This is a genomic window from Streptomyces sp. NPDC027185 (assembly GCF_055567035.1).
Window position 1 is genome coordinate 200,711 of the sequence record NZ_JBVHRF010000005.1, and the last position, 55,996, is coordinate 256,706.

Sequence of the window (55,996 nt, forward strand, 5' to 3'; positions counted from 1 at the left end):
GTCCGCTTCGAGGCGGACCGGAACGTCAGCATCTCGTTCATCCCGGTGGATCACCTCGTGGAGGACTTCCGCACGATCGTGGGAGCCGAGCTGGCGACGCCGCGCCGGAACATCTACCACGTGAGCGGACGGTCCGAGGCCACTGTCGGCGACCTCACGGACTACATGCTGAAACTCCTCGGCATGGACGGCCGGATCGTCCTCGTCGACGAGACCCTGGAGGACCCTTCCCCCGTCGAACGCTCCCTCGCCGAGCGGCTTGAGTTCTTCTCCGGCTACCTGCGCGCGGAGAAGCGGTTCGTCCGGAGCCTGGAGCCGGATCGCGACATGCCGTTCCACGAACTGGCGAGGTTCATCGACGCCGAGGTGACGCTGTGAACGCCCTCGTCCCAAGGTGAGCTCGGCGGTACGTCGCCGGGCACGCGGCAGCGCCCGTATGAGGTCCGTCAAGGCGCGCCCCCGTCCCGTCAGCGCCGTGTCAACGGGCCGTCCGGCGGGCGGGGGCGCGCCTAGCGTCGGCGGTATGGAACGACGTGGCACACGCGCCGCCGTGCGCACGGCGACCGGCACCGTACGGCGCCCGGAGCGCACCGCGACCGATGAGGACTGGCCCGCCGCGTGCCGCGAGGCCGTGCTGGGCGGGGCGGGGCTGCTGGCGGCGCTGACCGCGCTGGACGGCGCCGCCGGGAGCCTCGATCCGCCGCGCGGCGGGCTGTGGGCGGCGCTGGCGGCGGTGCTGTTCGCGCTGCTGCTGCCGCCGCGGGTGAGGGCCGGCCAGGGCTGGCTGAGCGCCCGCGGACCGCTGCGGCGGCGGACCGTCCGCACCGACCGGCTGGTGTCGGTGCGCTGGTCCGAGGGGATCGCGCAGCGGCTGGTGCTGCGCGACGACACCGGGCGGCGGCTGGTCCTCGACCCGAGGGTGCTGCTCGCCAACCCGGCGCTGTGGCACCTCTTCGCCACCGGTGCCCGCACCGCGCAGGCGTCCGGCACCCTGCTGTGCGGCGCGACGGCGCTGCGGCAGCTGACCGAACGCGCCGAGGAGCGGACCGCGCGGACGCTGCTCACGGGGACCGGCCGGGCCCAAGCAGTGGCCTCCCGGTCTTCGTGGCCCCGCGAAGACCGGGAAGACACCCCTTGAGGCGGCGGCCCCGGAGCGGCTAGGGCGACGTCCCCGGACCGGCGTCGCGGGGCGGGTGGGCGGCGCCCTGCCCGAGGGCGGGCGCCCCGCGGCGGACCGCGCCCGCGCCCCGGACCGCGGGGTGGGCGCGGGCCGAGGACGTCAGCTGCCAGGGCACGGACGTCACCATCACCCCGGGCGTGAACAGCAGCCGGCTCTTGAGCCACAGCGCCGTCTGATTGTGCAGCAGGTTCTCCCACCAGCGGCCCACCACGTACTCGGGGATGAAGACGCCGACGACGTCGCGGGGGCTGGTGCGGCGGATGTGGCGGACGTACTCGACGACCGGCCCGGTGATCTCCCGGTACGGCGAGTCGACGACGGTCAGCGGGACGTCCACATCGAGGCGGCGCCACTGCTCCTCCAGGCGGGCGGTGGAGGCGCGGTCCACGTCGACGGTGAGGGCCTGGAGCCGGTCGGGGTGGAAGGCGCGGGCGTAGGCCAGGGCGCGCAGCGTCGGCTTGTGGACGGCGGAGACGAGGACGAGCGCCAGTACCCGCGACGGCGGGGTGAGGTCGGCGCGCGGGTCGGTGACGGTCAGTTCGGCGGCGACGGCGTCGTAGTGGCGGCGGATGGCGCGCATCGTCAGCCACAGCACCACCGCGGCGAGGACGGCGAGCCAGGCGCCTTCGAGGAACTTCGTCGCCAGCACGATGACCAGCACCAGACCGGTGACGAGCGCGCCGGTGGCGTTGACCGCGCGCGCCAGCTGCCGGCGGCGGCGCAGCGCCGGGTCCGGGTCGGTGCGCAGGGCGCGGTTCCAGTGCCGGACCATGCCGGTCTGGGAGAGCGTGAAGGAGGTGAACACCCCGAGGATGTAGAGGTGGATGAGGCTGGTGACGTTCGCCTCGAAGCCGAAGAGCAGCGCCGCGGCGACGACCGCGAGCACGAGGATGCCGTTGGAGTACACCAGCCGGTCGCCGCGGCTGTGCAGCTGGCTCGGCAGGTAGCGGTCCTGCGCCAGGATCGAGGCGAGCAGCGGGAAGCCGTTGAACGCGGTGTTGGCGGCGAGGATCAGCACCAGCGCGGTGGCCGCCTGCACGACGAAGAACCCGGCGGAGCCCGGCCCGCCGAAGACCGACGAGGCCAGCTGGGCGATGACGGTGCGCTGGTGGTACCCGGCGCAGTCGGCGAGTCCGGTCAGCCGGCAGGGGTCCTGCGTGAGGTGGACCTTCGCGACGAGCGCGAGGGTGGTGACCCCGGCGAACATCACCACCGCGATGGCGCCCATCGCCGCCAGCGTGGCCGCCGCGTTCCTCGGCTTGGGCCGCCGGAACGCCGGGACGCCGTTGGAGATCGCCTCGACGCCGGTCAGCGCGGTGCAGCCGGACGAGAACGCGCGCAGCACCAGCATGACGAGGGCGAGCCCGGTCAGCTGCGCCGAGCCCGGGGTGGGCGTGACGCCGTAGCGGGCGCTCTCGGCGACCGGCGCGTCCCCCAGCAGGTACCGGACCAGCCCCGTCCCCACCATGATCAGTACGGCGCCGACGAAGAGATAGGTGGGAGCGGCGAAGGCGCGGCCCGACTCGCGGACGCCGCGCAGGTTCACCGCGGTCAGCAGCGCCACGAAGCACAGGGCCAGCAGCACCCGGTGCCCGGCGAGCGCGGGCAGCGCCGAGATGACGTTGTCGACCCCCGAGGCGACCGACACCGCCACCGTCATCACGTAGTCGACCAGCAGCGACGCCGCCACCACCAGCCCCGCCGACGGCCCCAGGTTGGTGGAGACCACCTCGTACGAGCCGCCACCGCTCGGGTAGGCGTACACCACCTGCCGGTAGGAGAGGACGACCACCGTCAGCAGCGCGACGACGGCGGCGGCCAGCCACGGCGTGACGTGCAGGTAGGCGAGCCCGCCGAGGGTGAGGACGAGCAGGATCTCCTGTGTGGCGTACGCGACCGACGACAGCGGGTCGGAGGCGAAGACCGGCAGCGCGAGCCGTTTGGGCAGCAGTGTCTCGCCCAGCTCCTCACTGCGCCGGGCCCGCCCGAGGAGCAGCCGCTTGAACAGTCCCGTCACGGTGGCCACGGGCCGAGCGTAGGCAGCGGTACGCCGCTGACCGTGACGGCGCGGGCGGAGCGGCTGCCGGGGGCGGCGGATGGAGCAGTGGAGGCGGGGCGGCCGGAGCGCGGCGGGCGGCGGGGGCCGGGGCCGGTCGGGACGCGGCCGGCCGTCTCCCGCAGGCCGTCCGGGGCGGCCCCGGCCCCGCCCTCATCCCCGTTGCCGGATTCCCGCCGCGCGGACCGGGTCGAGGCGGAGACCGTAGCGGGACCAGAGGGCGCGCTGGACGGCGAGGGTGAGGGTGCCGGCGAGCAGCATTCCGGCGAGGTTGATGCCGAGCTGGACGAAGGAGGCGCCGACCTCGCCCCAGTGGCCGAGGGCGAGGGCCACGGCGATGTTCCCGGCCGCCGGGACGGTGGTGACCGAGATGAAGACGCCGACCAGCGCGGACGACTTCCCGGCCGTCATCGACAGGATCCCGGCGGCCCCGGCGAGCACCGCCACGATGAACGACCAGTGGTCGGGATGGATGATGAAGCCGGTCAGCGGCCGGGCCCCGAGCATCTCCGGGCTGATCCAGCCCAGCAGCCGGCTGACCCCGGCGCAGGCGAACGTGACCGCGATGGCCGCGCCGAATCCGACGGCGAGCGTCCGCACCGCCACCCCGGCCTGCCGGACATCGCCGCGCAGCGCCGCGAAGCAGAGCGCCGCGACCGGCCCGAACTCCGGGCCCAGGACCATCGCGCCGACGATGAGCACCGGCTGATCGAGCAGCGCGCCGATCGCCGCGATCTGCGTGGCCAGAATGAGGAACGCGAGGAAAGCCCAGCTCAGGCGGGATTCGGCGGCGGTACGTGCGGTCAGCTCGGACCAGACGACGGCATCGTCCGGATCGCCCGGCGCGGCGGCCTCGGCGCGGTCCGCGGCGGCCGAGACGGTCAGATCGAGCGGTTCGACGGTGAGCGCGCCCCGCTCCGCCAGACCGAGCTGCCGCAACTCCGCGAGAACGGCGTCGGCCCCCTCCCGGGCCACATCGAATTCGAGGTAGTCGCCGGGCGGCACACAGGCCGCGCCCGGCAACCGGACGAGGTGGGTGGCGGCCGGACAGGCGGTGACGATCCGCACCACCTCGTCCGTCCGGTCGGTCGGAGTGATCACTCGTACGTGCAGCACGGCGGCCATTGTGCCGGGCGCCGGCGAGCGGCACGGCGGGAACGGGGGAACGGCGGCGGGGCACGCGCCCGGCCCGTACGCGCCGGGGGCGGGCGGCGGCCCTCACAGGTGTCGGGCACGTCCACGTCCACGGCCACGTCCACGGCCACGGCCACGGCCACGGCCACGGCCACGGGCGTCGGGCCCGGCCGACGGGCGACCGCTCACCGGGCGCCGGCTGCCGGGGCGTCCGCCCACCGGCCGACCCCGTACGGCGGCCTCCGGGCCACCGCGCCCACCGCACCGCACGGCCCGGCCCCGCCGCCCCGTCGTCCCCTCCCCGTTCCCGACCGGCCGCCAGCACTCGTTCGATCGGTGGGAGGGGGGCACACTGAGGTGATCGGTCCGTTCGACGTACGGAGTGTTCCCATGGCCGTGCCACGACCGGAGCCGCCGGCGCCGATGAACGGTGTCGTCGCGGTCGTGATCGATGAGAACGGCCTGGTCACGCACTGGACGCGGGGTGCCGCGCAGTTGCTGGGCCATGAGCCGGACACGGTGGTCGGCACGCCCGCCCGCGCGCTGGTCATGCCGCGCGCCGCCGCGCCCGTCCCCCGTACGGGGGAACCGTCCGGCGCCCCCGGCGGCCGGGTCCTCCCGCTGCGCCACCGCGACGGGCACCCCGTCCCCGTATGGGTGCGGCTGCTGCCGCTGGCCGGTGCCGGGGTGCTCGCCCTGGGGCTGCCCGCGGCGGCGCTCGCGGCGTGGAACGACGAGACGGCGGTGGGCCGGGCGCTGCTCGGCCAGGACCTGTGGCAGCTGACCGTGCACGACGCCGACCTGCGGATCCGGCGGGCCAGCCCGGCGGTCGGCCGGGCCGGACGGCTGACCCCCGACGGCCACGACCCGCTGTGCGCGATGCCGGGCCTGGAGGACGGCCGCACCGGCGGGGAACTGCTGCGGGCCGTGATGGAGAGCGGTGAGCCGGTGGTCGACGCGTCGGGCGTGCTGCGCGCCGAGACGCCCGGACGGCAGGACCTGGTGTACTCGCTGACCGCCGCGCCGCTGCACGATCTGCTCGGCCGTCCCGACGGCGCGCTGGCCTCCCTCGTCGACGTCACCGAGCGGTACCGCTCGGTGCGCCGTCTCGACCTCGTCTACCGGGCGACGCGATCCATCAGCGGCAGCCTGGAGGTGGAGCGCACCGCACAGGACCTCGTCGATCTGCTGGTGCCGTCGATGGGCGATCTGGCGTCGGTGGAGATCGCCGAGGCGACGCTGCGCGGGGGTGAGCCGCCGCGCAGCGTCGAGGGGGTGCACGGCGACTTCCGGCGGCTGGCCGTCAAACACGCGCACGGCCCGTGGCCGCCGGAGCTGATCCAGGCGGGCGAGTTGCTGCCGGACATCCCCGACGGGCCGGGCTTCCGCGATCTGGAACAGGGCCGGGTGCTGGTCGTCAACGACCCGGAGACCTATGCGGCGTTCCTCGGCGACGATCCGGCGGTGGCGCGGATGGTGCCGGAGGGGCTGACCGCGTCGATCGGTGCGGCACTGGTCGCGCGCGGTCTGGTCCTCGGCTACGTCCAGGTCTACCGCGCCCGGCAGCGCGCGCCGTTCGACGGGCAGGACGCCAAACTGCTCCAGGAGATCGTCACCCGCGTCGCGCTCGGCATGGACAACGCCCGCCGCTACACCCGCGAGCACCGGATGGCGGTGATGCTCCAGAACAGTCTGCTGCCGCCGGTCTCCCGCTCCACCGCGGCGGCGGAGACCGCGGGCATCTACCTGTCGGCGGAGGGCGACGCCGGGGTGGGCGGCGACTGGTTCGACGCGGTGCCGCTCTCGTCGTTGCGGACCGCGCTGGTCGTCGGCGACGTCATCGGCCACGGCCTGTCCGCGACCGCCACCATGGCCCGGCTGCGCACCGCCGTACAGACCCTCTCCGACCTCGACCTGGGCCCGGATGAACTGCTGACCCGGCTGGACGACCTGGTGCACCGGATGGCGGAGGAGGCCGAGCATCCGGACACGATGGGCGCGTCGTGCCTGTACGCGGTGTACGACCCGGTGGACCGCCGGTGCCGGGTGGCGAGCGCCGGTCATCTGCGGCCCGCGGTGGTGCATCCGGACGGCACGGCCCGGTTCATCGAGGTGGTGCCGGGTCCCGGGCTGGGCGTCGGCGGGATGCCGTTCGAGGTGACGGAGGTGGAGATCCCGCCCGGCAGCGTCCTGGCGCTGTACACCAACGGACTGATCGAGGCCGAGCGCGGCGGCGCCGGCGCGCCCGCCGAGGACGCGGAGGCGGCGGTACTGCGGCGGCTGGCCGAGGCGGCGGGCCCCGGACGGTCCCTGGACGCCATCGGCCAGGAACTCGTCGCACCGGTCCGCGCGGCGCCGCACCGCCCCGACGACATCACCCTGCTGCTCGCCCGTACCCGCGCGATCCCCGCGACGTCGCTGGCCGCCTGGCAGTTCCCCGCCCGCCCCACCGCCGTGGCGCTCGCCCGGGAGCTGGTCACCGAACAGCTGACGGAGTGGGGCCTGGACGCCCTCGTCTTCAGCACCGAACTGGTCATCAGCGAACTGGTCACCAACGCCCTGCGCTACGCCCGCGGCCCGATCGGCGTCCGCCTCGTCCGCGATCAGGTCCTGGTCTGCGAGGTCACCGACTCCTCCAACAGCCAGCCCCGCCTCCGCCAGGCCCGCGACACCGACGAGGGCGGCCGCGGCCTCTTCCTCGTCGCCCAGCTCACCACCCGCTGGGGCAGCCGCTACGGCCCCACCGGCAAAACGGTGTGGACGGAGCAGGCGATCGAGGGGGTGGAGGGGTGATGCTCCCGCCGAGGGACGCGGAGATCCTGATCACGCCGGACGAGCGCGAGGAACACAGCGGGCTCGCAGGCCCGTTCACCTTGAGCGGGACTCGCGAGGGACGCGGGATCGCGCAAGGCGGTTCGGCACCTGCCCCGCACTTCACGGGCATTCCATGCCGCTCAACATGCGCTTGATGACGGCGCAGACCATCTCCTCGACGGACCCGGGATCCAGGGAATCGCCCTTGTCCCCCTTTTCGCCTTTGTGACCACGCGGGCCTGGGTCACCCTTGGGGCCGGGGTCGCCCCGTTCGCCCCGGGAGCCGGGCTCTCCCGCGTCACCCCGCTCACCCGATTCACCGTCGCGGCCGGGAACTCCGGGGTCGCCCCGCTCGCCCTGGGTACCCGGCTCGCCCCGGGGGCCGGGCTCACCGTCTTCGCCTTTGTCGCCCCTGTCGCCTTTGGGGCCCGGCTCGCCCCGGTCGCCCTTGTCGCCTTTCCGGCCCCCTTTCCCCTTGGTCGCCCTTCTCTCCGCGAGGTCCGGGATCACCCCGGTCGCCTTTCTCGCCCCGCTCACCCTCGTCCCCCTTGTCTCCTTTTTCGCCGCGTGGCCCGGTGTCACCTTTCTCGCCGCGGCGTCCCGGCACCCCGCGCGGGGGATCTTTGACGGTGAGGGAGGTCGTGGCGGTGACACATTCGCATTCCGTCTTTTTCCTGAGTGTCAGTTCCGCCTCACGCGAGGAGGCATGCGGGGGTACCGCGAAATCCCCTACCCAGTAGCAATCTCCGGCAATAGGTGTGAGCCTGTGCCAGGTGCTCGCATCACCGATGACGACGTCACTGCGGTATTCGACTTCTCCGCCGCCCGCCGGCCTCGACCAGTACACGATGATCTTGGTGTGCACGCCCGGGTGGAGCGGCTCCTCGAAGAAGACGAGAAGAGAAGAGTTCCGATCGACAGGTGTGGCCATATTTCCTCCTTCGGGCGGGCGCCGGAGGCGCGCGGGGCACTCGGGCAGCAAATCCCGCATGTGGCGTGGGGGAGCAGAGGCCGGAGAGGAGCAGCACGCCAAAGGCGCCTGAAAGAATTACGTGCGACCGGACCGGCGCATCTCCGAAAAGAAATCTGTTACCGGATGGGATGTCGACGTCAAACGCTGCGCATCGTACTCATCCGGCTCTATACCCCTGCCGCTGCCGACCATTCGCCGGCACGCCGGAAGCGCAGGCTTTTAACCCGGTGGAGTGAATGACAAGTTGATGCGGTGACCTCGATATCCTCACGCGCCGCGAATATCAGACAGAATTCACCACGCTCGCAACGATAACGAGAGGCCCCCGTCGCCACGAGGGCCCCCACATGCGCTCCGGCCTCAGCTCGGATTTCTCACCCCGCACCCCGCGCCGGGAGACCTCACGATCGTAATGCTTGAGAGCATGAGCGCCGCCCAAGAAATTCCGCGGGAATTTCATTCGATATTGTTGACGACGATTTCGATCGGGCGGTCGGGGGCGCCGATACGGATGCGGTCGCCGTTCCCGACAGGGGCGACGGTGGCGACGGTGGCGCCGGACACCGTCTGGCCATCTTGAGGCCGGCACCGGCTGGCAGCTGCCGCCAGGCCGCTCGGGCACCTTCCCGGCCAGAGCATCGCACGCAACCTCCCCTCAGCCGTGATGACTTCGCGGGAGCGGGCGACGGCGAGCCCGCAGCCGACGCCGCGTCCGTCCCGCGCGGACCGCGGTTCCGGGCTCCCGCCCGGTCAGCGAGTCATCCGCGGGAAGCCCGACCACACCCTCAGCCCGCCGCCCCCGTCCCGAAGCACTCCTGTGCCCGCGCCTCCAGCAGGGCGATGAAGTCCCGGGCGGCGGGGGTCGGGGTGCGGGCCGTGACGCGGGTGAGGCCCACGGTGCGGTGGGCGGCGGGTTCGTCCATCGGGAGGTCGACGAGACCGGGGACGGCCACCGGGGACGGCGGGAGGACGGCGACGCCCAGGCCCGCGGCGACGAAGCCGCGGATGGTGGCGATCTCGGCGCCCTCGAACGCCACCCGGGGCGTGAAACCGGCGTCCGCGCAGAGGCCGTTGACGAGGCGGCGCAGACCGTAGCCCGAGGTGGCCATGACGAAGTCCTCGTCGGCGGCGTCGGTGAGCCGGACCCGGGCGCGCCCGGCGAGACGGTGCCCCGCGGGGACGACCAGCCGGAGCGGTTCGCGGGCGACGGGGACGGTGGTGATGCCCGCCTCGTCGGGCAGCGGCGACGTCAGGCAGAGGTCGACCTCCCCGGCGCGCAGCCGTGCCAGCAGCCCTTCCGCGTTGTCCTGCACCAGTTGGAAGCGGGCCTGCGGATGCCGCTCCCGGAACCAGCTGACCAGCAGCGGTACGGGCGCGGTGCCGAGCGCGGGCAGGAAGCCGAGGGCGACGGTGCCGGGCGCGTCCGTCGCCAGCCGCAACTCCTCGCAACCGGTGGCGATCTCCGCGAGCCCGCGCCGCACCCGCGCGAGGAACGCCCGGCCGTGCCGGGTCAGCCGCAGCCCGCGCCCCTCCCGGTCGAAGAGCGGCGTGCCGACGGCCGCCTCCAGCCGGGCGATCCCGCGGCTGACGGTCGACTGCGGGGCGTCCAACTCGTCGGCGGCGGCCGACAGATGCTCCAGCCGGGCGACGGCCACGAACCGCACGAGGTCCGGACAGACCGCCGCGAGCGGGCCGGTGGCCCGCAGCTCCGCCAGTTCCTTCCCTTCGGGCAAGCCTCGTTCGCTCATTCGTTCCATATTCGGAACATATCTCGCTGATCCATGCATTGGACGCATCATTCGGCGCGTGCCTACCGTCGCCGGGTGACCGACACAGCCGCGATACCCGCCGCCCATGTCCGAGGCACGCCCGGCTTCCGGCGGGCCACCGGGGCGCTCTTCGCGGCCGGGCTGACCACGTTCATGACGCTCTACTGCGTCCAGGCGCTGCTGCCCGCGCTCTCCTTCGACCTGCATCTGACGCCCGCCGCGTCGTCGCTGACCGTCTCGGTCTCGACCGCGGCGATGGCGCTGGCCGTGGTGCCGCTGACGGCGCTGTCCGACGCCTGGAGCCGGACGGGGATGATGACGCTCGCGCTGAGCTGCGCCGCGCTCCTGGGGATCGCCGCGGCCTTCGCGCCGACGTACCCGGCGCTGCTGGTGATCCGCGTCCTCCAGGGGCTCTCCCTCGCGGGGCTCCAGGCGACCGCGATGTCGTACCTCGCCGAGGAGGTGGACCGCGCGTCACTGGGCCAGGCGATGGGGCTGTACGTCGCGGGCAACGGCATCGGCGGGATGGCGGGGCGGCTCGTCGCCGACGGGGTGCTGGAGGTGACCGGCAGCTGGCGGTGGGCGATCGGCGCGGTCGGGGCGGCCGCCGCCGTGTGCGCGGTGCTGTTCCGGCTGACCATCCCGGCGTCGGTCCGCTTCGTACGCCGGGAGCCGAAGCCGCGGGCGCTGGCCGCCGGGATCGGCCGGGCGCTGCCGGACAGCGGGCTGCTGCGGCTGTACCTGATCGGCTTCGTCGCGATGGCCGCGTTCGTCACCGTCTACAACTACCTGGGCTTCCGCCTGATCGCGGCGCCGTTCCACCTCTCGCAGACCGCCGCCGGACTGCTCTTCACGGCGTACGCGGCGGGGTCGTTCTCCTCGGCGGCGGCGGGCCGGCTCGTCGACCGGTTCGGGCGCCCGAGGGTGCTGCTCCCGGCGCTGCTGATCACCGTCGCGGGGCTGGCGGTGATGCTCGTACCGCGGCTGGGCGCGGTCGTGCCGGGCCTGGTGGTCTTCACCGTCGGGTTCTTCGCCGCGCACTCGGTGGCCAGCGGCTGGGTCGGCGGCCGGGCCACCGCCCTGGGCGCGCAGGGCGCCGCCGTCTACCTCTTCTTCTACTACATGGGCAGCGCCGTCGGCGGCACGGTCGGCGGCGTCGCCTACTCCGCCGCCACCTGGCCCGGCGTCACCCTCTACTGCCTAGCCCTGATCGCGGCGGCCCTGGTCAGCGCGGTCACCCTGCGGCGACTGCGACCCGTCGCGGCACCGGAGCCCGCGCCCGCCGCCCGGGTGGAGGGCACCGCGGCGAAGGCGGCGAAGGCGACGCCCGAGGCGGAGCGGGGCGCCTGAACCGGCCTGTTCGACGCGGCGCCACGGCCGGTCCGTCCGGCTCACGGCGGCGCCGTGGCGTACGCCGTCCCGTTCGCTGCGTGCCGGTCGCGGGCGCCGTCCGGGGGCCCGGCCTGCCCCGCCGCCCGCTCACCACGGCCGGGCCGCCACCGCGAACTGCGGGAGGGCTACGAGCAGCAGCACCGTGCCCGTCTCGATCCAGCGGTACTTGGCCCGGACGATCTCACTGGTGCGCCGCAGGGCGGCCAGCGCCGGGGCGGCCGGGTCCCGGGCCGCCCGCGCGAAGGCCGCCGCCAGCCGCTCCCCGCTCACCCCCGCCACCTGCTCGAAGTAGCCCGGCCCGGCGTCCCCGTCCGCCCGCCCCTTACGCCGCCGGGGCGCGAGCGCGCCCACGAAACAGCCGGCGGCCAGCAGCGCGGTCCCCACCGCACTCCACCACCCGGCCGCACCGCCGCCGCCCGCGTACCCGCCCGGCACCCCCCGCGTCACCGTCACGAACGCCCCCAGCACCGCCCCGAGAAACCCCAGCAACACCGCCGCCTTGGTATCCGCCCTGGTCAGCTCGGTGAGGTTCGTGGCGAGGAGGCGTTCGGCGGCGGGGGTGATGTCAGGGGTGGGTGGGGTGGCAGGGCGAGGGCGGGGTGGCCGGCGGGAAGCCGTCGCTCGCCGGGCCGCAGGCCTGCCTGCGGCCACCGACGGGCGCGGCGGGCGCGCCCCGGGCGCGCCCGGGGGCCGTCGGCCCGGCCGGGCGCCGACCGCCGGGCGGCACGGCGCGCCCCGGCCCCCGCCCGCCCCGGGGACGCGCCCGCCCGGCCACACCCCCGGGGCCCGGTCCGGCCTCACAACGACTTCCCGCCGGTGCCGACGGGCCAGCCGTTGGCACCCGGGTGGACCGGACCGGAGCGCTTCGGGTCGGGCACCTTGCGGCCGAGCGCGGTGAGCCGGTCACGGACCAGCTCCGCAAGTGCCTTCTTCTCCTGCTCCGACAGATTGCCCAGCAACCCGGCCATACCGTCCTCCCAGTCGGCCTCGGCGCGCAGCAGTTGCTGGTGGTCCACCGCCCAGCTCAGCACCCTTTCGATCTGATCGGGGTGGCGCACCAGCCACAGCGCCGCGAGCGTGACCGGGCCGCTGCGCACCGCCCGCGCGCAGAAGTCGTAGTCCGCGGTGGCGTTGGCCGACCAGGAGAACGGCGGCGCCACCTCGCCGGACCGGCCCAGCCGCAGTTCGCCGGGCACGGTGCGGGCACAGACATCGGTGATCCGGTAGCTGAGCCCGGAGCCCACCAGCGTCTCGGTGCCACCCAGCCGGCTCAGCACCTCCGCCGCGTCCAGTCCGCGCCCCTCATGCTCGGACGCGAGCCGGCGCAGCCGCTGTTCGATGTCCTTGCGGACGCTGTCCCAGCCGTGCCGGGTGCGGCTGCGCACCACCTGCCGCGGATCGTGCACCCACCACCTCGCGTGAACCTCCACCGGCTCGGTGCCGTACGCCGTCGGCAGCCCCACGTCGCGGGTCCCGCTCTCCTCGGTGAGCCGGACGTGGAAGGCGTTGTCGTAGCCGCCGCGCATCCGCACCGGCGGGGCGCTCTCCAAGGCGGCCCCCACCCCGGCGGGCAGCGGATCGGTGTCCCGCCTGCGACCGCGCCGGGCGGCCAGGACGTGGTAGCCGCCGTCCCGGTCGCACAGCACCAGGGCCCGGTCGCGCCGCCCCGTCCAGCGGTGCCACAGGATCTCCCGCCACGGCGCATGCGGCGCCTGCGTGTAGACGGGGCTGTCGGGGCCTGTCGTGGCGGCGGTCTGTTCGGACGTCATACGGCGCTCCCCTGCGCGGTCGGAACGGGCTCGGTGGGCATCCGGCCGTTACGCCAGCCATCCAGCGCGTGGCGGACGAGCGGATGGACGGGCAACGGATCCGGGAACTGGTCGATGTCGACGAAGAGCCGGAACACGCCCCGGGTCATGCGCTGCGCGAGCGCCCCGAGCAGCACACCGGTGGGTTCGGGATCGTCGTCCCAGGAGGCGGTACGGCACCAATGGAGCAGGGCGCCCCGGGCGGCGCCGAAGAGAGCGTCGTCGTCGAGGGCGCGGTGGGTGAGGACGACGGCGTACTCGGCGAACTCACCGCCCGACACCAACTGACCGCCGAACCACTGGCGCCCCTGGAGGAGCAGATGCGGGAAGACCTGGCGCACGAAAACACCGTCGCCGTGGGCGTCGTCCCACTCGACCAGGCGCCGCAGTACCAACGCCTGGTTGCCCGAGGTGAAGAGGCGTACGACTGCCCGGAGGACATCGCCCTCAACTGCCTCGGAATCCGGTTCGGCTCTCCTTCTCCGCGACGTGTCACGCACGGCACGCAATGTCTGGAGGGCGAATTCCGGGCGCGCCACCCCGAATTCGGTACCGCAGGTCCGGGCCACCGTGGAACGGAGGCGGGGGCTGCCGCTCCGGCTCCACGCGCGGAGCTGATGTTTGATCTCCCCGTCCAGCATCGGGTCCTGCGCCGCCATGCCGAGTGCTGAGGCGGCGATGGAGCGGCTCGTCGCGCGGCCCGAAGCGGCGAGTTCGTGGATGTGGCGCAGTGCACGGCGGCCACCGCCCCATCCGACCGCCAGGCCCATGACGCGGCCGACCGACCGGGTCAGCTCGTACTCCTGCCCCACGCCGTCCATCCAGTCCGTCAGCAGCCGGGGAAGCTGGCTGTACTGGCGCCAGACGTACTTGAGAACCTCCTCGCCCTGCCGATGGCGGGTGAAGCGGACCGGCTCCACGGAGTAGCGGTACCCGGTGTCCGTCCGGATCTCCCGCTCCGCGGATTCCGCACGTGCCTTCCGCATGAGGTCATCGAGTGAGCTGCGGAAGACGAAATCCGGGTTGGGGCGGGGAGGCTGCCGGACGGCGCAGCTGGCGTCCCCGTCCCGCGGCTCGCTGCGCAGAACCGCGTCCAGCCGGCCTTCCGCCAGTTCCAGCAGCCGTTCGGCCTGTTCCCGCACGATGCGGTGGTCCAGTCCCTCGAAAACACAGAGGGCGAGAAGGAAAGCCAGCGCGTCGGGGTCCTCGCGGACGTTCTGGACCAGTTCAGGAGCCTCGTCGCGGGCCCGGTAGCTCAGGCGGTCGCGGAGATCAGTGGCACCCGCGGTGTCCCGCCCGGCTCCGGACTCGACCACCGCGTCCACCAGTTCCGCGACCTCCGACGGGACCAGTTGCTTCTCCAGCAGGTCGTCCAGGACCCCTGGCTCCAAGCGGGAGAGCAGCCGGGCGCGGTCAACCGGTTCCGGCACCGCCGTCTCGAAGCGAGCCGCGAAGACATCGCGGGGTGGCGGCGGAACACACAGTCTCGGTGTGAGGTCGAGATCGCGCATCAGGCTCCGGACCAGCTCAGGCTCGTCCGGCAACACCACGACCATCCGCGCACGTGCCTTTTCCAGCATCCGTTTCAGGGCACCGACCGTGCCCCGGCCGAGTGCCTGCCGGCCGACCAGGCCATCCACCAGGTAGCCCCGGGCCGCGTCCTCCTTCCCCGGTCGCCAGGCAGCGAGGTTCACATCACGGTCCACAGCCCGGATGTCCTGTGAACCGCTGTGTTTCAGCAGGAGGTTGAGAGCGGCCGTACGGCGCCCGGACCCCGCCTCACCTGTGAGGAACAGCAGTCGCGAATCCAGTTCCCGTAGCGCTGCCTCGAACCACTCGGGCTCCGCGAAGCCCCGTTCGGCCGCCGCGATCTCTGCCAGGGATACCGGACCCTCATGGGACTCCACCGGTCGCTCGCCGTGCGCCGTCCCGCCATTTCGGTTCTCGGCGTGCTGGCCTCCGTGCACCGTCCCGGTGTTGACGTTGGCCTGCGGTGCGATGACGACGGAGTGGAACGGCCCGCCGCCCGCCAGCAGTCCTGCCGCCCACGAGTCCGGGCCGTACAGGCCGTACAGATCGGCCGGGCCCTCGTCGGCGCCCCGGTCCGTGGGCGCGTCCGCGGCACCGGTGCCACCGTTACGGCCGGCTTCATCACCCTTATCCGGCGACTCCCCGCCACCCCCCACCCCCATCACTCCCCCCCACGCTTGTCACCGTGGACGACATCGCCCATCGCCCCGTGGACCGTCCCCGCCTTGCGGCCGCCGGGGGCGTAGTCGCCGGCCACCTCGCCCACGTTCACCCGGTCGCCCTGGACGTGGTTGTCCTCGGTGTAGTCGCCCGCCACGTCGACGTTGCGGACGGTCTGGCCGCCGTGCACCGTGCCGGTGTTGAGGTTGCCGCCCGGGGCGGCGTACGTCACCGGGCTGCCGGGCTCCGCGTCCGTACGGTCGGAACGGCGTCCGGCCCGCCGGGCGTCACGGCCGCCGCGAGCGTCGCGCCCCTCACGGGCGTCCCGGAACTCCTGGCCATCGCGGGTCTCCCGCGCCGCCCCCTCCCCGGGGCCCCCGGAGTCCTCCCCGCCGATGATCCGGCGGTCGTAGAGGTTCCCGGACGGGGCCGGGACGTACAGCCAGCCGCGTTGGGCGAACTGCTTGCCCTCGACGGTGGCCGGGACCTCCAGGAAGTGGTCGCGGTGGCGGCCGGTGTAGCCGCCGGCGACGGCGTCCTCGTAGCAGCGGTCGGAGAGGATCGCCGCGACGTGGGTGACGTGTTCGCTGGCGGCGGCGAGCATCGCCTTGACGGGGGCGGAGTCGAGCAGCCGGTGGGTGTCGTTGCGCGGGGTGCCGTTGCCGTCGAACGCGGTGCCGTCGTCGGGCAGCGGCCCGATGTGCAGGCTGACCCGCAGCCGCATCCGGACGACGCCCCGGGAGTGGACGTTGAACTCGGCCAGCACCTCCTGGAGCGTGTTCAGCCAGGGGTGGATGAGGAACGGCATCCGCGCCGGGTCGAACCCGAAGACGTAGCCGTCCCCCGGGTGCGCCGGAAACCGCTGGTCACGCCAGACCTCGGCGAGCCCGGCCCGTGCGAAGGCCACCTCCAGGATCTGCGGCACGGTCTGGCTGATCACCGAGTGTTGCACCGCCGGGTACCCGGTGAAGTCCTTCGCGTCGACGGCCACCACACCCCGGTACGGCGGCAACTGCCGGCTGTGCGCGTGCGGGGTGACGCCGTACGCGGCGAACCCGGCCAGGGAGCCGCTGCCCGGCCCCTGCGGTGCGGCGGCGTCCGGGTACGGCGAGCCGCCGCCCTCCGGACGCCGCGTGTCGGCCGGGGCGGGCCCCCCGGGGTACTGCGGAAGGGAGGTGTCCGGCTGCTGCGGTGCGGTGCTCTCCGGCTGCTGCGGGGACGGGTGCTGGGGCGCGGGCATGGTTCTCCTCGGCTCGGCTCGCCTACGGGTCGCGCGGTCCGCGCCGGTCCCGGCGGCGTCCGCGTACCCCGAGCCTCCCGGGGGACGGCGCACCGCTCCGCGCCCCGGGTGCACAGCGGGTATGGGGTGCGCCACAGGTGCCGATCCGGGGCGAGAGGCGACACCTCGGGGTCTCCCCGTACGGGACGGGCCCCGCACGCCCCGGGCCCCGTACGGGACGGCCCGCGCACACCCCGGGCCCCGTACGGGACGCCCCCCGCGTGCGGCCCGGCTCCCACCCGTACGGCCGCGATTCACCTGTACGGGGGGCCAACTCGCCCTCGCCGAAAGGCCAGTTCACGCGCCCCGCCCGGTGCCGCCCCCTTGTGCACGTACGCCCTACGCCCTCCCCGCCCGCAGCACCAGCCCCGCCAGCGCCTCCGGGGCTCCGGCCTGGCCCCGGACGCCGGGGAAGGCGTTGATGTCGACGATGACGGGGGTGCCGTCGCCCGCGTCCAGGAGGTCCACGCCGTAGACGCCGAGGGCGAAGACCTCGCCCACGCGGTGCGCCAACTCCAGCCAGCCACCCGGGAGTTCGTCCAGGGCGACGGTGGTGGTGACGGAGCCGCCGCCGGGGGAGAGTTCGGAGCGGCGGACGGCGGCGAAGAGGTGGCCGTCGATGACCCACAGTTTGTGGTCCCAGCCGGGGTTCGGGGTGAACTCCTGGACGACCACGGGTTCGTCGGGCCACTCCGCGGCGAGTACGCGCAGGTCGGCGGCGGTGTCGGCGCGGGCGACGAGGTCACCGCGGCGGCTGCGGCGGCTCTTGACGACCAGCGGGACGGGAGGCTCCCCGGCCGCCGCCAGCGGGCCGAGCCGGTCCAGCGTCCGGGTCGCCGCGAACGGCAGTCCCGCCGCCCGCGCCAGCGCCGCCATCTCCGTACGGTCCTGGCACAGCGCCGTCGCCGCCACGGAGTTGATCACCGTGGCACCCGCCGCCTCCAACCGCGCCCCGAGCGCCAACGCCCGCGGCGTGTGCGCCTTGAGCAGATAGACGTCCGCCTCCGGCACCCCGGCAGGCCACGCCTCCCGTACGGGACCCCGCTCGGGACCCCGTACGGGGCCGGCCCCGCCCCGCAACACGGCTCCCCCTACGGGACCACCCACGGGACCGAGCACGGATGCGGCTTCCCCCAGGGGGCCGTTCACAGGCCCACCCGCGGGCCCGGCCACAGGCCCCGGCTCAGGCACCCCCGCCCCCACAGCCCCGGCCCCACCTCCAGACACAGGCACAGACACAGACCCAGGCACCGCCCCCGGCTCCAGTCCGGCCACCGCCCTCTGCGCGGGTAGTAGCTCCGAAGCCGCCTCCGGGCCCGCCCCGGTCTCCCCGTCCGGGTCGTACGCCACCACCCCGCACCGCTCGGCCAGCAGTTCCGACGCCGCCGCCAGCAGGGGGTGGCCGGGCTTGTCCGTCAGCAGACAGACCCTCACCGGGCACCCCCTACGGGTACGGACGTCCGCGCCGCGAGGACGACCGGCACCGGGCCCACCGCCCCACCGTCGCCAACAAGCCCACCGTCGCCCACCGGTCCGCTGCCACCAGCCGGCCGGCCGTCACCCACCGGTCCACCGCCGCCCTTCCGGCTCCCCGTCACCTCCGCGCGGCAGCACCGCCCCGCCACCGGAAAGCAGCGCCCCGAGCGCTTCGCGCGCCTCATTCGTCCACCTCGTCCTGCCGGAGCCCGTCGCCGCGCCGGGCGCCGGCCCCTGTTCTCGTCCTCGCGATCCGCGCCGCACCTCAGCTGCCCGCGCCTCTTCCACGACGACCGGCACCGCACGACAGTTCCGCACCCGGACCACGAGCGCGCCCCGCGCCCACCCGGAACCCCACCGCAGCTCACCGCCCCGGACCGAACCCCGCACGGCCACCCGGCCGCCCCCGGACCGCCCCACCTCCTGGATACCGTGCCCCCACACCCCATCCCGGAGGCCCCATGCCCAGCAAGCCCGCACGGAACGACGCACGGAACAGCGCACGGACGACCGGCGCGCAGAGCGACCCGCGGACCGGTGCGACGGCCGCCACGGGAAGCGGCACACGTCACCCCGCCGGAAGCCCCGCCCCCCGCGACCGCCCGCGCCCCGCCTCCCCCACCACCGGGAACTCCCCGGCCACCGGCGCCCGCACGCCGTCCTTCGACGACCTCGACCGCAAGATCGTCGCGGCGCTCATCGACAACGCCCGGACCAGCTTCGCGGAGATCGGCACCGCCATCGGGCTCTCCGCCACCGCGGTCAAGCGCCGCGTCGACCGGCTGCGGGACGCCGAGGTGATCACCGGGTTCACCGCGACGGTGCGGCCCTCGGCGCTCGGCTGGCGCACCGAGGCGTACGTCGAGGTGTACTGCGACGGCGCCGCGCCGCCCCGGCGGCTGGCCGAGGTGGTCCGCAACCACCCCGAGATCGCCACGGCGATGACCGTCACCGGCGCCGCCGACGCGTTGCTGCACGTCCGGGCCACCGACGTCGCCCACTTCGAGGAGGTGCTGGAGCGGATCCGCGACGAACCCTTCATCCGGAAGACGATCAGCTACCTCGTGCTGTCCCATCTGCTGCCGGACTCCGCGGAGGCGGGCGCCCGCCGGGCGGCCCCCGACGACGCCCCGACCGACGCAACGATCCTGCCCTGAGCCCGCTGATCACGCAGTGATGCTGCGTGACCACGCACCATGTTCGCCTTGTCCCGCGCGCCGCGCGCTCCCTACCGTGGAGACGTATCCGGCAGTCCCGCGGCCGACCACCGCGGGCCGACCGGCCGTGCCCCGTAGGAAGCGGAGGATCCCCCGTGCCGACGAGTCATGCGCCCGCGCCGAACGGCCGTCACGAACCCGCACCGCCCGCGACCGCTCCCGGAACCGCGGCCACCGTGGCGCCGCACCCCACCGGCCCCGCCACCCCCACGAGCGTCCTCGCCCCGGCCGAGGACGCCGCCCTGCGCGCCACCGTGGACGCGCTCCCCGCGCCCCGCCGCACCGCGCGCCCGCGCCGCTTCCTGATGTGCCCGCCGGACCATTTCGACGTCCGCTACTCCATCAATCCGTGGATGCGCACCGACGAGCCCGTCGACACCGCGCGCGCCGCCCGGCAGTGGGAGGCGCTGGCAGCCGCCTACCGCGCCCACGGCCACACCGTCGAGACGATCGCGCCGCGGGCGGGCCTGCCGGACATGGTCTTCGCCGCCAACGCGGCGCTCTGCCTGCACGGCAAGGTCTTCGGCTCGTCGTTCCACGCGCCGGAGCGCCGCCCGGAGTCCGCCGCGTACGACGAGTGGTTCGCGGCGGACGGCCGCCCGGTGCGCCGGCCGGAATCACCGTGCGAGGGCGAGGGCGATCTGGTGCCGGTCGGCGGGCTGCTGCTCGCCGGTACGGGCTTCCGCTCCAGCCGGGCGGCGCACGCCGAGATCCAGGAGTTCTTCGGGGTGCCGACGGTCGTCCTCCAGCTGACGGACCCGTACTTCTACCACCTCGACACCGCGCTGTTCGCCCTCGACGACGAGAACGTCGCGTACTACCCGCAGGCGTTCTCGCCGGGCAGCCGGCAGGTGCTGGAGCGGCTGTTCCCCCGGGCGGTGCACGCCACCCGCGACGACGCGACGGTGTTCGGGCTGAACTCCGTCTCCGACGGCCGTCACGTCTTCGTCGCCCCGCAGGCCACCGCGCTCATCGGCCGGCTGGCCCAGGAAGGCTATGTCCCCGTCCCCGTCGACCTGTCGGAGTTCATCAAGGCCGGCGGCGGCATCAAGTGCTGCACCCAGGAGATCCGCTCATGACCGCACCCGCGCAGACCGGCCCCGCCGCCGACCGTTCCTCCGCCGCCCTCATCGCCGCCGAGACGCCCGTCCTCGCGCACAACTACCACCCGCTGCCGGTGGTCGTGGCGCGGGCCGAGGACGTCTGGGTCGAGGACGTCGAGGGCCGCCGCTACCTCGACATGCTCGCCGGGTACTCCGCGCTCAACTTCGGCCACCGCCACCCGGCGCTGACCGAGGCCGCCCACCGCCAGCTCGACGCGCTGACCCTGACCTCCCGCGCCTTCCACAACGACAAGCTCGCCGGGTTCGCCGCGAGCCTGGCCTCGCTGACCGGCCTGGACATGGTCCTGCCGATGAACACCGGCGCGGAGGCGGTGGAGAGCGGCATCAAACTGGCCCGCAAGTGGGCGTACGACGTCAAGGGCGTATCCGAAGGCCGGGCGACGATCGTGGTGGCCGCGGACAACTTCCACGGCCGCACCACCACCCTCGTCAGCTTCTCCACCGACCCGGTCGCCCGCGACGGCTTCGGCCCGTTCACCCCGGGATTCCGCATCGTCCCGTACAACGACCTCGCCGCCCTCGAAGCGGCGATCGACGAGACCACCGCCGCGGTGCTGATCGAGCCGATCCAGGGCGAGGCGGGCGTCTGGATCCCCGACGACGGCTACCTCACCGGCGTCCGCGAGCTGACCCGCCGCACCGGCTGCCTCTTCATCGCCGACGAGATCCAGTCCGGCCTCGGCCGCACCGGCCGTACCCTCGCCGTCGACCACGAGAACGTCGTCCCGGACGTCCTGCTGCTGGGCAAGGCGCTCGGCGGCGGCATCGTCCCGGTCTCCGCCGTCGTCGCCCGGCGGGAGGTGATGGAGGTGCTGCACCCGGGTGAGCACGGTTCGACGTTCGGCGGCAACCCGCTGGCCGCCGCCGTCGGTTCGGCCGTCGTGGAGCTGCTGGCCACCGGCGAGTACCAGCGCCGCGCCGCGGAACTGGGCGAGGTGCTGCGCGAGGGCCTGACCTCCCTGGTCGGCCGCGGTGTGGTGGCGTTCCGCTCCCGTGGCCTGTGGGCGGGCGTCGACGTCGACCCGGCCCTCGGCACCGGCCGCCACATCAGCGAACTCCTCATGGCCGAAGGCATCCTCGTCAAGGACACCCACGGCTCCACCATCCGCCTCGCCCCGCCCCTGACCATCACCCGCGACGACCTGGAATCCGCCCTCGGCTCCCTGGCGAAGGTCCTGGGGTAGCCCCTTCCCCTACGAACGGACGCGGCCCGGCCGGGGGAGCCCCAGCCGGGCCGCACGGCTGTGGCCCGGCCGGCCCCGCGTCAAGGTCGGGCAACGGCCTCTCCAGGTGTTCCGGTGTTCAGGCCGCGTGCGCGGTGAAGACGACGGTCGAAGTGGAACCGTCGAGCGCGATGTTGAGCGACGCGTCCAGAGCGTCGGCGAGCCGCGCCAGGAGCGGCAGGGTGGGCACCATGCCACCGAGTTCGAGCTTCGAGATCTGCGGTTGGGTCATCCTCGCCCGTTCGGCGAGTTCACTCTGCGAGAGTCCCAGTTCCGTGCGGCGGTCGTACACGGCCTGCCCCAGGTCGAAGGCCAGGCGGATCTCACGGCGCATCGCCTCGGCCTCGGGTGCCTCGGCAACGCCCCCCGCCACCTCGCGGTCACGGTCCAGTTTCCATCGGGCGTGATGCATCGTCCCTCTCCTTTCGACATCTCACGGGTGAACTCGTCATGAGCGGTGTGCCCCTCTGCCGCGCAACGCTCCCGCGCCTGCCGTGCCCGCTTCACCTCCGCGTCTTCACGCATACGGGTTTTGCGGAACACCGTCAGGAAAACGATGCGCCGCCCCGGCCCCCCCGCGTCAAACTCCGGCAATGCCCGCCGCCGGCCCCGCTTCCCGGGGGTGAAAGCCATGATCGCGGGCTAAGGTCGGCAGCAGGACCAGCAAGGCGAGGGGGAAGCCGTCGATGGCACGGGACGAGGCCGTGATCGGCTGCACCGGGGTGCTGCTCATCGGTACCCGGGGTGAGGCCGGGCCGGGTGAGGTCCAGGTGCGGGTCAGGGGCGGGTCCGAGACGTTTCTGGCCTGGTCGGCGGAGCCGCTGGCGACCGGCACCGAGGTGCTGGTGATCGCCTCGCGCGGCACCCGGCAGGTGGATGTCCTCGCCTGGTCCGATCCGTTGGACGCGCTGGACGGCTGAGGGCTCCGGCCCACGGGCCGGCCCTCCGCCGGCGGCGCCGGTTGAGGAGACGAGAGATGTTCGGTTACCGCGTACCGGCCCCGGATGAGGCCATGTTGATCTCGGGCGGCCGGCGGGGGCACGGTGACGCCCCGTTCCGCGTGGTGATCGGCCACGGCAAGTTCGTGCTGCCGGTCTTCCGCAAGACCCGGTTCCTGACGCTGGCGATGTGCGAGTCGGAGGTCGCCGAGACCTGTGTGACGAAGCAGGGCATCGCGCTGACCGTGCGCGCCGTGATCGCGTTCAAGGTCGGCAACGACACCGAGTCGATCGTCAACGCGGGGCAGCGCTTCCTGTCCGACCAGGACCAGATGTCCGTCCTGACCGGGCGGATCTTCGCCGGTCATCTGCGGTCCATCATCGGTTCGATGACGGTGGAGGAGATCGTCACCGAACGGCAGAAACTGGCCACCGAGGTCCTGGAGACCTCCAAGACGGAGATGGCCAAGATCGGTCTGATCGTCGACTCGTTGCAGATCCAGTCGATCGACGACGGCGAGACCGGCTACATCGAGGCGATGTCGGCGCCGCACAAGGCGGCCATCCAGCGGCAGGCGCAGATCGCGCAGGCCCAGGCCACCCAGGCGTCGGCGGAGGCGCAGCAGGAGGCGGCGCGGAACCAGGCCGAGTACTCCCGGCAGACGGCGGTGGTCCAGGCCCAGTACAGCGCCGAGGTCGACCGGGCGCAGGCGCAGGCCGCGCAGGCGGGCCCGCTGGCCGAGGCGCACGCCCAGCAGGAGGTGCTGGCCGCCCGTACGGAGCTGGCGGAGCGGGCCGCGCTGCTGCGTCAGCAGGAGCTGGTGGCGGAGGTGGTCAAGCCCGCGGAGGCGGAGGCGGAGCGGATCCGGCTGCTGGCGACGGCCGACGCGGAGCGGATGAAGATCCAGGCGGAGGCGGCGGCGTCGTACGACCGGGTGGCGCTGGACCGGATGCTGATCGACCAGTTGCCGCAGATCGTCAAGGAGGCGTCGGCGGGCCTGTCCGGCGCCAACGTCAACGTCCTGAACGGTGCGGACGGCCTCGGCGAGATCGCCGCCGGTCTGGTCGGCCAGGGCCTGACCATCCTCGACTCGGTCCGCCGCAACCTCGGCGCGTCCGACACGACCGGCGACTCCTCCGGCGAGGCCGCGCCCCGCACGGGCTCGTCGTCCGGCCCCCGCCCCTCCTCGGACGAGGGCCGCATCGGCATCGAGTGACCGGCGGCCGTCCCCCCGGCCCGGCCCCGTACGGACCCTCCCGTACGGGGCCGGGCCGTGTGCGGGCCGCGTCCCCCACAGGCCGTACGGGACGCCGCTCCTCACCTGGGGCCGGTCTCCTCCACGGGCGCGCCGGGCGGGTCCCGTACGGGTCCGGGCCGCGCCCCACGCCGTACGGGTCCGGACTCCCTGCGGATGCCCTACGGGTCCGCTCCCCCGCGGGCCGTACGGGACGCCGTCCCTCACTCCCCCCGTGCCTCCCGCTCCCGGACGTGTTCCGTGAGCCGGGTCAGGACCTCTGCGGTGACGGCCACGTCGTGGGCGGCGACGCCGTCGAGGGCCTGGTGGAGGGTGAGTTGGCGGGCGTCCTGGAAGCGGCGCAGGACGGTGCGGCCGTGTGCGGTGATGGCGACCTGGCGGGCCCGCCGGTCGAGCGGGTCCGGGGCGCGTTCGACGAGGCGTTCCGCGGCCAGGCGGCCTATCTGGCGGGTGACGTGGGACGGCTCGACCATCAGGTGCTCCGCCAGGTCGCCGACCCGGCTCACACCGCCGGCGCCCTCCAGCGCCATCAGCAGCCACAGGTCCGACCGCCGGGCGGAGACCCCGGCCCGGTCGGCGAGGCGTTCGTGCGCCTGCGAGCGGGTGAGCAGGTAGGACAGGGTGGCCAGCGCCCGCTGCAGCGCGACGATGGGGTCCGGTTCCGGCACCGAGGGCTCCGACATGCAGGAACCTTAGCGGCCCGGGTGAACGGCCCCCGACAGTACGGAAACCGGCCAACACCCGACCGGCCGGAACACCCCCTTTCGCCCCCGGCGGGGGAGAGTTAGCGTGAATCCCGATAGTTGCTTTAGTCAGGTAAAAGTCGGCAGTCGGGTACCGGTCACACCGGTACCGCCCGGCGGAACGGTCCGCTTCCGCGCCCCGCGACGGGCGCGGCGGGCCCCGCCGGCGGCCCGGTGCCGACGGCAGGAGTCGGCACGCGGACACCACCGCGACCGGCGCGGGACGCCCGCCCCGCGCCGGTCGCCCGCCGCCCGCACGCCGACGGCGTCACCCGCACCGTTCACCACGGCGCCCCGCGCCCGAACGTGGAAGGACCCGCCATGACGACCGCACCGCAGCACACCGACCCCGCGACCACCCCGGCGCCCGTCGCCGTCCCCGCCGCCCGCGCCCCCGGCTGCCCCTTCGACCCGGCGCCCGCCGTGCACCACACGGAGGGGCCCCTGGTCCGGGCCACCCTGTGGGACGGCTCGCCCGTCTGGCTGGTCACCCGCCACCAGGATGTCCGCGACGTCCTGGGCGACGCGCGCTTCAGCGCGGACTCCAAGAGCCCCGGCTTCCCGTTCCTCACCCCCGGGGTGCGGGTGATCGCCGAGGACAGTTCGTTCAGCTTCATCCGCAAGGACGATCCCGAGCACGCCCGGCTGCGCCGCATGCTGACCGCCGACTTCATGATCAAGAAGGTGGAGGCGATGCGGCCGCAGGTCCAGCGGATCACCGACGATCTGCTGGACCGGATGACCGCCGGCCGCACCCGCGCCGACCTCGTCGCCGAGTTCGCGCTGCCGCTGCCGTCACTGGTCATCTGCCTGCTGCTCGGCGTCCCGTACGAGGACCACACCTTCTTCCAGGAGCGCAGCCACGTCCTGCTCGCCCTGCACTCCACGCCCGACGAGGTCCGCACCGCGCAGAACGAACTCCTCGGATATCTGGAGGAGTTGGCGGCGAAGAAGCGCCGGGAGCCGGACGACGCGATCATCAGCCGGCTGGTCGCGCGCGGGGAACTCTCCGACGAGGCGGTCGCCGGAATGGGCCGGCTGCTGCTCATCGCCGGTCACGAGACCACCGCGAACATGACGGCGCTCGGCACCCTCACCCTGCTGCGCAACCCGGAGCAACTGGCCAAGCTGCGCGCCGAGCCCTCCCTGATCAAGGGGGCGGTGGAAGAGTTGCTGCGCTACCTGACGATCATTCACAACGGGGTGCCGCGCGCCGCCACGGCGGACGTCACGGTCGGCGGCACCCTCGTCCGGGCGGGCGAGGGCGTCCTGTGCACGCTGAACGCCGCCAACCGCGACGAGACGGTCTTCCCCGGCGGCGACACCCTCGACGTGACCCGCGACGCCCGCCGCCACGTCGCGTTCGGCTTCGGCATCCACCAGTGCCTGGGCCAGCCGCTGGCCCGCGTCGAGATGCAGATCGCCCTGGAGACGCTGCTGCGCCGCCTTCCGGAGCTGCACCTCGCGGTCCCCTTCGAGGAGATCCCGTTCCGCCACGACATGAACATCTACGGCGTCCACGCCCTCCCGGTCGGCTGGTGACCGGCAGGGCCCGCACGCCGACCCCCGTACCCCGTAAGGAACGCCGTCCGGCGCCCCGCCCGGAGCGCCGCGCCACCACCGGCCCGGGGCGGTCCGCCGCCCGGCCCCACCCGAGGAGCGATGCCATGCGTGTCACCGTCGACCAGGACAAGTGCTGCGGCGCCGGGAGCTGCGTCCTCGCCGCGCCGGACGTCTTCGACCAGCGGGACGAGGACGGCATCGTCGTCCTCCTCGACGCCCGGCCGGACGCCGCCCTGCACGAGGCGGTCCGTGAGGCCGCCGCGGTCTGTCCCGCGGCCGCCATCACGCTGGAGGAGGCCACCGAACGCGTCTGACCGGAGGGGCGGGCCGTCCCCGGACGGCCCGCCCCCCTGTCCGAGAGGAGTCGCGATGACCCTGCGGCACGCCGTCCTCGCCGCGCTGCTGGACGGGGAGCGCAGCGGCTACGAACTGGCCAAGGAGTTCGACGTCCGGATGGCCAATTTCTGGTACGCACGCCCGCAGCAGCTCTACACCGAACTGTCCGGACTGGAACGGGACGGGCTGGTCGCCGGCCGTCAGGTGGTCCAGGAGATGCGCCCGAACAAGCGGCTGTTCACGGTGACCGAGGCGGGCATCGGCGAACTGCACCGGTTCGCCGCGGCCACCGTCCGCCCGGCGTTCCCCCGCGACGACCTGCTGGTCAAGGTGCAGGCCGTGGACCGCTTACCGGCCGCGCCGGTGATCGCCCAGCTCACCGAGCGCGCCCGGATCGCCGCCGGCCGCGCCGAGATCTTCACCCGGCTGCTGGCACGCCTCCGCGACGGCCTCGACGAAACCGCCTTCCTCGCCCGCGCCACCCGCGTCGGCCCGTACCTGGCCTGTCAGCGCGGCCTCACCTTCGAACGCGAGACCCGCGCCTGGTGCGAACGGACCGCCGAGATCCTGCGCACCCGCGAGACACCGCCGCGACCGGCCGCCGAACGGCACCCTGACGGGGGTGCGCCCGATGAGGCGGCAGCGGTACCGGTGGGGCCGTGACGGGCGGAAGGTCCGGGGCCGTGACGGGCCGGAGGCCCGGGGCCCGGCACGCCGTGGGCGCCGCCGCGGCACTCCTTCGTGTGACACGGCGCGGGTGTGCGTCACGCCGTACGGGGCACGGCAGTTGCTTCCGTGCACGCGCCCCGCGCCGGGGCGCCGTCCCGGAAGGAAACCCATGCGCCTTCGCCACATTGTGGCCGCCGCTCTCGGTGCCCTCGCGCTCGCCGTCACCCTGCCCGCCGCGTCCGCCCAGGCGGCGACCGGCTCGTTCACGTACCTCATCGACGCCCCGGACGGCGCCGTCCGCGTCGGGACGCTGGCGGACCCGCCGAGCGGGGTCTGCATGACGCTGCCCGAGGTCGCGCAGGAGTGGGTGGCGCCCGCGCACACCCCCCGCAACGACACCTCCGACTTCGCGACCGTCTTCACCGGTCCGGGCTGCGACGGCGACTCCTTCACCCTCCGCCCGCACGGCGGCCACGCCACCGAGCGTCTGAAGTTCCGCTCGGTGCTCTTCCGCGGCTGAGCGAGCGCGCCCGGGGCCGGGGCGTCCCTCCCCTCCGCCGGTCGCTCCGGCACGCCGGGCGGCACGGCGGACGATACGGATCAGGCCCGTTCGTCCCCGGCCCGCGCCCCGTTCCGCCGGGCGTCCGGCTCCGGCTCCGGCTCCTGCCGGGGCCGGGCCGGCTCCAGCGTCCAGGAGGCCAGCAGCCGCAGGGACTGCGCGGACGGTGAGCCGGGCTCCGCGTGGTAGGTGATCAGCTGCTGGTCCGGGTCGGCGGGCAGGCTCAGCGTCTCGTAGGCGAGGGTCAGCCGGCCGACCAGCGGATGCCGCAGCACCTTCGTACCGAAGCCCTTGTCCTGGACGTCGTGCGCGGCCCACAGCCGCCGGAAGTCCTCGCTCTTGAGGGACAGCTCGCCGATCAGCGAGGCGAGCCCCGGATCGTCCGGGTTGCGCCCGGCGTCCCGCCGCAGATAGCCGACGACGTCGGAGGCTTTGGCCTCCCAGTTCTCGTACAGCGCGCGGTGCCGCTCGTCGAGGAAGACCTGCCAGGCGAGGTTGCGCTCCTTGCGCGGCAGGGCGGGGAAGTCGCCGAGCAGCGCGCAGGCCAGCCGGTTCCAGGCGATGAGGTCGAGCCGCCGCCCGATGACGTACGCGGGCACCGCCTCCATCGTGTCCAGGAGCTGCTGGAAAGCGGGCCGCACCCGCTGGGCGCGGACCGCCGGGCGGGAGCGGCGCGACACCGGGCGGGCGAGGTGGGCGAGGTGGTCGCGCTCCGCGCCGGTCAGCCGCAGCACGTCGCCGATCGCGTCCAGCACCGAGGCGGAGACGTTGCCGACCCGGCCCTGCTCCAGCCGGATGTAGTACGCGACGCTGACCCCGGCCAGCTGTGCCAGCTCCTCCCGCCGCAGGCCGGGCACCCGGCGCCGGCCGTGGTCGGGCAGCCCGACGTCCCCCGGCCGCAGCCGGGCCCGCCGCGAGCGCAGGAACTCGCTCAATTCGGTGCGCTGGTCCATACCCGAAGTATGCGCAGCCGGGGCGGCGCCGGGGAAAGCGCGGGCGGCCCGCTGGGTGGTCCTCCCAGTGGTAGGAACGCCAGTCGTACGAAGCGGGGGGCACTGGCTACGGTCCGGCGGCTCTCGCATCCTCGGGAGCATGAACCACACCTCTGTCGCCGCGTACGCCGCACCCGCGCCGAAGGCACCGCTGGAGCGGACCACCATCGCGCGCCGCGAGCTGGGTGCCCACGACATCCTGATCGACATCAAGTTCGCCGGTATCTGCCACTCCGACATCCACACCGCCCGCGCCGAATGGGGTGAGGGCGGTCACTTCCCGGTCGTCCCCGGCCACGAGATCGCCGGTGTCGTCACCGCGACCGGCTCCGCCGTCACCCGCTACACGGTGGGCGACCGCGTCGGCGTCGGCTGCTTCGTCGACTCCTGCCGCGAGTGCGACAACTGCCGCGCCGGCAATGAGCAGTACTGCACCGGTGACCTGGGCAACGTCGGTACGTACAACTCCGTCGGGCGGGACGGTGAGCCGACCCAGGGCGGCTACTCCACCCACCTCGTGGTGGACGAGAACTACGCCCTGCGCATCCCGGAGAGCATCCCGCTGGACGCCGCGGCGCCGCTGCTGTGCGCCGGGATCACGGTCTACTCGCCGCTGGCCCACTGGCACGCGGGCCCCGGCAAGAAGGTCGCCGTGGTCGGTCTCGGCGGTCTCGGCCACATGGGCGTCAAGATCGCGCACGCGATGGGCGCCGAGGTGACGGTGCTCAGCCAGTCGCTGCGCAAGAAGGACGACGGGCTGCGCTTCGGCGCCGACGACTACCGCGCGACCTCGGACCCGGACACCTTCAAGGAGCTGGCCGGCACCTTCGACCTGATCATCAACACGGTCTCCGCCGACCTCGACCTCAACGCCTACCTCTCGCTGCTGCGCACCGACGGCACCCTCGTCCAGCTGGGCGCCCCGGAGAAGCCGCTGACCGTCGCGCCGTTCGCGCTGATCGGCGGGCGCCGGTCGTTCGCCGGTTCGCTGATCGGCGGCATCCGCGAGACGCAGGAGATGCTCGACTTCTGCGGTGAGCACGGCATCGCCGCCGACATCGAGGTGATCAGCGCCGACCGCATCAACGAGGCGTACGAGCGCGTCCTCGCCAGCGATGTGCGCTACCGCTTCGTGATCGACACCGCGACGATCTGACGCGGGCCGGGCGCGCGACCATCGGGCGGCCCCGCGCCGCCGCTGCCGCGCGTCCCGGAGACCTCCGCCCGGGGCGGCCCCACCAGGCCGCCCCGGGCGCTCCCGTATCCGGGGAGTTCCTGCCCTCCCCACCGAAATCGAAACGACAGTCGTTTTCATATAGCCTCTGGGGGTCCACCCGATCCCCACCTGTGGAGGCTCCACCCATGGCCGTCCCCAAGCGCAAGCTCTCCCGCAGCAACACCCGCCACCGCCGCGCCCAGTGGAAGGCGACCACGCCCCAGCTCGTGCCGGTGACCGTCGACGGCTCGGTGTACCGGGTCCCCCAGCGTCTGGCGCAGGCGTACCGGCGCGGGCTGATCGACCCGCCGAAGAGCTGAGGGCGGGCGACCCCGCGGAGACGAAGGGCCGCGCGTGGCCCGTTGCCCGGACCGGCGGCAGCGACCGGGAAGGGCCCGCGCCCGCCCGCAGGAATGCCCGGACCTCTGCCCCTTCGGCCCTTCAGCCCGCTTCCCGCACCGTGCTACTCATGCGGGACTTCTGGCGGCGCTGCACAGGGAGCACGGTTATGTCCTCACGGGAGAAGAAGAGCGGAAAGCCGGATGTGAGACAGGCCCCGGCCCCGAAGAACTCCGCCGCGCCGCCGGACGCCATGCTCGCGCTGCAACGCGGCATGGGAAACGCCGCCGTATCCGCCTGGTTCCACATGAGTGCCGGAAGAGCCCCTCTCGACGCGCCCGGCATCGCCGCCCTCCAGCGCAGCATCGGCAATTCCGCGGTGAACCACCTCGTCAACCGCTCCGCCTCCGCGGCGCACACCGAGGAAGAGGCGGCGGCGCACGGGAATTCCGCGGGCCCTCAGGAACAGCCCCTGGCCGTCCACGACGTGCTCCGTTCGTCCGGCCGGCCCATGGAAACCGGCCTCCGCCAGGAGATGGAGCAGCGGTTCGGCGGCGATGTCGATTTCTCTTCCGTCCGCTTCCACACGGGAGATCAGGCCGCCCGGTCGGCCGCCGAACTGCAGGCCCAGGCATACACCGTGCGCCATCACGTGGTGTTCGACAAGGGCGTCGAGCGCGACAAGAAAACCGTCGCGCACGAACTGGCCCACGTCGTGGAGAACGAGAAGGGCACGTCGTTCCCATCCGTTCCCTACGGAGGCAACGTCAATGTCTCCGAGGCGGACGGGCCGTCGGAGGTCGCGGCGGAGGCGACCGCCGAGCGCGTCATGAGCGCGCCCGCCCCCGCTCCTTCCACTTCCGTGGCGCCCGCCGGCCAGGACGGAACGACCGTCGCCCGCAAGAAGTCCGACGGTGGTGGAAGCGTTCCGTCCGCGGACCTTCCCCGGGTGCAGCGGGCCCTGACCGTCGGCGACCGGAACTTCACGGAGGAATACAAGGCGAGAACCGCCCGCAGGGCCGAGGGCGACCACGCCGCCATTCTCAAGAAGATGACCGACGAGGTGTCGCAGCACTTCCTGAAGGACGCGGCGAAGGAGTTCTCCCCGGAGGAACGCAAGGATTTCGTCAACGAGGCCAAACGGATCAACTGGCAGCTGGCGAAGGCCATCGTCTCCCCCGTCGGCCTCAAGAACGAATACCACCCGGCGCTGCGCGGTGTGGTCGGCACGCACCCTGATTTCGGCGCGAAGAACCACGACATCCAGGTCAACAATTACACCGACCTCGCCCGCAACCTCATGGGCTGGGTCTACGCCAAGGACAACCGCAGGCAGGAGAAGAAGCAGGCGGAGAAGATGCACCGCGACCCTGACCTGGACATGTACCTCAACGTCCTGCTGCGGCGCATGTACGGGTTCACCCGGGGGGTCCAAAAGGACCGGAACATGAGCGAAAAAGATATCGCCGTCATGGAGAAGGAACTGCGCACCGGTCGCGCGCACATCAAATCGCAGATCACGAAGAACGGCGTACGGGACCCCGACCAGCAGGCGGGAAAGCCGGTCGGCTCGTACATCGCCCATTTCGACGGCACGATGAACGAGAAGTTCCGGGGCACCCGGCTGGACGCCCGCATCATGGAACGCGGAGGACTGTCCGCGGTGATGAAGGACCCGGAGAAATTCGACCTCCGCGAGAAAATGATCGTCCTGCACGATCTCTCCGAATACTTCGGCCACTCCACCCACACCCCGCCCACGGCGGGGAAGAAGGCGGTCCCGGAGATGACCGAGCGCGATCAGCAGAGCACGCTCGACTTCGACCACAGGGGCAAGCGGGTCAGCACCACCCGCGACCGCGGTCAGAACGCCCTTCTCCACGACGACGGCACCCCCAAGCTCAACGACCGCGGCAAACCGGCGACGCACCCCTCCACGCGGAACGAGCAATCCGAGACCACCCTCAACGCGCGGGAGAGGAACATCCCCGTCTGGGCCGGTCAGTCCTGGACCGCCGCCAGGATGTTCCGGATGGCGGTGACCAGCGGGGCGTCACTGGAGGAAATCGCCGCACTCGGCTGGGGAATCTTCGCTTTCTGGCGCACCGATTTCGACCACACAACAGATTTCGCCTACCACACGCTGCACGAAGTGATGGACATCGCCCAGAACTTCGGGCTCTCGTACAACATCAACAAACCGTACGACTCGTACCGCAAGGTCGACACCACGCGCGTGGACGCGAAGGTGAACAATCTCCTGGAGAACGTCTCGGACATCCGGTCCCAGGCCGGGGATCTCGTCCGGAGCATGAAAGAGGCGAAGCGCAACAGCCACCGCCGGTGGGGAAGGCGGGAGGAAGACCTTCTGGACGCGTTCACCGACATCAAGGAAGACGCCGAAGTACTCCAGAAGAGAATCCAACGGCGCGCCGACTCCCTGAACGGTTGGCACACACTCCCCGACGAGGAACGCACCGACCTCCTCAAGAAGGTCATCGACAGCCTCAACGACTGGCGCGACGAAATGGGCAGCCTCCAACGAAAGCTCGACAGGCTCAGCCGCTGACCCACCCATCACCGCGCCCACGCCCACGGCGATGACCTGACACCGCCCCGCTCCCACCGTCCGCCGGCCGGCCCCCGACGGCCCGACGAAGCTCCTGGCAGCGCGCCCCCGAGAACCACGGCCCCTGCCAGGAGCCGACGCACCGGCCCCCGCCCCAGCGACGAGCGCCCCGCTCCCCGCTCCCCGCTCCCCGCTCCCCGGAAAATCTTTCCCCCCACCGGCAACCCCCGCCCCCGCCGCACGTCGTGAGGGGTGAGGGCGCCACCGGGCGCCGCCCGACGACCGTGGAGCAGTACCCGTGAATCTCTCCCGCACCGCCCCCACGCAGTCCGCCGCCTCCGCCGCACGGCCCACCGCCGCGCGCCGCCGGATACGCGGTGCCGCCACCGCCGGTCTGCTGGCCGCCTGCGCGCTCACCACCCTCTCCGTGGCCGGCACCGCGCACGCCGACGGCGTCCGCCCGGAGCCCACCGTCAGCGTGCCGTCCCAGGAACGGCCCACCACCGTCCCCTCGTCGCCCGGCCACGACGCGACGCAGCCGCCGTCGTCCCGGCCCAGCGCCACCCGGGCGCCGTCGTCCGCCGAACCCACCCAGCCGCCCGGTGACGCCTCCGCGCCGCGCCCCGTGCCCAGCGTGAGCCGCCCCGGCGGCACCCGCGCCGGCACGGACGCCACCCCCGCGCCCGCCCCCGGCAGGGACGAACTCGCCCACACCGGCGCCTCCGAAACCACCACCCTGATCCTCGGCGCGGGCGCCGCCGCCCTGCTCGTCGCCGGTGGTGGCACCCTGTACGCGGTCCGCCGCAACCGCGCCTGACGCCCCCTCCCCGGCACCAGGAACCGATGGAAACCCTCCTCCTCCCGCTCGCCCCGGCCGGGTTCGCCCGGCCGGGGCCGCGGCGTCCCCGGTGGCAGTGGCTGCGCCGCGTCGCCGGCACGGCGACCCGCACCGCCCGGACCGCCCGCACCGCCGCGCCCGCCCCGGCCGCCACCCCGGCGCCGGCCCTGTCCGCGTACGGCACGCCGATGCCCGAGCGGCCCTCGATCGGCGAGCTGTACCACGCGCACCGGCTCGCGATGGTCCGTCTCGCGGTGCTGCTCGTCGACGACCGGGCCACCGCCGAGGACGTCGTCCAGGACGCGTTCACCGCGCTCTGCCGCCGCCACGGCGAACGCCTCGACGAGGTCGACAACGCCCTCGCCTACCTGCGCACCGCCGTCGTCAACGCCGCCCGCTCGGTCCTGCGCCGCCGCCGCACCGCCCGCGGCTACACCCCGCCGTACGAGGCCGACGCCCCGTCCGCCGAGGAACGCATCGTCCTCGACGAGGAACACCGCGAGGTCCTGGCGGCGCTCGGCAAGCTCACCGCCCGCCGCCGCGAGGTCCTCGTCCTGCGGTACTGGGGCGAGTTGTCCGAGGCCGAGATCGCCCGCACCCTCGGCATCAGCCGGGGCGCGGTGAAGTCCCTCGCCAGCCGCGCCCTGGACGCGCTGGAGAAAATCCTGAAGGAGCGGTCATGAGCACCGGCGACCACCACCGGACCGCCCCCTCCCCCGGCGGCCCCGAGCGCCCCGTCGAGGCCCGGCTGCGCGCCGCCCTCGCCGCCCGCGCCGCCACCGTCGAACCCCGCGACCTGCGCCCCGCCGACCCGCCCCGGGCCGCCCGCCGCACCTCCTGGCTGCGCGGCGCCCCCTGGAGACGCTTCGCCCTCCCTCTCGCCGCCGCCGCGGCCGTCGCCCTCGGCTACGCGGCCCTCTCCCCCGGGACCACCCCGCCCCGCCCGACACCCGCCACCACTCCCGACCCGCTCCCCCGCCCCACCCAGGACGGACGGCCGTCCCCGCACCCGTCCCCCACCGTCCCCGACCGCCACGGCACCCCCGACCCGAGCCGCACCCGGACCCCGGACGGCCGCCGCGTCACCCCCAGCGACCTCACCCCCGACGTCACGGCGAGCCGGACCCCGAGCACCGAAGGCCGCGCCCCGCACTCCCGAGGCACCACCCCCACCGCCCCGGCGGCCCCGCCCTCCCAGTCACCTCCCGGCCCGCAGCACCCGTAGCGCGCCCTCCGGGGCGGATTCCCCGTACGGAACGGACGGCGCACCGGGCCGTACGGAACGGGCCCGGCACCCCCGCGCCGCACCCGGCAGCGCCCCGGAACGCCCCCCGGCGCCGCCCCCGCGCACCGGCTCCCGCCCCCGCGCGCCGGGGCCACACCGGCCTCGTCCGGGGCCCGGAGTGGCCGATACCCGTGGCACGGGTGGGCCCGCGGCCGCTCGCCCGGTAGGCTTTCCGTGTGATCTTCAAGCGCATCGGAAATGGGCGTCCGTACCCCGACCACGGCCGGGAGAGCACCCGCCAGTGGGCGGATGTCGCCCCGCGCCCGGTACGCCTCGACCAGTTGGTGACGACCAAACAGCAGCTGGACCTGGAAACCCTCCTCGCCGAGGACTCCACGTTCTACGGCGACCTCTTCGCCCACGTCGTGAAGTGGCAGGGCGACCTCTACCTGGAGGACGGCCTGCACCGCGCCGTCCGCGCCGCGCTCCAGCAGCGCCAGGTGCTCCACGCCCGCGTCCTCGAACTCGGCTGACGCCAGGCGCCCGTTCCGCCGTCCGTACGGCGCGATTGCCCCTTTCGGGTCGGCTCTGCCACCGAGGGCCGATCATTTAGTAGGCATGCGTCCGGAGCGGCACTACGCTCGGCTCATGAGCATGCTGACGCCCCCAGGCATGGGCGGTAAGAAGTACCGCATCACGGGCGACAGGTATCCCCGGATGCGCCGCCCCCGCCACCGCCGCCGGATCGCCCTCGCCACCGCCGCGGGGGCCTGCGCCCTCGGCCTGGTCGGCTGGGGCACCCTCCAGCTCATCGACGTCTTCGGCGGCACCTCCGGCAAGGCCCAGGCGGCCGAGAAGGACACCGACGCCAAGCGGAAGTGCAAGCCCGCCCCCGCCGCCGTGGCGAAGCCGCCCTCGCCGTCCGCCATCACCGTCAACGTCCTCAACGCCACCCCGCGCGGCGGACTCGCCAAGCAGACCGCGGACGAGCTGAAGAAGCGCGGCTTCGACATCGGCAAGGTCGGCAACGCCCCCGCCGCCTACGACAAGAAGGTCAAGAACAACGGCGTCCTGCTCGGCCCGGCCGGCGCCGCCGGTCCGCTGAAGGTCCTCGCCACCCAGATTCCCGGCACCCGCCAGGAGACCGACGGCCGCAAGGACCACTCCGTCGACCTGATCATCGGCGATACGTTCCAGGAGCTGACGAAGGCGAAGGACGCCGAGAAGGCGCTGACCGCCCTCGCCCGTCCGCGCCCGGCGGCCCCCGCCTGCTGACCGCCCGGCCGCGGACACACCACGGGCCCCCGCCGGAGAAACCGGCGGGGGCCCGGAACGTTCCGTACGGGCCGGGGCTCAGCCGGCCGTCCCGTACATCCGGTCGCCCGCGTCGCCCAGCCCCGGCACGATGTACCGGTCCTCGTTGAGCCGCTCGTCGACGGCGGCGGTGACCACCGTCACCGGCGCGCCGGCCAGCTCCCGCTCCATCACCGCGACGCCCTCCGGCGCCGCCAGCAGGCAGATCGCCGTGACGTCGTCCGCACCCCGGCCGATCAGCTCACGGATGGCCGCGACCAGCGTGCCGCCGGTGGCCAGCATCGGGTCGACGACGTAGATCTGCCGCCCGGAGAGGTCGTCCGGCATCCGCGTGGCGTAGGTGTGCGCCTCGTACGTCTCCTCGTTGCGCACCATGCCCATGAAGCCGACCTCGGCGGTCGGCAGCAGCCGCACCATGCCGTCGAGCATGCCGAGCCCGGCCCGCAGGATCGGGACGACCATCGGCCGCGGGTGCGACAGCCGGACACCGGTGGTCGTCGTCACCGGCGTCTCGATCTCGACCTGCTCGGTCCGCACATCGCGGGTCGCCTCGTACGCGAGCAGGGTCACCAGCTCGTCGGCGAGCCGCCGGAAGGTGGGGGAATCGGTGCGCTTGTCGCGCAGGGTGGTGAGCTTGTGCGCCACCAGCGGGTGGTCGACGACGTGGATACGCATCCCTCGACAGTAACCGAGAGTGCGGAACGGGGCGCCCGGCCGGTCCCCGGACAGGCCCCGGTCGGCCGGGGGGCCTGCCGCCCGACCCGACCGGCGGCCCGCCCCCTCGCACGCACGGGCGCGGCCGTTTCCGGCACGCGCCCGACGCCCGGCCGCGCACCGGCGGCCCGGCGGCGCCGCCGTCCGGCCCCGCTGGCGCGGGCTCCCCGGCGCGCGGAGAGTGGGCTTCGGGCGCCCTGTCCGTCCGGCCGGCCCGTCCGGGCCGGTCCCCGCCCGAGGTGGTGTGCCGCGTGGCCGATCCGCAACGTCCCGACGATGCGCCCGGCGCCGCGCCCGGCGCGGAGAGCACCGCGGCGCGTCGCCGGCGCCGCGCACAGTTCCTGCGCGAACTGCACGAGGCCAAGGAGTTGCGCGAGCGCGTACAGCCGCGCCGCGCCCGCGCGGCCCGCAGACGCCAAGCGCTACGGATGCGCACATTCCGCTGGTAGACGCCGCGTACGGCCCCGGCGCCCGGCGGTCCCGGCGGTGCCTCCGGCGGCCCCGTCCCCCGCGCCCGGAACGTCCCGTTTCCGGCGCCGCCGCTCCGGCACGCGAGCGACTTCTCCGGCAACCTCCCCACGACGCAGCCCCGAAGACCCCCCGCGGACGCGTTGTTTCTGCCACGATTCCGCTCGGGGGCGGGACCAGTGGCGCACCCGCGTCGCCCCGCCCGACCCGGCAGCCCAATACCAAGTGGGAGAGTCACGGTGTACTTCGCCGCACTGCTCGCGCGCACCGAAGACGGGTGGGAAGCGAGCGATACGGAGCTCGACAATGTGGAGACCCTGACCGATCTGGCCGATCTGGCCCGAGAGGCGGCGGTGGACGACGACACGGTGGTCGCGTACATCGAGCAGGAGGACGCCTGGTTCGGCGTCGTCCGCGTCGACGGCGAGGACGACCCGCGTGTCTTCGTCTCACACGCCGCCGCCGCCGCGCGAAGTTCGTACGGCGCCATGCTCACCGATGAACTGCTCGGCTCCGACGACGACGCCGACGACCTCGACAGCCTCGACCTCGACGGCACCGAGGACGGCGAACCCGACCCGGACGCCGACGAACCCGACGACACGGCCACCGCCGGCCCCGTCCCGCCCCCCGGCCCCCTGGGCGACGTGGAACTCCTCACCGACCTGGGCGTCTCCCCCGAAGACCTCCTGGTCCTCGACACCGACGCCCTCGCCCAGCTCGCCGACGCCCTGGGCTGCACAGAAGTCCTGGAGGCGGTGCGCTGAGGCCCACCCCCTGACGGCCGCGCGCACCTCGGGCCACCCCGGTACGCCCTCGCGCGCCCCGCCCCCGCGCCCCGGTACGCCTCGCGCGCCCCGGCCCCGGTACGTCTTCGCGGGTGCGGGCCCCGGTGCGCCTTCGCGGGCTCCGGTCCCCGACTCCTCCGGACCCTGGTACGCAGTCGCGGGCTCCGGCCCCGCCCCCGGTACGCCTTCGCGGGTGCTCCGGGGGCGCGGTCCGGCTGCCGCTCCGGAGAGGGCGGGGCGTCGGGCGGCCCTCCCCCCGCCGGGCCGCCCGGCGCCCCGCGTCCCCGACACTGGGGGCATGACCGCGTCACCTCCGCAGCCTCCGCCCGCCGCCGTACCCGATCCGCTGCGGGACCCCTGGACCGGCCCGATGCGGCGGGCGCTGGCGGAAGCCGCGCTCGCCCCGGCGACCGGTGACGTCCCCGTCGGCGCCGTCGTCCTCGCCGCCGACGGCACGGTCCTGGGCACCGGCCACAACGCGCGCGAGGCCACCGGCGACCCCACCGCACACGCCGAGGTCCTCGCCCTCCGCGCCGCCGCCGAGGCCCTGGCCACGGGCGCCGGCCCCGCCGACCGGCGCCCCGGCGACTGGCGGCTGACCGGCTGCACCCTCGTCGTCACCCTCGAACCCTGCACGATGTGCGCCGGCGCGATCGTCCTCTCCCGCGTCGACCGCCTCGTCTACGGCGCCTACGACGCGAAGGCCGGCGCCGTCGGCTCCCTCTGGGACGTGGTCCGCGACCGCCGCCTCAACCACCGCCCCGAGGTCATCACCGGAGTCCTGGAAACCGACTGCGCCGCCGCCCTCACCACCTTCTTCCGCGCCCCCTGACCCCTTCCGGCATCCGATTTCGGATCCCGGCCCCCCTTGGGCTAAGCTCTCTCTCGGTAGCGTGTCCGAGCGGCCGAAGGAGCGCGCCTCGAAAGCGCGTGAGGGGGCAACTCCTCCGTGGGTTCAAATCCCACCGCTACCGCCTGTAACACCCCTCTGACCTGCGGAAACGTGGTCAGGGGGGTGTTTTGCTCGCTGCATGTGCAGCGAGATTCGCTGCACAGAACTCCCCGCAAGGCCACGGCAGTCGCCAACTCCCCTGCGAACAAGGGACGCTGAAATACCCCTCCGTGGGACCGCGACCCACGGATCCCCGGGTAAGGCATTTGCGAGCGTCACGGGCACCGGGCATACGAGCTTCGGGGAGCCATCCCTGCCTCGGCCGAACTCGTCGGAGAACGGTGCCGAGGGCATCTGTACGGCTATCAGCTGGCGCGCGGAGTCCCCCACGGCTGGGCTGGGACAACGGCAACCCGACCATGTGCCACACCTACGACAACCGCTGTTCTCGCTCCCGACCTACGATCTGGAAGGCAGTCACATGTCCAAGAGCACCGGTCGACTCGCGGCGGACGCCGCCGCGGGGATACGGGAGATCAGCTACTCCACCGGCGCACCGGACGCTCTGCGGTACCCGCCGCAGGTCAGCGACATCGCGCAGCCCCTCGCAGCGTTGGCCGATCGGCTCCCCGTGTCCTCGACCAGCCGCGGGCTGCGGTCCGGAGGCACGGTGCAACCCGCCTGATCAGGATGAACGACGACACCGACCCCGGCCACGCCACCGAAGCCCTCCTCACCTATCTCGGCGACGCGTCCGACAGCACACGGGAACTTTCGGACAGCCTCGTCAAGGCAGCCGCGGTGGCCTTCTCCATGGGCACGGAGACCCGCGGTTGAGCGGACGTCCATCCGAAATCCGTCGGACAAGAACCAAGTGGAGGATGATCCGCATGAGCACCGGCCTCGGACAGTGGCTCGACGCCCAGCTAGATGAAGGCGACCAGATCGCGCGTGCGGCAAGCAGCGGGCCGTGGAGCGCGTACGCCGGACCGGAAAAGCAGTGGCAGAGCCAGGGAGCCTTGATGCACTCAGTGCAGACGGTCGAGGCACCGGTGGGGAATCCCACGCTCATGACCGCCGCGTGGCTCGACTCGCGGAGATCGGTCCCGCCACCTCCAGGTGACGGCAGCCGCAGCTCCTGCCCGTCCGGCAGTGTCACGGCGGCCAGCGGTGCGCTGCCGCCTCGTCACCGGTGACGAGGCGGCAGCGTCGGCGGCGGGGGCTGACAGTAGGGGCTCTGCCCCCTCTCCAAACAGGCACCGATCGCGGGGCCGAATAGGAAGCGGATAGCCCACGCGAGTGGATCAACTGGTTCGCGGCTTTGAAGAAGACGCTCCACAAGCATCACTTCGCCTACCGGCGAAACGGCGGCGGGGGCGAACAGACCAATCTTCCTCTCGTGCGCTCTGAATGTCGTCGCCGGCACCACGCGGGCGACGGCGAACGGACCATACAACCCTGCTGACCTGCGATGTGAGTAGCCCAGAGATGCTACGGGGGGCCTGCGGCCCGATCCCTGAGGGACGGACGGCCCCGGTGCCGGTCGCCGGTCGGGGTTGAGCCTGGGCCGGCACATGCGAGGTCCCCGCACGGTCCGGGTCGCCCGGTTTCCGGCTGGCTTTCCGGTGGCGCAGGCGGCGCAGGCGGCGTGCCAGGTACAGGTAGAAGCGATCGGGGAGAAAAACTGCGTCGGCGATGATCATTGCCGCGGAGAAAAGCGGGAGCCCCATGAGCACCGCGATCCCCGCGTGCATGCCGAGCAGCAGGGGCAGGACGACGTATTTGACCTTGCTGAACAGCACACATGGCAGGGCCACTTGGAGCAGCACGGTCAGGTAGCCGGCGACCGCGATGAACATCGTCTGGTGATCGACCAGGATCGACAACGCGGGCCAGGGCCGGAACAGATCGAGATTGAGTACGTAGTGCAGAGCCGTTCCGTTGCCCCAGAAGTTGCCCTGCACCTTGTAGAGCCCCGCGGACCCGTAGAGAAGGCATACCTGGGCCGCGATGATCAGCATGCCGCAGTTGTGCAGCAGGGTGACCAACTGGACTCGTGTGAACTGGAGCTGGCGCATCAGGGTCGGCTCGGCACCGGTCTTCGCGGCTGCCGCACCGTCCGCTTCCGCACGGAGCCGGAGTCTGCGCGCGTCGAGAGACCACCGTCGGCCGCAAGCCGTGAGGCAGAGGTACATGGACATCAGAAGGATGAGGTTGTCTCCTCCGTCCGTCATGAAGATGGTCCGCGCGTGAAAGGAGGCGACGACGACCGCGAAAGCGAGAGAGATGGCTCTGGTCCGCCAGCCGAGCAAGAGGAGCAGACATGTGACGAGCGCCAAGACGTAGCAGGCTTCGAAGTACAGCGGGGCCAGGGACAGTGTGAGGATGCTGGACCAGCCGGTCTGAACGAACAGTTCGTTCGCGAGGACGGGTGTCCACGGGGAGTCCGGGCCCCAGATCTCCTGCCGGTGTGGGAACTCCCGCAGCAGGAAGACGAGGTAGGCCAGCCCGTACCCGATCCGCAGCACCGACGCCGCGTACAGGGACACCGGCCTGTCGGTGAGGGCGGTGCGCCACGCGCTCAGAGCGCCGAGGATCCGTTGCTGGCCGGCCGCGATGCCCCCGGGAGCGGTATCCGGACCGGGCGAGTGCGTCTCATGGGCGCGCGGCTCAGTGGGCACGATGGGTCACCTTCCACCACGGCAGATATCGGGTCTCGCCACGCCCGGGCGTGGCGGGCCTTGGGGTGTCCGCTGTTGAGGGTGCGGAGATCTGATGGGTGATCACGCGCAACTGGACGTTCTCGAATGTGCTGTGCCGATGCGCGGCGATGCGGTCAGTTGCGATATTTGCCAGATACTCCTGCATCATCCGGGCCCGCTCCGAGCGCGGATTATCGTCGCCACCGTGGGTTTCCAGATAGGAAGTCCAGGCCCGGCGCAGCATGTTCTGCGCAGTATGACTGGGGAAGATGCTGTGCCGGACGGCCGCATTATCGAGTGCCGTCAGATCGAACCAGTCACTGATCTGCGGGGTGCCGCCCGCCGAGGTGGTCATCGTCCTCGCGGAGATCTGCTGGTTGACCGAATCCGGGTTCGGCGCGAAGAGTCGCCAATTCTGCTCGAAGAGCGGGTACACCCAGGCATTGATCTGATTTCCGTAGCGCTGTGAAATGCTGTTGCTGGGTGCCACGTGCAGAAACAAGAAGAGTACGTGCACGAAGGATACTGACAGGCCCAGGGATACTGCGCAGCCGATCAACGCTCGCAGCGGCCAGCAAAGTTCCATAGATTTCGAGGTGCCGTCAGTTTCCCTGTCTGGAATCTGCGCGGTTGATCTTGCGTCCTTGGAGGTCGCTTCGTCAACCAGTCCGCTGTTCAATTCCCTCACATCCCATTGCTTTCTTCCCTGCACCGCCGCACAGGGAGTTCTCTCCTGCTGTACGGGCTGTCGGCGCGCGGCGAGCCCCGTCGATACTCGCCGCGCGCCGCCCGTTCCTCCCAGGTGCGGTCCGTCAGCTCCGGCAATCACCTCTTGGGTGTGCCTTCGCGGGGACGGTGCCGGTTCGCGGGATGGTTTGCCCCCGGCTTTCCTCCCACACGCTGATGCCTTGGGCGAGCGCCGGTTGGCGTGCGCATCAGCTAGACATCGGCCTCTTCGCACTCTTTGCCTGCTCCACGTACCTGGCTGTGGTGCTTGTCGTCGCACACCTTGCCGTCGTGGTCAGGCTTCTCCCCGCTGCACTTGTCATCGCACGGGCTCTTGTCGCCGCACTTGTCATCGCACGGGCTCTTGTCGCCACACCTGCCATCGCAGGGTTTGCCGGGGTAATGACCGCCGTTTCCGCCGCTTGTGGTGTTCCCGGCGGTATTCCCGCCGCCTGTGGTGTTCCCAGCGGTGTTGCCGTTGTTCCCAGCAGTGTTACCGGCAGTGTTACCCCGCGTGTTTCCTGCGGTGTTCCCCTGAATGTTGCCCGAGGTGCTGCCGGCGCTGTTGCCCGCGATCGCGCCGCCGCTGCCGCTGTTGCCCGCGACCAGCCCGCCAGAAGTGCCACCGGAGAGAACGCCGCCCAGGACGCCGCCCAGGGCTCCCGTGGTGGTGCCCGTCGTGGTGCCTGTGGTGGAACCACCGACGACCCCGCCGAGGACCCCGCCGAGGGTGCCGGTAGTGGTCCCGGAGGTCGTTCCGGTAGTGGTCCCGGTGGTCGTTCCAGTCGTGGTCCCGGTGGTCGTTCCGGTGCCGCAGTTGGGCCGGGTGATCACGTTGTCGTCCAGCGTCACGGAGCCGTTACGTGCCAGCGCTCGACCATCGATGGTCGAGCCCGTGGTCACGCTGATCGAGGTCAGGGCCAGGATGCTGCCCACGAAGGTGGAGTTGGTGCCGATCGTGGCGGAGCTTCCGATCTGCCAGAAGACGTTGCACGGAGAAGCACCGTTGATCAGCAGCACGCGGCTGGCGGAGGCTGTCGTCAGAGTCGATCCGACTTGGAAAACCCACACGGCGTTGGGGTCGCCATGCGCGTCCAGGGTGAGCGTGCCCGTGAGTCCGGCGGAGCTGGAGGCGGTGTAGACGCCCGGATTCAGCGTCTGACCACCGAGGTCGGTGGTGATGGTGGCGTCCGTGGCCTGGCTCGCGGCGTTGTTGTACGCCGTGGTCAGGTCGGCCTTAGCCTGGAGGGCGGGGGCGTCAGCCTGGTGGATGGTGCCGTTTACCAGGCCGGGCGGGAAGCCACTGACCGCTGTCCCCGGGCTCACCCCGAGGTCACCGTTGATCGTGGACGGGCCGGTGTTGGTGACCGACTGGCCTGCCAGAACCGCGTAGCTGTCTGCCGTACCAAGGGGGACAGCTGTCGCGATGGCCCGCGCTTGCGTCGGGTTGAGTGCCACCGCGGTGACGGCGATCACGGCGACCGCGGCGAGCCAGGTGGAGATGGCACGCCAATTAAGCACGCCACTGAGTCTTGGTTTCATTGAGGCTGCCTACTCTTGTGCGGAAAACTGCGGACACCTTGCGAACCTCGCTCCCTTCCAGCGAATCACTCGCCAAGTGACGGCGACACATTGCCTGCTCAACAAATGCCATCTGTGCGATTTCTTGACCGCTGGTCACTGTCGGGCGCAACCCTGGATGTCACATAAGCGGATGTTCCTGCTTGCGAGCCAGCTGCTGCGAGAGGTCATGCAAAAAAGCACCATACGCACTTGGTTAGGGGTATATGCCGCTACAGGGTCCAGTCGGAGTGTCTGCAGCGCAAGGTCGAGGGAAGCGGAAATCGGCAGGCCAGGAGGAGAAGAAGCCTTTCTTCGGGCTGCCGAAATCCGTATGAGGAGCAACCCCAAACGCCACCAAAAGAATGAAAGCTGGGCGTAGCTCACCGATGGAGGGGTGACTCGATGGAATGTGGGCCTGTCGCCCGCGCGGCAATTTCCACATGAGAGTGGTCAGAGATTCACTGAAATTGGTTAGCGTTATACCACCATCCGCGTTTGTCCGCACGGAGCAGCGAAGGCCAAGCAGGATGAGTTCCCCGGACCCTCTATTTATCTGGTGAGTTCGTCAGCCCTGGCCTCTTTCATCAGTCGGCACAGTTCGGCCCCACCGCGCACGCGTCACCGACCAGGACGGACGTCCCCGAAGGGCGTGTGGATGCTGCTGAACAAGGCCACCGCCTGGCCCTCCGACAGCAGCGCGTCCGGCTGGACCCAGGCGATCGCGGGCCGGACCGCCTCCTGGGAAGCCGGCGCGGCGGAGGGTTCCGCTCCGTGCCGGTGGCGATCACGGCGACGGCGATCAGGGGACGAGGAGCGCTCAGCCCATCGACGGAACGAGTCGCGGTTCACGTGACGGCGGATTTCAGCGCTCACTCACACCCCTTCCGTCACAATCCGTAACCAGATCGACGGAGGTGGAAAGCGCGTCTCACCCCTCACGCAATCGCTAGCTTCTGCAAAACTCCGCGGCCGCGCGGAGGCTCCTCATACCGCGACACACGGGCGGGTGTCTGTGTTGCATATGCAGCACGAACCGCCGTTGAGCGGCATCGAGTGCCCCCCCAACAGCATCGAAACACCCCCTCCCACCTGGCCTTTCAGAAAAACCGCAGGTGAGAAGCGTCATCTTGACGGGTTCAAATCCCACCGCTACCGCTTGTAACACCCCTCTGACCTGCGGAAACGCGGTCAGGGGGGTGTTTTGCTCGCTGCACGTGCAGCGAGATTCGCTGCACAGAACTCCCGACGAGGCGGAAATCTCCGTCAACTCGCCTGCGCGCACGGGAGGATGGAGCACCCCTCCGTGGGACCGTCGCCCACGGAACCCGGTAAGGGAATTTGCGAGCGTCACGGGCACCGGGCACGCGAGCTTCCGGAGGTCGTCGTCGCCCGACCGCACTCGTCGGGGGACTGTGCCGGGGCACCTGTTCGGCCACCAGCTGGCGCACGGCGTCATCCCGCGCCTGGGCTGGACAACGGCAACCCGACCATGTGCCACACCTACGACAACCATTCCTGTCAGCAACCCGCCCACCCTCCGGCTCGGCACGCCGGCGGAGAACCGGGCGGAGTGGCCGGCCCGGCACCATGATCCCCACGGTCCACTCGCGGATCTCCGTGGCCCGGCCGGTCGCGCGCGGGCCATCGGCGCGGCCATCCGGGCCGGCCAGGCGAACGGCGAGCCCGAGACCGAGATCGCGCACCGCATCGCGACCGCGGCAGCACCTGGGCGTCCGCTGAGCCTCTGGTGAGCAGGCGACGGCGGACGCCGTCGAGTGGAGATCTGCCTGTCCGTCGTCCGGCGCTAGGTCGTGTTACGCGAGGACTTCACCGACCTTTTCCCGGTCGGGAACCGGTTTCCCCCTCGGCGTCCGTTACGACATCGCAGCACAGCCGTTCCGGTGGAAGTCTGTCACCTCCGTCCCGGACGTCAGTCGGACGCAACCGGCACACCACCGGTCACCAGGAGGAGTCCCCCGCCGAGCTGGGCGCGGGGGACCCCTCGACGGATGTCCGGAGCCGACCGCCAACTGACACGCTGGTGCTGGATGACGTGATGAAGAAAGGATGATGAGGCGCCATGGCTGAGAAGCACATACGGAGTGCGGGTACCGGGCTCGACGGCCACGAGCGGTTCAGCGGGTAGACGATGCGCCGGCCTGGGCGCCAGACGCTGGGTCGTGGAGCGCGCGTTCGCCCATCTGCACTGGTTCCGTCGCCTGCGGATCCGCTGGGAGATCCGCGACGACATCCATGAAGCCTTCCTCACCCTCGGATGCGCACTCATCTGCTGGCGGCGCCTGAAACCATTCCGATAGGAGTTCTAAGACCGTGTCCTACACGGTCTTAGAAAGGGTCGCGGGGAGAGGCACACCCGCCCCCGTCTGCCCCCTCAGCTACTCGCCGAAGCCCACCTCCCGGCACTTCGGTGAGAAGCACGTTCCAGGCCCTGAAAGGCCCCGCCGCAGCTCGCTGCACATGTAACCCGCATCGGTTCCGAAGGCGACGAGCGCCTTGCTGGCGGCGACCGTGCGGGCGGATGCGCGCAGTTGATCGTGGTAGTGGCGGAACTTGCGACGTTCGGCGGGGGATTTGCCCACCCAGTAGTCCTCGTTGTCCAGGTTGTCGAGCACGTCGTTGACCACGAACTGGGTGGACACCAGGTAGATGCCCTTCTTCTCCATCAGGTCCAGCGTCTTCCCGGTGGCGAGGTTGCCGTGCTCGATGGAGCGCACGCCGGCTTCGACCGCACGGCGTACGCCCTCGTCGCCGTAGGCGTGGGGGGGTACAGGGCAGGCCCAGGTCGGTGGCCGTGGCCACGAGGGCGTTCATCTCATCCTGGCTGAACGTGACCTGGCAGGGGTCGTCGGACGGGGGCGAAGCCGCCAGTGGCGCCGAACTTGATCCAGTTGGCTCCGGCACGCACGTCCTTCCTGACGATCTTCATCACCTCGGCGGGGCCGTCGCAGACGGCACCGATCTCCAGGCCGTAGTTCGGAGCGACGAGGGTGGACAGATCGCCGTGGTCGAGGGAGAACATGCCGGTCACGTCGGTCATGCCGTGCAGCACCTTGCTGCTACAAGGGCGCGCCTGCGCCGACGCGGACGCCGCCGTACTCCTCTGAGCCTCGATCCACCGCGTGTCGGCGTACACCTGCCCCGACTTGCGAGAACGGTTCCTGTGCACCAGGTGTGGCTTTGTCCGAGCAGCCCACGGCACGCAGGACGGCGCCGGCTCGCTGAAGGCCGGCACCACAGCCTCCGACGGCAGCCTCACCGTCACCGCACTCGTGGTCGAAGCCGGTGTCCCCCGCACGGCCCTGATGGAACGGCACGCCGACCAGAACGCCGAGCTCCGCGAACTCCGTCAGCAGATCACCCGGCTCGCCCTCGCCACCGCCGTCCTCACCCACGATCACAGCCATCCGGGCCGCGTCGCACGACCCCGAGCGGGTCGCCGGGCGGAACCGGTGATGAGCCACGGGCGAGACCACCGGGGTGCTGCGTCCTTCAGGTGCTCAGTACGGGCTCGGCGGTCAGGGCGGCGGCTCACCGTAGCCGTTCCGGTGGGCCCAGGCGACGGCTTCGGCACGGGTACGGGTGCCGATCTTCGCGAACAGGTGGTTCACATGGGTCTTGACCGTCGACTCGCCGATCAGCAGACGGCGGCCGATCGCGCCGTTCGGCAGTCCTTGCGCCATCAGCCGCAGGACGTCCGCCTCCCTCCTGGTCAAGGCGGCCGTCGCCGCCGGGGCGGGGGCGTCGGCCAGGGGCGGCGGGGCGGCTTCCGGTGCACGGGCTGCCGCCGCCAGGAGTCGCCGGTGCACCTCGGGTGCCAGGGTGGTGTTCCCGGTGACGGCCGCCTCGATCGCGCGGACGATCTCGGCCTTCCCGACGTCCTTGGTCAGGTAGCTGCGGGCCCCGGCGCGCAGGGCGTCGAGGATGAGGGGTTCCTCGGCGTAGGTGGTGAGGACGACGACGGCGGTGTCCGGGTGCTCGGCGGTGATGCGCGCGGTGGCGGCGATCCCGTCGGTGCCGGGCATGCTGAGGTCCATCAAGATCGCGTCCGGCCGCAGGGCGGCGACCCGTTCCAGCGCCTGCTGCCCGTCGGCGGCGCCGCCGACGACCTCGATGCCCGGCATCAGGCCCAGCAGCGTCATCAGTCCCTCCCGGACGACCTCCTGATCGTCCGCGACCACGATCCGCAGGCTCACGCGTCCACCTCCGCCCGGACGGTCCAGCCATCGGGTCCGGGGCCGGCGGAAAGAGTGCCCCCGACCAGGCGCAGCCGCTCGCGCATGCCGGCCAGCCCGTAGCCGCCGGACCCCTGCGGACCGGCTGCCGGCCGGGCATCGGCGGGCAGGCCGGAGCGCACGGTCAGCCGCACCCTGGCGTCGTTGTAGGCGAGGGTGAGGCCGACCGCTCCGCCGGGGGCGTGCTTCGCGGCGTTTCCCAGGGCCTCCTGGGCGACGCGCAACAGGCACAGCGACACGTCCTGGGGCAGCGGGCGCACCGTGCCGGTGACGTCGGCGTGCGCGGTGCCCGCGCCGGGGTGACGGTCCTGGAAACCGTCGGCGAGGGCGTGTACGGCTTCCGGCAGCGGAGGGGTGTCCGCGCGCAGCGCGGTGATCGCGCGGCGCGTCTCGGTGAGCCCCTCCACGGCGATCCGGCGAGCCCCGCGCACCATCTCGGCGGCCCGCCGGGTCCTCGGCGGATCGGCTTCCAGCAGCGCGTCCACCGTCTCCAACTGCACGGCGAGCGCGCCGAGGGAGTGCGCGAGGACATCGTGGATCTCCCGGGCGATGCGGGCGCGTTCGTCGAGGGCGGCGGCCTTCTGCCGTTCCGCCTGCATCTGCCGGTCCTGATCCAGCAGCAGCTGCGCCTGGCGTTGCTGGATGCGGGCGCTGCGGAAGGTCAGGCCGATCAGGTGGATGGCGATCAGTACCACCGTCCAGATGGCCACTCCCCACCAGTCGGCCTCTGCCGTCGCGGCGAGCAGTTTCCCGGACGTCACCGCCAGGATCCCGGTGGTGAGCAGGCCGACTCCGGCGAGGACGGACGCATCGGCGGCCGTGGCCACGATCGCTGCGACCAACAGCGGTGCGGCCGCTGCCGCGAGCGGCGGGGTCCAGGTCACCACGAGGCCCTCCGCCATCACGGTCACCCCGAGCAGCAGGTGCCACCACGCCGACCGGGACGTGGCCGGGCGCAGGGCTGCATGGCCGGCCGCCAGGCACCAGAGCGCGTACGCGGCCCACCCCGTGAGTGCCACCGCGCCGGCGGCGGGCGGCTCCACCGGGCCGGTCAGCCAGGCCCGCATGCCGGCCGCCGCCGATGCCAGCAGCACCAGGCCGAGCACCGCGGCCCTGGCCGTCGCCGAACGCCCGCCCGGCCCGGCCGCTCGCGGGGCGGGCCCGGGCGGCCGTCGGCCGGGAAAGTACGTGGTCAGACGCATAAGGCCACCATGCCACGACTCCGATTGCCACTCCGGCAGTCCGGGAGCCGTCGCCCGGCGAGGGGGTGGAGAGGGTGGAGAGGGGTGGAGGCGCCGCCCCTCCACCCCCCTCCGTCACCGAGCCGATGTGCGCGGACTCCGGATTCCGGAAGCTCGAAGAGTCACCTCGTTCACCACCGGAGGCACCTCCCATGAGTCTGTCCAGCGCCCTCATCGTCAACGCCGTTGTCCTGGCCGTCGTCCTCCTCTCGGACCTGGGCCGCCGGGCGTTCGACAGCAAGAGCCTCATGCGCTCGCTCATCGTCTGCGGCGTCGTCGTCGCGGTGTTCGTGAAGGACTTCTTCACCAGCGGCACCGGGCTGGTCATGCAGATCGCCGGCGCGGCCCTCGGCGTCCTGATCGGCCTGTTCGCGGTCCGTCTGATGAAGGTGACCAAGGACGCCGACAACACCGTCCACACCACCGCCGGAGCCGGCTACGCCTCGGTCTGGATCACCATGGCCGCCGTGCGCTCGCTGGCCTCCATCGGCCTCACCTACTGGTTCGGTACGAACGTGGGCACCTGGCTCGTCAAGCAGGGCGCGGCCCTCACCGACGTGCAGAGCATCATCACCAACTTCTTCGTCTTCATGGCCGCCGCCGCCGTGGTCACCCGCTCCCTCACCGTCCGGGCCCGCGCCGGAGCCCTCACCGCCACCGCGGCCCTCGGCTGACCGCGGAGACCTCCTGTGGGGCTTCCCGGCATACGGCACTCGGCGCCCCGCCGGCCCGACGGCGGGGCGTCATCGCTTCAACCGGGAACTGGCCTTCGCACGCAAGGCCATCGGCTGGTGGCAGCGCCGGGGCTGGATCACCGTCGATCCGGCGATCGGGGATCGAGCGGCGGCCGGCGCCTCCGAACTGTGCACGGCAACAAGAGCGCCCTCACCTCCACCGGCACCTATCGCAAGGGCCGCCCGCATCCTCGACCCCGTCCTCCTCGGCTTCGGCGTCCTCGCCCTCCGCAACCGCATCAAACGCTGGTCACCACCCTCGGGGTCGTGCCCCGCGCCCTTTCGCCCGCCGTCGCTGTCCGCGATCACCCGCAGCCCCGGAGAAGCCCCTCCCGCGGCCGGGCTACGCCCCGGCCCCCGGCCACGCCCTCTCCCGTAGCAGCCGGAGGCCGTTGAGGGCGACGAGGACGGTGGAGCCTTCGTGGCCGGCCACGCCCAGGGGGAGGGGGAGGGTGGCGAGGAGGTCCCAGGCGGTCAGGGCGGTGATGAAGACCGCGGCGATGAGAAGGTTCTGGAGTACCAGGCGGCGGGCGGTGCGGGAAAGTTGGACGGCCGCGGGGATGGTGGCGAGTTCGTCGCGTACGACCACGGCGTCGGCGGTTTCCAGGGTGAGGTCGGCGCCGGCTTCGCCCATCGCGATGCCGGTGTGGGCGGCGGCGAGGGCGGGGGCGTCGTTGACGCCGTCGCCGACGATCAGCACCCGCCGTCCCTGGGCCTGCCACTCCTCGACGGCGGCCACCTTGTCCTGGGGCAGCAGGCCGGCGCGGACGTCGGTGATGCCGACCTCGGCGGCCAGGCGCCGGGCGGCGCGTTCGTTGTCGCCGGTCAGGAGGGTGGGGGCGGTTCCGGTGAGCCGGGTGAGGGCGGCGACGGTGGCGGCGGCGTCGGGGCGCAGGCGGTCGGCGATTCCCAGGACGCCGACCGGGGTGCCGTCGCGCAGGACGACGACGGCGGTGTGGCCGGTGTCCTCCAGTCCGGCCACCACCGCGCGGTGCGGGGCGTGGGCGGGGCCGGCCGGGAGGTGGGCGGGCGAGCCGACGGTGACGGTGTGGCCGTCGACGGTGGCGGTGACGCCCTGGCCCGGGGCGGAGGTGAAGCCGGTGGCGTCGGCCAGGGGCAGGCCGCGTTCGCGGGCCGCGGTGACGAGGGCGCGGGCGAGGGGGTGCTCGCTGGGGTGCTCGGCGGAGGCGGCCAGCCTCAGGAGCGCGGTGCCGTCGAGACCGCTGCCGGGCAGAGGGCGCAGGTCGGTGAGGCGGGGGGTGCCCTCGGTGAGGGTGCCGGTCTTGTCGAGGGCGACGGTGTCGGTCTGCCCGAGGCGTTCCATGACGACGGCGGACCTGGCGAGCACGCCGCGGCGGCCGGCGTTGGCGAGGGCGGAGAGCAGCGGCGGCATGGTGGAGAGGACCACCGCGCACGGCGAGGCGACGATCATGAAGGTCATGGCCCGCAGCAGAGACGGGGCCAGGCTCGCGCCGAAGGCGAGCGGGACGGCGAAGACGGCGAGCGTCGCGAGGACCATGCCGATCGAGTAGCGCTGTTCGATCTTCTCGATGAAGAGCTGGGTGGGCGCCTTGGTCGAGGAGGCTTCCTCGACCATCCGGACGATGCGGGCGATGACCGAGTCGGACGGGTCCCGCTCGACGCGGACGCGCAGGGCGCCGGTGCCGTTGACGGTGCCCGCGAAGACCTCGTCGCCGGTCCGCTTGGTGACCGGCAGGGGCTCGCCGGTGATGGTGGCCTGGTCCACGTCGCTCGCGCCGTCGGTGACCCGGCCGTCGGCGCCGATCCGTTCGCCGGGCCGGACGAGGACGAGGTCCCCGGGCGTCAGCCGTGCGGCGTCGACGCGCTCCTCGGTGCCGTCCGGCAGGAGGCGGGTGGCGGTCGCGGGGGCGAGGTCGAGCAGACCGCGTACGGAGTCGGCGGTGCGGGCGGTGGCGACGGCCTCCAGGGCGCCGGAGGTGGCGAAGATGACGATGAGCAGGGCACCGTCGAGGGGCTGGCCGATCGCGGCGGCGCCGAGGGCGGCGACGACCATCAGCAGGTCCACGTCGAGCGTCCGGTCCTTCAGCGCCTTCAGGCCCTCCCAGCCCGGCTCCCAGCCGCCGGTGGCGTAGACCGCGGTGAACAGGGCCGTCCGCAGCCATGCCGGGCCATCCAGCAGGTGGACGGGGAGGGCGAGCAGGAACAGCACCAGGGCGGCGAGCGCCCAGCGGGATTCCGGCAGGGCCAGGACGCGGGTGCGGCGCCGTGGCGGGGCCGGGCGCGGGCTGCCGGTGGGTGGTGCGGACCGCTGGTCCAGGGCAGAGGGCATGGCGGAGGAACCCTTCTCGGGCAGGACAGGGCGACCCCTCCACCGTACAGGAATATATGAACAGGTCTTCAGGTGTCGTCGTTATGATGGACGCCATGGGCCACGGACGCACCGCCACCACCAGCGCCAGCACCCGCGAACGTCTCGACGCGGTCGGCACCGCCGATGTCGCCGCCACCCTCCAGGCCCTCGCCACGCCCTCGCGGCTGCGCATCCTGGCCCGGCTCCAGGAGGGCCCGTGCGCGGTCGGCGACCTCGCCGACGCCGTCGGCATGGAGCCCTCCGCCTGCTCCCACCAGCTCCGGCTGCTGCGCAACCTCGGCCTGGTCACCGGCGAACGCCACGGCCGCTCCATCGTCTACGCGCTCTACGACGACCACGTCGCCGAACTCCTCGACCAGGCCCTCCACCACGTCGAGCACCTGCGCCTGGGCATCCGCGACACCCCCGCCGACCGGCCCGCGACCGCCGCCGCGGACTGAGCCGGGCGGCTCCGGCCGGCTCACGGGGCCGCGGTCACCGGCGGGGGCGCGGGGCCCGGCCGCACCGGCGCCGGTTTCCGTCCGGATCCCTCGTCGGCCCCCGGTACGCCGCGGTACGCCGGGCCGGGCGGGCGCCTCCGCCCCGACCGGGCACAGAAGGCGGCCCGGGACCGCCGTGCGGACCCGGGCCGCTTCCGGAAGGCGTCCCCGGAAGGCGTCAGGCCGCCGGTGTCAGGGCCGGTACGAAGTGGTCGTTGGTGCGGCAGCCGAGGTTCTCGTAGGTGTTGACCTTGGTCTCGGGGTCGGTCCGCAGCAGGTGGTACTTGCAGGCGCGCTTGATGTACTCGCCGCGGATACCGCCGGGGAAGTCGATCTCCTTGTTCCAGAGGTACGGCGACTCGTAGCCGTTGAGGTGGGCGGTGGCGTTGACGTCGATGCCGCCGGGGGCCTCGATCTCGTAGACCCAGCCGGTGCGTCCGGCGCCGTAGGTGGCGAACTTCTCCGCGACCCACTTCTCGCAGCTGGTGCTGAGGTGGGCGGTGTTCTGGCCGCCGCCCTTGACGATGTACTCGGCGAGCGGGGTGAGGGCGTCGCCGCGCGGGGTGAAGCCCTCGTCGAAGATCTGCTGGGTGTTCTCGCGGGAGTCGCCGCGCCACAGCGTCTGACGGTCGTCGCGCCACTGCCAGCGTTCGTCGGCCTCGGCGTGCCGGACGGCCGGGAAGATGCCGGGCTCGGTGCTGGTGCGGGCCCAGTCGGAGGTGTTGAAGCCGTGGACCGGGCCGCACGGCCCGGTGTCGGGGGCCGGGGCCTTCACCGCCGCCGCGGGGGCGGTGGTCGCGTCGGCGGCGGCGGTGAAGGTGAGAGAGCCGGCGGCGAGCGCCGTGGCGGTCAGGACGCGCAGAGCGGCCTTCAACATGGTGAGAGCCCATCAGTCGAGCGACAGAACGGGCTCTTTATAGGGTCCGCCGCTCCCCCGGCGCGGGAGATGGGCTACCGCATCACCCACAAGGGCGAATGGCTGTACCCGCCCGCCACGGATGCGTGATAGCGGTCCGGCGGCGCGACGCGAGCGGCCCGTGCCGCGCCCGTACGGGACGGACGCGGCACGGGCCACCGGGTGGGTCAGGACGAGAACGACCCCGCGCCGCCCGGTACGTGGGTGCCGTGCCCGGCGGGGACCACCACCGACGGGCCCAGGCAGAACGGGTTGCCGTACACCTTCACGGGCCGGTCCGTCAGGTTCGCCAGGACATGGGCGGCGGCGGGGAGGGTGTGGCAGCCCTCCGGGTCGCGGTAGACGTCGAGGGGCTGCACCTCGGTGGAGAAGACCGCCACCTCCCCGCCCTCCGGACCGGCCGCGACCGCGGGGCCCGCCACCCCCAGCGCCGCTGCCGCCACCAGACACACCGTGATCGCTCGCATCTTCTTCCTCCGGACGCACACCCCGCTCCTGCGCGGGCTCCCGTCACGTCTATCGCGCCGGAATCATCAACCCGCAGGAAAATCAGATGAGTTCACTCGATCCGGGCATCTGGCGGTGCGCCTCGGGCGGGGCGGCGGCTCGGCTGGACGGAGCGGGACCTCGCGCGAGGCGGGCGGAGACGCGGCCGTCCCCGCCCGCACCCACGACCGTGTCATCCGGCTTCCTGGCCGACGGCGGCCCGGGGCCGGGCCGACCGGTCCCGCCACCAGCCCCAGATCGTGATCCTGTTCAGCCCCTTGCGCCGCCGGGCGCAACTTCCGCATTCCGGGATGCGCGCACGGCGGGTGAGGGCCGCGACGGCGTCTCCCAGGCCGACCGCGTGCCGGTGCGGCCGCGGTGCCCCCGAATACGGGATCTGACTTTCCAGGCTTTCCCATGTCAGGGGGAGTCCGGGGACGGGCTGAATGCGTTCCCTTTCGCTCGGGCTCAGTTCTCGTACATCAGGGTGGGCGAGGAGTTGCTCCCTCATGCGCTGATCCGCAATTCCTACATACGCGGTCTCTTCTCCGTGGACGAGAACGGCGTTTCCCACCGGGTATTTCGGCTCCCGCGAGGGGTTCTCCCCGAACTGCGGTTGAACCGGAACTTCCAGCCAGTGAATGGTACGCACGTGACTCTCTCCCCCGGTTCAGTTGTTGCAGCAGCCGGCAGCGATCCGGCACCACCAGGTGCAGTCGCACGTGGCGCAGGCGGCGCACTTCACGACGCACAGTCCGCACCGTCCCGCGAGGCAGGCGAGATAGACGGCCCAGGTGGCGGGCGGGCAGGTCAGAGCGGCGCTGACGCACTGGCCACCGCAGTCCGATGACGTCAGGCACGAGGTCAGCGCGTCCCACCAGCCGTCCACCGTCACCAGCCGCCCGCCGCTCGCGGTGGTGAGCTCCTTGACGCCGGTGAGGAAGTTGTCGGTCGTCGTGTCGAGGGTGAACACGTAGTCGTGGCTGAGGCCGGCGGGCAATCCCTGGGTGGTGGCCACGCATTCGGCCACCTGCCGGTCTCCGATGGCGCGGGATTGCACGATCAGGCCGGACTGGATGGTGTTCACTTCCTGGGTGGGCGGATTGTCAACTTCCTTGGGTACGGGAACGGGCCCGTCCAGGTGGAATGTTCCGCTGACGCCGAAGAACTGCGGTTCGGGCAGGTCGGCATCGGCGCTCACACCGAGCCGGCCAAGCAGCGCGTCGCGCATCTCGGACACCTGCGGGTTTCCGCCGGCCACCCGGTTCCACTCACGGCTCGCCTGATCGGTGGAGAGAATCGCCAGCTGATGCTCCCGCACCGTGGGGGTTTTCGTCATTGAATCCTCACCTCCATGCCCGGCTGGGCAATCGCAGGGGGCGGTCGATTCCGACCTCGCGTTCAGAATGCACCCACGCGGAATGTTCCGCATTTCCTACAACACCACTTCGCCACATGGTATTTGGCGGCCTTAATTTGCAAACCAGGT

50 protein-coding genes, 1 tRNA gene and 2 pseudogenes (1 of these 53 only partly in view) are annotated in these 55,996 nt (G+C 72.5%); 30 read left to right on the forward strand and 23 right to left on the reverse strand.

The window, feature by feature from the left end; genetic code table 11:
- A protein-coding gene (locus tag ACZ4M8_RS18155; protein ID WP_467608407.1) for an SDR family oxidoreductase crosses the window boundary here: on the forward strand, positions 1–378 show its 3' end. The gene continues 675 nt to the left of window position 1, outside the view; only the last 378 of its 1,053 coding nucleotides appear in the window; its start codon lies off the left edge, out of view; its stop codon occupies positions 376–378.
- 145 nt (positions 379–523) lie between these two features.
- Positions 524–1,138 (forward strand): hypothetical protein, encoded by a 615-nt coding sequence (locus ACZ4M8_RS18160; protein WP_467608410.1) that lies wholly within the window; start codon positions 524–526, stop codon positions 1,136–1,138.
- 19 nt (positions 1,139–1,157) lie between these two features.
- Here the strand turns inward: ACZ4M8_RS18160 and ACZ4M8_RS18165 are convergent, their stop codons facing one another.
- Positions 1,158–3,206 (reverse strand): APC family permease, encoded by a 2,049-nt coding sequence (locus ACZ4M8_RS18165; RefSeq protein WP_467608413.1) that lies wholly within the window; start codon positions 3,204–3,206, stop codon positions 1,158–1,160.
- Between the two features lie 183 nt (positions 3,207–3,389).
- Entirely contained in the window at positions 3,390–4,352 is a 963-nt protein-coding gene (locus tag ACZ4M8_RS18170; RefSeq protein WP_467608415.1) for a DUF389 domain-containing protein, read from the reverse strand.
- Between the two features lie 408 nt (positions 4,353–4,760).
- Here ACZ4M8_RS18170 and ACZ4M8_RS18175 point away from each other — a divergent pair, with 408 nt between their 5' ends.
- Positions 4,761–7,163, forward strand: coding sequence for a SpoIIE family protein phosphatase (locus tag ACZ4M8_RS18175; protein WP_467608418.1), 2,403 nt, complete (start codon positions 4,761–4,763; stop codon positions 7,161–7,163).
- Positions 7,164–8,942: 1,779 nt separating this feature from the next.
- Here the strand turns inward: ACZ4M8_RS18175 and ACZ4M8_RS18180 are convergent.
- Positions 8,943–9,905 (reverse strand): LysR family transcriptional regulator, encoded by a 963-nt coding sequence (locus tag ACZ4M8_RS18180; RefSeq protein WP_467608421.1) that lies wholly within the window; start codon positions 9,903–9,905, stop codon positions 8,943–8,945.
- 75 nt (positions 9,906–9,980) lie between these two features.
- Here ACZ4M8_RS18180 and ACZ4M8_RS18185 point away from each other — a divergent pair, with 75 nt between their 5' ends.
- Positions 9,981–11,276 (forward strand): MFS transporter, encoded by a 1,296-nt coding sequence (locus ACZ4M8_RS18185; RefSeq protein WP_467608424.1) that lies wholly within the window; start codon positions 9,981–9,983, stop codon positions 11,274–11,276.
- A gap of 129 nt (positions 11,277–11,405) precedes the next feature.
- Here ACZ4M8_RS18185 and ACZ4M8_RS18190 read toward each other — a convergent pair whose 3' ends face one another.
- The 5 genes from ACZ4M8_RS18190 to ACZ4M8_RS18210 form a co-directional block, all read right to left on the reverse strand.
- Complete coding sequence (locus ACZ4M8_RS18190; protein ID WP_467608426.1) at positions 11,406–12,119, reverse strand: Pycsar system effector family protein; 714 nt, start codon at positions 12,117–12,119, stop codon at positions 11,406–11,408.
- The gene (locus ACZ4M8_RS18195) at positions 12,116–13,087 is read right to left on the reverse strand and encodes a hypothetical protein (protein ID WP_467608429.1); all 972 of its coding nucleotides are present in this window, start codon (positions 13,085–13,087) and stop codon (positions 12,116–12,118) included. Before ACZ4M8_RS18195 ends, ACZ4M8_RS18190 begins: the two co-directional genes overlap by 4 nt.
- Positions 13,084–15,318, reverse strand: coding sequence for a hypothetical protein (locus ACZ4M8_RS18200; protein WP_467608431.1), 2,235 nt, complete (start codon positions 15,316–15,318; stop codon positions 13,084–13,086). The genes ACZ4M8_RS18195 and ACZ4M8_RS18200 overlap by 4 nt, the downstream gene beginning before the upstream one ends.
- Positions 15,318–16,556, reverse strand: a complete 1,239-nt coding sequence (locus ACZ4M8_RS18205) for a hypothetical protein (protein WP_467608434.1) — start codon at positions 16,554–16,556, stop codon at positions 15,318–15,320. The genes ACZ4M8_RS18200 and ACZ4M8_RS18205 overlap by 1 nt, the downstream gene beginning before the upstream one ends.
- A gap of 378 nt (positions 16,557–16,934) precedes the next feature.
- Positions 16,935–17,678 (reverse strand): ATP-grasp domain-containing protein, encoded by a 744-nt coding sequence (locus tag ACZ4M8_RS18210; protein WP_467608436.1) that lies wholly within the window; start codon positions 17,676–17,678, stop codon positions 16,935–16,937.
- A 1,040-nt stretch (positions 17,679–18,718) separates the two neighbouring features.
- Here ACZ4M8_RS18210 and ACZ4M8_RS18215 point away from each other — a divergent pair.
- From ACZ4M8_RS18215 to rocD, 3 genes and pseudogenes are all read left to right on the forward strand, one after another.
- Positions 18,719–19,228 (forward strand): annotated as a pseudogene (locus ACZ4M8_RS18215) (Lrp/AsnC family transcriptional regulator); the annotation flags it as partial.
- A gap of 365 nt (positions 19,229–19,593) precedes the next feature.
- Entirely contained in the window at positions 19,594–20,367 is a 774-nt protein-coding gene (gene ddaH, locus ACZ4M8_RS18220; RefSeq protein WP_467609144.1) for a dimethylargininase, read from the forward strand.
- Positions 20,364–21,596, forward strand: a complete 1,233-nt coding sequence (gene rocD, locus ACZ4M8_RS18225) for an ornithine--oxo-acid transaminase (RefSeq protein WP_467608439.1) — start codon at positions 20,364–20,366, stop codon at positions 21,594–21,596. Before ddaH ends, rocD begins: the two co-directional genes overlap by 4 nt.
- A gap of 118 nt (positions 21,597–21,714) precedes the next feature.
- Here rocD and ACZ4M8_RS18230 read toward each other — a convergent pair whose 3' ends face one another.
- Positions 21,715–22,047, reverse strand: coding sequence for a helix-turn-helix domain-containing protein (locus ACZ4M8_RS18230; RefSeq protein WP_467608441.1), 333 nt, complete (start codon positions 22,045–22,047; stop codon positions 21,715–21,717).
- 274 nt (positions 22,048–22,321) lie between these two features.
- Here ACZ4M8_RS18230 and ACZ4M8_RS18235 point away from each other — a divergent pair, with 274 nt between their 5' ends.
- Together ACZ4M8_RS18235 and ACZ4M8_RS18240 are read left to right on the forward strand one after the other, a co-directional pair.
- Positions 22,322–22,555 carry a hypothetical protein gene (locus ACZ4M8_RS18235; protein ID WP_399087831.1) on the forward strand — a complete coding sequence of 78 codons (234 nt, stop codon included), beginning with the start codon at positions 22,322–22,324 and terminating at the stop codon, positions 22,553–22,555.
- 56 nt (positions 22,556–22,611) lie between these two features.
- Positions 22,612–23,790, forward strand: a complete 1,179-nt coding sequence (locus ACZ4M8_RS18240) for an SPFH domain-containing protein (RefSeq protein ID WP_467608443.1) — start codon at positions 22,612–22,614, stop codon at positions 23,788–23,790.
- A gap of 242 nt (positions 23,791–24,032) precedes the next feature.
- Here the strand turns inward: ACZ4M8_RS18240 and ACZ4M8_RS18245 are convergent, their stop codons facing one another.
- The gene (locus ACZ4M8_RS18245; RefSeq protein ID WP_467608445.1) at positions 24,033–24,512 is read right to left on the reverse strand and encodes a MarR family winged helix-turn-helix transcriptional regulator; all 480 of its coding nucleotides are present in this window, start codon (positions 24,510–24,512) and stop codon (positions 24,033–24,035) included.
- Positions 24,513–24,893: 381 nt separating this feature from the next.
- Here ACZ4M8_RS18245 and ACZ4M8_RS18250 point away from each other — a divergent pair, with 381 nt between their 5' ends.
- The 4 genes from ACZ4M8_RS18250 to ACZ4M8_RS18265 all read left to right on the forward strand — a co-directional run bounded on the left by ACZ4M8_RS18250 (position 24,894) and on the right by ACZ4M8_RS18265 (position 27,660).
- Positions 24,894–26,114, forward strand: a complete 1,221-nt coding sequence (locus ACZ4M8_RS18250; protein WP_467608447.1) for a cytochrome P450 — start codon at positions 24,894–24,896, stop codon at positions 26,112–26,114.
- 125 nt (positions 26,115–26,239) lie between these two features.
- The gene (locus ACZ4M8_RS18255) at positions 26,240–26,449 is read left to right on the forward strand and encodes a ferredoxin (protein WP_399087839.1); all 210 of its coding nucleotides are present in this window, start codon (positions 26,240–26,242) and stop codon (positions 26,447–26,449) included.
- 55 nt (positions 26,450–26,504) lie between these two features.
- Complete coding sequence (locus ACZ4M8_RS18260) at positions 26,505–27,134, forward strand: PadR family transcriptional regulator (RefSeq protein ID WP_467608450.1); 630 nt, start codon at positions 26,505–26,507, stop codon at positions 27,132–27,134.
- A gap of 175 nt (positions 27,135–27,309) precedes the next feature.
- Positions 27,310–27,660 carry a hypothetical protein gene (locus ACZ4M8_RS18265; RefSeq protein ID WP_467608453.1) on the forward strand — a complete coding sequence of 117 codons (351 nt, stop codon included), beginning with the start codon at positions 27,310–27,312 and terminating at the stop codon, positions 27,658–27,660.
- 80 nt (positions 27,661–27,740) lie between these two features.
- Here ACZ4M8_RS18265 and ACZ4M8_RS18270 read toward each other — a convergent pair whose 3' ends face one another.
- Complete coding sequence (locus ACZ4M8_RS18270; RefSeq protein WP_467608455.1) at positions 27,741–28,652, reverse strand: helix-turn-helix transcriptional regulator; 912 nt, start codon at positions 28,650–28,652, stop codon at positions 27,741–27,743.
- Between the two features lie 139 nt (positions 28,653–28,791).
- Here ACZ4M8_RS18270 and ACZ4M8_RS18275 point away from each other — a divergent pair, with 139 nt between their 5' ends.
- The 8 genes from ACZ4M8_RS18275 (at position 28,792) to ACZ4M8_RS18310 (ending at position 36,153) form a co-directional block, all read left to right on the forward strand.
- Positions 28,792–29,847: an NAD(P)-dependent alcohol dehydrogenase gene (locus tag ACZ4M8_RS18275; protein ID WP_467608458.1), complete on the forward strand. Its 1,056-nt coding sequence runs from the start codon at positions 28,792–28,794 to the stop codon at positions 29,845–29,847.
- A gap of 206 nt (positions 29,848–30,053) precedes the next feature.
- Positions 30,054–30,227: a 50S ribosomal protein L32 gene (rpmF, locus tag ACZ4M8_RS18280; RefSeq protein ID WP_467608461.1), complete on the forward strand. Its 174-nt coding sequence runs from the start codon at positions 30,054–30,056 to the stop codon at positions 30,225–30,227.
- A gap of 188 nt (positions 30,228–30,415) precedes the next feature.
- On the forward strand, positions 30,416–32,815 hold the full coding sequence (locus tag ACZ4M8_RS18285) for an eCIS core domain-containing protein (protein ID WP_467608463.1): 2,400 nt from the start codon (positions 30,416–30,418) through the stop codon (positions 32,813–32,815).
- 298 nt (positions 32,816–33,113) lie between these two features.
- Positions 33,114–33,632, forward strand: coding sequence for an LAETG motif-containing sortase-dependent surface protein (locus ACZ4M8_RS18290; RefSeq protein WP_467608466.1), 519 nt, complete (start codon positions 33,114–33,116; stop codon positions 33,630–33,632).
- A gap of 26 nt (positions 33,633–33,658) precedes the next feature.
- Positions 33,659–34,336, forward strand: coding sequence for an RNA polymerase sigma factor (locus ACZ4M8_RS18295; protein WP_467608469.1), 678 nt, complete (start codon positions 33,659–33,661; stop codon positions 34,334–34,336).
- A complete protein-coding gene (locus ACZ4M8_RS18300; RefSeq protein WP_467608470.1) occupies positions 34,333–34,878 on the forward strand; it encodes a hypothetical protein in 546 nt (181 codons plus the stop codon). The genes ACZ4M8_RS18295 and ACZ4M8_RS18300 overlap by 4 nt, the downstream gene beginning before the upstream one ends.
- Positions 34,879–35,114: 236 nt before the next feature.
- Positions 35,115–35,411 carry a type II toxin-antitoxin system VapB family antitoxin gene (locus tag ACZ4M8_RS18305; protein WP_003986294.1) on the forward strand — a complete coding sequence of 99 codons (297 nt, stop codon included), beginning with the start codon at positions 35,115–35,117 and terminating at the stop codon, positions 35,409–35,411.
- A 115-nt stretch (positions 35,412–35,526) separates the two neighbouring features.
- The gene (locus ACZ4M8_RS18310; protein WP_467608472.1) at positions 35,527–36,153 is read left to right on the forward strand and encodes a LytR C-terminal domain-containing protein; all 627 of its coding nucleotides are present in this window, start codon (positions 35,527–35,529) and stop codon (positions 36,151–36,153) included.
- A gap of 78 nt (positions 36,154–36,231) precedes the next feature.
- Here ACZ4M8_RS18310 and upp read toward each other — a convergent pair whose 3' ends face one another.
- Positions 36,232–36,867, reverse strand: a complete 636-nt coding sequence (gene upp, locus ACZ4M8_RS18315) for a uracil phosphoribosyltransferase (RefSeq protein WP_467608474.1) — start codon at positions 36,865–36,867, stop codon at positions 36,232–36,234.
- 290 nt (positions 36,868–37,157) lie between these two features.
- On the opposite strand from upp, the gene ACZ4M8_RS18320 reads away from it, so the two are divergent.
- The 6 genes from ACZ4M8_RS18320 (at position 37,158) to ACZ4M8_RS18345 (ending at position 39,891) form a co-directional block, all read left to right on the forward strand.
- Positions 37,158–37,355 carry a hypothetical protein gene (locus ACZ4M8_RS18320; protein WP_467608477.1) on the forward strand — a complete coding sequence of 66 codons (198 nt, stop codon included), beginning with the start codon at positions 37,158–37,160 and terminating at the stop codon, positions 37,353–37,355.
- 258 nt (positions 37,356–37,613) lie between these two features.
- Positions 37,614–38,141: a tRNA adenosine deaminase-associated protein gene (locus tag ACZ4M8_RS18325; RefSeq protein WP_467608478.1), complete on the forward strand. Its 528-nt coding sequence runs from the start codon at positions 37,614–37,616 to the stop codon at positions 38,139–38,141.
- 319 nt (positions 38,142–38,460) lie between these two features.
- Positions 38,461–38,994, forward strand: a complete 534-nt coding sequence (locus ACZ4M8_RS18330) for a nucleoside deaminase (protein ID WP_467608480.1) — start codon at positions 38,461–38,463, stop codon at positions 38,992–38,994.
- Positions 38,995–39,049: 55 nt separating this feature from the next.
- Positions 39,050–39,136 (forward strand) — tRNA-Ser (locus ACZ4M8_RS18335).
- Positions 39,137–39,535: 399 nt separating this feature from the next.
- Positions 39,536–39,739, forward strand: a complete 204-nt coding sequence (locus tag ACZ4M8_RS18340; RefSeq protein WP_467608482.1) for a hypothetical protein — start codon at positions 39,536–39,538, stop codon at positions 39,737–39,739.
- A gap of 5 nt (positions 39,740–39,744) precedes the next feature.
- Positions 39,745–39,891: a hypothetical protein gene (locus ACZ4M8_RS18345; RefSeq protein ID WP_467608483.1), complete on the forward strand. Its 147-nt coding sequence runs from the start codon at positions 39,745–39,747 to the stop codon at positions 39,889–39,891.
- Between the two features lie 467 nt (positions 39,892–40,358).
- On the opposite strand, the gene ACZ4M8_RS18350 is transcribed toward ACZ4M8_RS18345, so the two are convergent.
- The 3 genes from ACZ4M8_RS18350 to ACZ4M8_RS18360 form a co-directional block, all read right to left on the reverse strand.
- Entirely contained in the window at positions 40,359–41,672 is a 1,314-nt protein-coding gene (locus tag ACZ4M8_RS18350; RefSeq protein ID WP_467609146.1) for an HTTM domain-containing protein, read from the reverse strand.
- 52 nt (positions 41,673–41,724) lie between these two features.
- Entirely contained in the window at positions 41,725–42,435 is a 711-nt protein-coding gene (locus ACZ4M8_RS18355) for a DUF5819 family protein (protein ID WP_467608485.1), read from the reverse strand.
- 260 nt (positions 42,436–42,695) lie between these two features.
- Positions 42,696–44,024: an ice-binding family protein gene (locus ACZ4M8_RS18360; RefSeq protein WP_467608487.1), complete on the reverse strand. Its 1,329-nt coding sequence runs from the start codon at positions 44,022–44,024 to the stop codon at positions 42,696–42,698.
- A 2,174-nt stretch (positions 44,025–46,198) separates the two neighbouring features.
- Here ACZ4M8_RS18360 and ACZ4M8_RS18365 point away from each other — a divergent pair.
- Positions 46,199–46,363: pseudogene (locus tag ACZ4M8_RS18365) on the forward strand (transposase); the annotation flags it as partial.
- A gap of 78 nt (positions 46,364–46,441) precedes the next feature.
- Here the strand turns inward: ACZ4M8_RS18365 and ACZ4M8_RS18370 are convergent.
- From ACZ4M8_RS18370 to ACZ4M8_RS18385, 4 genes are all read right to left on the reverse strand, one after another.
- A complete protein-coding gene (locus tag ACZ4M8_RS18370) occupies positions 46,442–46,780 on the reverse strand; it encodes a hypothetical protein (RefSeq protein ID WP_467608489.1) in 339 nt (112 codons plus the stop codon).
- A gap of 98 nt (positions 46,781–46,878) precedes the next feature.
- Positions 46,879–47,103, reverse strand: coding sequence for a hypothetical protein (locus ACZ4M8_RS18375; protein ID WP_467608490.1), 225 nt, complete (start codon positions 47,101–47,103; stop codon positions 46,879–46,881).
- A gap of 478 nt (positions 47,104–47,581) precedes the next feature.
- Positions 47,582–48,259, reverse strand: coding sequence for a response regulator (locus ACZ4M8_RS18380; protein WP_467608493.1), 678 nt, complete (start codon positions 48,257–48,259; stop codon positions 47,582–47,584).
- Positions 48,256–49,500, reverse strand: coding sequence for a sensor histidine kinase (locus tag ACZ4M8_RS18385; protein WP_467608495.1), 1,245 nt, complete (start codon positions 49,498–49,500; stop codon positions 48,256–48,258). The genes ACZ4M8_RS18380 and ACZ4M8_RS18385 overlap by 4 nt, the downstream gene beginning before the upstream one ends.
- A gap of 191 nt (positions 49,501–49,691) precedes the next feature.
- Here ACZ4M8_RS18385 and ACZ4M8_RS18390 point away from each other — a divergent pair, with 191 nt between their 5' ends.
- Positions 49,692–50,213: a hypothetical protein gene (locus ACZ4M8_RS18390; RefSeq protein ID WP_467608496.1), complete on the forward strand. Its 522-nt coding sequence runs from the start codon at positions 49,692–49,694 to the stop codon at positions 50,211–50,213.
- A 403-nt stretch (positions 50,214–50,616) separates the two neighbouring features.
- Here ACZ4M8_RS18390 and ACZ4M8_RS18395 read toward each other — a convergent pair whose 3' ends face one another.
- Complete coding sequence (locus tag ACZ4M8_RS18395) at positions 50,617–52,584, reverse strand: heavy metal translocating P-type ATPase (RefSeq protein WP_467608499.1); 1,968 nt, start codon at positions 52,582–52,584, stop codon at positions 50,617–50,619.
- Between the two features lie 95 nt (positions 52,585–52,679).
- Between ACZ4M8_RS18395 and ACZ4M8_RS18400 the strand changes: the two genes are divergently transcribed.
- Complete coding sequence (locus ACZ4M8_RS18400; protein WP_467608500.1) at positions 52,680–53,066, forward strand: ArsR/SmtB family transcription factor; 387 nt, start codon at positions 52,680–52,682, stop codon at positions 53,064–53,066.
- Between the two features lie 217 nt (positions 53,067–53,283).
- Here ACZ4M8_RS18400 and ACZ4M8_RS18405 read toward each other — a convergent pair whose 3' ends face one another.
- The 3 genes from ACZ4M8_RS18405 to ACZ4M8_RS18415 all read right to left on the reverse strand — a co-directional run bounded on the left by ACZ4M8_RS18405 (position 53,284) and on the right by ACZ4M8_RS18415 (position 55,846).
- A complete protein-coding gene (locus ACZ4M8_RS18405; protein ID WP_467608503.1) occupies positions 53,284–53,982 on the reverse strand; it encodes a scabin-related ADP-ribosyltransferase in 699 nt (232 codons plus the stop codon).
- Positions 53,983–54,188: 206 nt separating this feature from the next.
- Positions 54,189–54,488, reverse strand: coding sequence for a hypothetical protein (locus ACZ4M8_RS18410; RefSeq protein ID WP_467608505.1), 300 nt, complete (start codon positions 54,486–54,488; stop codon positions 54,189–54,191).
- A gap of 689 nt (positions 54,489–55,177) precedes the next feature.
- Positions 55,178–55,846 carry a hypothetical protein gene (locus tag ACZ4M8_RS18415; protein WP_467608508.1) on the reverse strand — a complete coding sequence of 223 codons (669 nt, stop codon included), beginning with the start codon at positions 55,844–55,846 and terminating at the stop codon, positions 55,178–55,180.
- Positions 55,847–55,996: the final 150 nt, after the last annotated feature.

What these genes read in the sequence shown, in the direction of transcription:
- ACZ4M8_RS18410 (WP_467608505.1), bottom strand. Translation starts at nt 54,488, where the DNA reads ATGCGAGCGATCACGGTGTGTCTGGTGGCGGCAGCGGCGCTGGGGGTG.
- ACZ4M8_RS18270 (WP_467608455.1), bottom strand. Translation starts at nt 28,652, where the DNA reads ATGGACCAGCGCACCGAATTGAGCGAGTTCCTGCGCTCGCGGCGGGCC.
- ACZ4M8_RS18160 (WP_467608410.1), top strand. Translation starts at nt 524, where the DNA reads ATGGAACGACGTGGCACACGCGCCGCCGTGCGCACGGCGACCGGCACC.
- ACZ4M8_RS18375 (WP_467608490.1), bottom strand. Translation starts at nt 47,103, where the DNA reads ATGACCGACGTGACCGGCATGTTCTCCCTCGACCACGGCGATCTGTCC.
- ACZ4M8_RS18240 (WP_467608443.1), top strand. Translation starts at nt 22,612, where the DNA reads ATGTTCGGTTACCGCGTACCGGCCCCGGATGAGGCCATGTTGATCTCG.
- ACZ4M8_RS18200 (WP_467608431.1), bottom strand. Translation starts at nt 15,318, where the DNA reads ATGGGGGTGGGGGGTGGCGGGGAGTCGCCGGATAAGGGTGATGAAGCC.
- ACZ4M8_RS18205 (WP_467608434.1), bottom strand. Translation starts at nt 16,556, where the DNA reads ATGCCCGCGCCCCAGCACCCGTCCCCGCAGCAGCCGGAGAGCACCGCA.
- ACZ4M8_RS18235 (WP_399087831.1), top strand. Translation starts at nt 22,322, where the DNA reads ATGGCACGGGACGAGGCCGTGATCGGCTGCACCGGGGTGCTGCTCATC.
- ACZ4M8_RS18405 (WP_467608503.1), bottom strand. Translation starts at nt 53,982, where the DNA reads ATGTTGAAGGCCGCTCTGCGCGTCCTGACCGCCACGGCGCTCGCCGCC.
- ACZ4M8_RS18415 (WP_467608508.1), bottom strand. Translation starts at nt 55,846, where the DNA reads ATGACGAAAACCCCCACGGTGCGGGAGCATCAGCTGGCGATTCTCTCC.
- ACZ4M8_RS18310 (WP_467608472.1), top strand. Translation starts at nt 35,527, where the DNA reads ATGAGCATGCTGACGCCCCCAGGCATGGGCGGTAAGAAGTACCGCATC.
- ACZ4M8_RS18285 (WP_467608463.1), top strand. Translation starts at nt 30,416, where the DNA reads ATGTCCTCACGGGAGAAGAAGAGCGGAAAGCCGGATGTGAGACAGGCC.
- ACZ4M8_RS18340 (WP_467608482.1), top strand. Translation starts at nt 39,536, where the DNA reads ATGTCCAAGAGCACCGGTCGACTCGCGGCGGACGCCGCCGCGGGGATA.
- ACZ4M8_RS18385 (WP_467608495.1), bottom strand. Translation starts at nt 49,500, where the DNA reads ATGCGTCTGACCACGTACTTTCCCGGCCGACGGCCGCCCGGGCCCGCC.
- ACZ4M8_RS18330 (WP_467608480.1), top strand. Translation starts at nt 38,461, where the DNA reads ATGACCGCGTCACCTCCGCAGCCTCCGCCCGCCGCCGTACCCGATCCG.
- ACZ4M8_RS18230 (WP_467608441.1), bottom strand. Translation starts at nt 22,047, where the DNA reads ATGCATCACGCCCGATGGAAACTGGACCGTGACCGCGAGGTGGCGGGG.
- ACZ4M8_RS18345 (WP_467608483.1), top strand. Translation starts at nt 39,745, where the DNA reads ATGAACGACGACACCGACCCCGGCCACGCCACCGAAGCCCTCCTCACC.
- ACZ4M8_RS18360 (WP_467608487.1), bottom strand. Translation starts at nt 44,024, where the DNA reads ATGAAACCAAGACTCAGTGGCGTGCTTAATTGGCGTGCCATCTCCACC.
- rpmF (WP_467608461.1), top strand. Translation starts at nt 30,054, where the DNA reads ATGGCCGTCCCCAAGCGCAAGCTCTCCCGCAGCAACACCCGCCACCGC.
- ACZ4M8_RS18265 (WP_467608453.1), top strand. Translation starts at nt 27,310, where the DNA reads ATGCGCCTTCGCCACATTGTGGCCGCCGCTCTCGGTGCCCTCGCGCTC.
- ACZ4M8_RS18390 (WP_467608496.1), top strand. Translation starts at nt 49,692, where the DNA reads ATGAGTCTGTCCAGCGCCCTCATCGTCAACGCCGTTGTCCTGGCCGTC.
- ACZ4M8_RS18175 (WP_467608418.1), top strand. Translation starts at nt 4,761, where the DNA reads ATGGCCGTGCCACGACCGGAGCCGCCGGCGCCGATGAACGGTGTCGTC.
- ACZ4M8_RS18295 (WP_467608469.1), top strand. Translation starts at nt 33,659, where the DNA reads ATGGAAACCCTCCTCCTCCCGCTCGCCCCGGCCGGGTTCGCCCGGCCG.
- ddaH (WP_467609144.1), top strand. Translation starts at nt 19,594, where the DNA reads ATGTGCCCGCCGGACCATTTCGACGTCCGCTACTCCATCAATCCGTGG.
- ACZ4M8_RS18245 (WP_467608445.1), bottom strand. Translation starts at nt 24,512, where the DNA reads ATGTCGGAGCCCTCGGTGCCGGAACCGGACCCCATCGTCGCGCTGCAG.
- ACZ4M8_RS18180 (WP_467608421.1), bottom strand. Translation starts at nt 9,905, where the DNA reads ATGAGCGAACGAGGCTTGCCCGAAGGGAAGGAACTGGCGGAGCTGCGG.
- ACZ4M8_RS18260 (WP_467608450.1), top strand. Translation starts at nt 26,505, where the DNA reads ATGACCCTGCGGCACGCCGTCCTCGCCGCGCTGCTGGACGGGGAGCGC.
- ACZ4M8_RS18275 (WP_467608458.1), top strand. Translation starts at nt 28,792, where the DNA reads ATGAACCACACCTCTGTCGCCGCGTACGCCGCACCCGCGCCGAAGGCA.
- ACZ4M8_RS18250 (WP_467608447.1), top strand. Translation starts at nt 24,894, where the DNA reads ATGACGACCGCACCGCAGCACACCGACCCCGCGACCACCCCGGCGCCC.
- ACZ4M8_RS18400 (WP_467608500.1), top strand. Translation starts at nt 52,680, where the DNA reads ATGGGCCACGGACGCACCGCCACCACCAGCGCCAGCACCCGCGAACGT.
- upp (WP_467608474.1), bottom strand. Translation starts at nt 36,867, where the DNA reads ATGCGTATCCACGTCGTCGACCACCCGCTGGTGGCGCACAAGCTCACC.
- ACZ4M8_RS18255 (WP_399087839.1), top strand. Translation starts at nt 26,240, where the DNA reads ATGCGTGTCACCGTCGACCAGGACAAGTGCTGCGGCGCCGGGAGCTGC.
- ACZ4M8_RS18195 (WP_467608429.1), bottom strand. Translation starts at nt 13,087, where the DNA reads ATGACGTCCGAACAGACCGCCGCCACGACAGGCCCCGACAGCCCCGTC.
- ACZ4M8_RS18395 (WP_467608499.1), bottom strand. Translation starts at nt 52,584, where the DNA reads ATGCCCTCTGCCCTGGACCAGCGGTCCGCACCACCCACCGGCAGCCCG.
- rocD (WP_467608439.1), top strand. Translation starts at nt 20,364, where the DNA reads ATGACCGCACCCGCGCAGACCGGCCCCGCCGCCGACCGTTCCTCCGCC.
- ACZ4M8_RS18300 (WP_467608470.1), top strand. Translation starts at nt 34,333, where the DNA reads ATGAGCACCGGCGACCACCACCGGACCGCCCCCTCCCCCGGCGGCCCC.